Here is a 42,359-nt window from a genome sequence, read left to right on the forward strand (position 1 = left end):
CATCCCCGTGGTGCTGCTCAGCTACAGCGGCGGCGCCCAGGTCGCCACCGGCGCGGTCGACGAACTGCACACCCGGCTGCGCTGCCCGCTCCTGCTGATCACGCTCGGCGGGTTCCACAACGGCGCCAACGACCTCGCCAAGGCCGAGCACCTGCATCAACTCACCAGCGCGTACGACCGGATCGAGCGGGTCGGCACCTGGATGTTCCCGCAGCGCTGGCGGCTGTTGCGCGGCAGCGGATGGAACCGTGCCCGCCGCGCAGGGAAGATCACCGTGCACCGACTCGATCCGGCCACCCACCTCGGTCCGCGCAGCTACATCAGCCCGTCGGCTCGGCTGCCCGAGGGCCGCAGCCACCTCGACCGCACGGCCGACACCGTGATCGCACTCATCCGCGCCCGGCACTGGGCGAAGGCGGCGACGGACCGCACCATGTCATGAGGCCCCATGTCATGAGGCTCCGTGCCATGAGACTCCGTGTCGGCGGATCAGCTGTCGGTCTCCGTGCGGCCGGCGGCGGCTCCGTCGGCGTCGAGCCCGGAGACCAGGCCGCGCAGCAGGGGGCCGTACTCCGGGTGGGCGAGGGCAAAGGCCATCTGGGCGACCAGGTAGTCGGCCGGATTGCCGGTGTCGTACCAGCGGCCCTTGATGACCTGGCCGTACACCGCGCGGGTGGCGGCGTAGGCGTTGATGGCGTCGGTCAGATAGACCTCGCCGGTCCGGTGCTCGTACCAGCGGCGGGTCTGCTCGCGCAGTTCGTCGATGATGCCGGGGGTGACGACATAGCCGCCGATCGCCGCGTACGACGATGGCGCGGCGGCCGGCTCGGGCTTCTCGACCAGACCGGTGATACGCAACTGGCCGTCCCCGAGGTCCTCCTTGACGATGGGCACGCCGTAGCGCTGGGACTCGGTGGGGTCCATCGGCAGCAGGGCCAGCACCGGGCAGCCGGTCTGCTCGTAGGCCCGGATCAGCTGCTGGGCGCGGGGGACCTCGGCCACGAAGACGTCGTCGGGCCACAGCACCAGCACGGGCTCGTCGCCGAAGGAGCGGGCGGCGTTCAGCACCGGGGTGCCGTTGCCGTACGGGCCGTACTGGTCGAGGTAGGTGATGTGGCCCTGCCGGGCCAGCTCGGCGACCTCCTCCACCGCGTCGGCGTACGCCGTCTTGCCGTCCTTGCGGAGCTGCTCGACGAGGGCGGGGTTGGGGCGGAAGTGGTCCTGGATGAGGCTCTTGCCGCCGGAGACCACGATGGTGATGTCGGTGATGCCGGAATCCACCAGCTCACGCACCGTGTGCTCGATGACCGGCTTGTCGCCGACCGGGAGCATCTCCTTGGGTGTCGCCTTCGTCAGGGGCAGCAGGCGGGAGCCGAGTCCCGCGGCGGGGATCACAGCCCTGCGGATCGTCGGGGACATCACATCTCTCTCGGTCGATCGACGCGCCGCACCGGCGGACACGGCACGTGTTCGACGCTACCAACGCCTGCCACGACCCCGCCGACCGCCTCATTCGCGGATCGCGGCCGGGCCCGGGCAGCTCTGACGGACGTCCGGGGAAGGTGGCTCCCGGCGGCGCGCGCCCTGGGATGCCCGCTTGTAGCCTGGTCGTCCAGGACTGGAGGACTCCATGCCCGCCGAGGATGACGCAGCCCCCCTCGACCAGGCCGCACGGCAGTTCATGGCAGCGCGCCCCCAGCTCTTCGGCATCGCCTACCGCGTGCTCGGCAGCACGGTGGAGGCCGAGGACATCGTCCAGGAGGCGTGGCTGCGGTGGCAGAAGACCGACCGCACCGACATCAAGGAGCCGACGGCGTTCCTGACGACCGTCACGACCCGGCTGGCGATCAACCTCGCCCAGTCCGCGAGGATGCGGCGTGAGTCGTACGTCGGCCCCTGGCTTCCGGAACCGGTCGACACCCGGGCGGATCCGCAGGTGGGTGCGGAGCGGGCCGAGGCACTCGACATGGCTGTGCTGCTGCTCCTCGAGAAGCTCAACCCCGTGGAACGGGCCGCCTACGTGCTGCGGGAGGCCTTCGCCTACCCCTACAAGCAGATCGCCGACATCGTGGAGTCCAGCGAGGCCAACACCCGCCAGTTGGTGAGCCGCGCGAAGAAGCACCTGGCGGCGGAGCGCAGGGAGCCGGTCAGCTCCACCGATCACCGGCGCCTGCTGGAGGCGTTCCTCGCCGCGGCACAGACCGGCAGTCTGTCGGTGCTGGAGGAGGTCCTCACGCAGGACGTGGTCAGTTACGCCGACGGTGGCGGAATGCGCGGGGCGTCCAGGATCCCGGTCGTCGGGCTCGAGCACGTCTCCAAGTACCTTGCCGCCTTCGCCCCACGGTTCTGGCCCTCGACGGAGGTGCGCTGGGTCGAGGCCAACGGCAGGCCGGCCGTCCTCGTCGTCTCGGCCGACGGCAACCCGATGGCGCTGCTCTGCGTCGACGTGTCGGCACGCGGCATCGAGCGCATCATGTGGGTCATGAATCCGGCCAAGCTCACCCCCTACGTGGCTTCGCTGACCGGCTGAGAACGCTCCTGCCGGGTGCTGTCACAGATCCGACCCCTGGTCGGTCGTAGTGGGTGACGCCCCCTGATCGGAGAAGACCGTGGCAGTCACCGAACAACGTCTTTCCACCATGGTGCTGGTGATCGGCACCGGAGGTGCGGGCCTTCGCGCGGCGATCGAGCTGGCCGAGGCCGGCGTCGACGTCCTCGCGGTGGGCAAGCGCCCCAAGGAGGACGCCCATACGGCACTCGCCGCCGGAGGCATCAACGCGGCCCTGGCCACCATGGATCCCGAGGACAGCTGGCAACAGCACGCGGCGGACACGATCAAGGAGAGCTACCTGCTCGCCGACCCCCGCACCGTGGAGATCGTCACCCAGGGCGCCGGCCGGGGCATCGACGACCTGGAACGCTTCGGCATGGCCTTCGCCCGGGAGGAGGACGGCCGTATCTCGCAGCGGTTCTTCGGCGCGCACAAGTTCCGGCGCACCGCCTTCGCCGGCGACTACACCGGTCTGGAGATCCAGCGCACCCTCGTCCGCCGCGCCGAGCAGCTCAGCATCCCCGTGCTCGACGGCTTCTACATCACCCGGCTCCTGGTGCATGACGGTGCCGTCTTCGGTGCCTACGGCTTCGACCTCGCGACCGGGCGGCGTTGCGTGATCCACGCCGACGCCGTCATCCTCGCCGCGGGCGGCCACACCCGGATCTGGCGGCGCACGTCCTCGCGGCGCGACGAGAACACGGGCGACTCCTTCCGTCTGGCCGTGGAGGCCGGAGCCCGCCTGCGCGATCCGGAGCTGGTCCAGTTCCATCCCTCCGGCATCATCGAGCCGGAGAACGCGGCCGGCACCCTGGTCAGCGAGGCCGCCCGGGGTGAGGGCGGGATCCTGCGCAACGCCCTCGGGGAACGGTTCATGGCCCGCTACGACCCCGACCGGATGGAGCTGTCCACCCGAGACCGCGTGGCCCTGGCCTCCTACACGGAGATCAAGGAAGGGCGGGGCACCCCCAAGGGAGGTGTGTGGCTCGACGTCTCGCATCTGCCCCGGCAGACGATCATGACGCGACTCCCCCGCGTCTACCAGACGATGCTCGACCTGCAGATGCTGGACATCACCCGCGAGCCGATCGAGATCGCGCCCACCGCGCACTACTCGATGGGCGGCGTGTGGGTGCGTCCCGAGGACCACAGCACCGATGTGCGGGGCCTGTTCGCCATCGGTGAGGCGTCGAGCGGACTGCACGGCGCCAACCGCCTCGGCGGCAACAGTCTCATCGAGCTGCTGGTCTTCGGCCGTATCACGGGCCGGGCGGCCGCCGCGTACTCGCAGTCCCTGACCGCGCAGCGCCGGTCGGCGTCGGCCATCGCCGAGGCCCGCGCGGAGGTCGACGGCCTCCTCGCGGCGGACGGACCGGAGAACGTACGTGCCCTGCAACGCGCCATCCGCAACACCATGACCGAGCACGCCGGTGTCGTACGCGACGAAGAGGGCCTGCGTGCGGGGCTGGCGGAGCTCGCGGTGATCGAGAAGCGGATGGCGGACGTCGGCGTCCACCCCGACATCGCCGGATATCAGGACCTCGCGCACGCCTTCGATCTCAAGTCCGCCGCGCTGGCGGCGAGGGCCACCCTCGAAGCGGCGCTGGAGCGTCGCGAGACCCGCGGCTGTCACAACCGCAGCGACTACCCCGACCTGGACCCCGCTCTGCAGGTCAATCTCGTGTGGTCCCCGACGGCCGGTGTCACCCGCGAGAGCATTCCGAGCGTTCCCGACGAGATCACCTCGCTGAATGGAGGAGGTCTCGACCGACGGCAAGCTCGCCGAGTGAGCCGCTGGGCGAGCCGCTGTCACAAGTAGGGCCCCTGTCCTGTCACTTCAAGTGCAGACCAGAATTCTCTCCGAGAGGAAACCGCCATGAAGGTCGTAGTGATCGGTGGAACCGGGCTCATCGGTTCGAAGCTCGTCGGCAAGCTGGAGGAGCACGGGCACGAGGCGGTCGCGGCCGCGCCCAACACCGGCGTCAACACGCTGACGGGCGAGGGCCTCGCCGAGGTCCTGAAGGACGCGTCGGTCGTGGTCGACGTGTCCAACTCCCCTTCGTGGGAGGACGACGCCGTCATGAACTTCTTCCGCACCTCCACCGCCAACCTGCTCGATGCGGAGGCCGAGGCCGGCGTGACGCACCACGTCGCGCTGTCCGTGGTCGGCACCGACCGCCTCCAGCAGAGCGGGTACTTCCGCGCCAAGCAGACCCAGGAAGAGCTGATCAAGGCGTCCGGCATGCCCTACTCCCTCGTCCACGCCACCCAGTTCTTCGAGTTCATCAAGGGGATCGCGGACATCTCGACCGAGGGCGACACGGTGCGGCTGGCCCCGGCCAAGTTCCAGCCGATCCACTCCGACGACGTGGCAGCGGCCGTCGGCCGTACCGCGGTCGGCGATCCCGTCAACGGCACGGTGGAGATCGCGGGCCCCGACGTGTTCCAGCTCGACGAGCTGATCCGCGAGACACTCTCCGCCCAGAACGACCCCCGCACGGTCGTCACCGACCCGCACGCCCCGTACTCCGGTGCCGAGTTGGAGGAGACCACCCTCCTGCCGGGTCCGGACGCGCACATCGCCGGGACCAGGCTGTCCGACTGGCTCGCGAAGCAGCAGTAGGTCCTGCGACGTGGCCCCAGCCCCGGGAGATGCCGTATGGCGGGTACGGATGACACGGTCCCGATCGCCGAGTTGCTCGACGAACGGCGGCATCTGCTGCATGTCGCGTACTGGATGCTCGGCAGCAGCCGTGCGGCGGAGCGCGTCATCGACGAGACGTACCGACGGTGGTTCGAGCTGCCCGAGCCGGTGCGGGCGCGGATCACGGCCCCGCGCTCGTGGCTGGCGAGCGTCGCCGGGAGTATCTGTCTGACGTGGCCGGCCCTGCCCGAACAGGACAGGGCCGGTGCGGTCGCCGACCTCGTGCGCCGGACCGAGCCGCTTGCCGCCGAAGCCCTGGGGGCCGAAACGGCCGACCGGGCCCGGCGCAGCCTGCGGGCTCGGCGCGAGCGCCCCACGTCGGCCCGGCAGCAGGACACGGTGGCCCGTGCGGTGCATCTGGCCTGCGTGACGCACGACGAGGGTCTCCTGACGTCCCTCCTCGCGGCCGATGCCACGGCCTTCTTCGACGGTGGCGGCAAGGTGCGGACCCTGATCAACCCGGTACACGGCAACACCCACGTGGCCCGCACCCTGCTGACCCTGCTGGCCCGCCATCCACGGACCAGCTTGCACCCCCACCCCGTCAACGGACGGACCGGTCTGGTGGTGCGCCACGGCCCCCAGGTGGCCGCCGTCATCAGCCTCGACGTCGCCGGCCCTCAGGTCGTCCAGGTGTGGGGCACCCTCAACCCGGACAAGCTCCGCACCTGGAACCGCCCTTCACCCGGCACCGGCGGGCGGCGTTGACCCCGACCGGGGTGTCCAGGCCGCTTCGGCTGCCTGTGCGAGCTGTGTGTGTGGCGATCACGACTTCCCTGCCGTTATGTCGCGTACTGTCGGAATTTGATGCACGTGTCCTTTGCGCCCCGGGTCGACCACGCCGCGCCCCATCGGCCTGTCGCCCCAGCCGCTCCGAGCGCGGCGTCAATGCCGTCTCGGGCAACCTGGGCGGTGCCGGGGTTTGCCCGGGTTCTGGCTGATGCCTGCATAGCTGAAGGGCCGCCGACTGATCTTCGAGGTGTCGAAGCTCGAAGGCGATCAGCACGATGACTGCACCGCCGGGTATGCCCCTGTATGCCCTCGCCGAGGACAACATCGCCGCGGCGAGTCCCGATCTACTGCGCGCGATGGTCAAGACGTTCGCCGACGCTCTCATGTCCGCCGAGGCCGACGCCCTCTGCGGCGCCGAATACGGCCAGGTCAGCGACGACGCGTCGGCACGACCCAGGGATGGCACGTCCGCCGCTGCGGGCGACCTTTGGCGGACGGGCCGACCGCCGCGCCGTCCCGACCCGACCGGCCGGTGCGCACGGTCGGAAAGCCGAAAGGCGCGGGCTCGCCGACGTCCGCGGCCGCATCGGCGAGCCCGGGCGCGCCTCCCCCTCACTCAGCCGCCGGACCACACCGGATCACGCTTCTCGGCGAACGCCCGGGGGCCTTCCACCGCATCCCTGCTGTGCATACGGCGTTCCTCCCACACGTACCGGGTGGCGAACGCTTCCTCCAGCGACTGGTCGAGCGATCGCATCACGGACTCCTTGATGGCCCGCACCGACAGGGGGGCGCTGCGGATCAGGTCATCTGTCCAGGTGGCGACCCTGCGGTCCAGCTCCCCTTCCTCGGCGACCTCGTTGACCAGTCCGAAGTGCAGAGCCGTCGCCGCGTCGATGCGGCGGCCGGTGAGCAGATACCCCATGGCTGTCTTGAGGGGCAGCTGGCGGGCGAGCCGGAAGCCGCCGCCCGCCCCCGGAATCAACCCGAGCCGCGCCTCCGGCAGTGCGAACACCGCATCGTGCGAGGCGACGACGATGTCGCATGCGAGTGCCAGCTCGAAGCCCCCGCCGAGGGCGTAGCCGTTGACCCGCGCCACCACCGGTTTGGACAGCGTGAACCGCTCGGTGAGCCGAGGCCAGCCAGGCAGGCCCCGGCTGCCGAACGTCGTCCGAGGGGTCCCCGCTCCGTCGAGGCGGCTGCGTTCCGTCAGGTCCTGCCCGACGGAGAAGGCCCGCTCGCCCGCGCCGGTCAGGACCACCGCGCGGATGTCGTCGTCGGCCTCCGCGTCGTCCCAGACACCGGCGAGTTCCTCGTGCATACGGAGGTCCATCGCGTTCAGCACCTCGGGACGGTCGAGGGTGACGCGGGCGATGTGGTCCTTCTTCTCGTACCGCACCCGGGGGCGGTCGTCGGTCATGACGACCTCGCCGCGAACCTGCCGACCTTGTGGATCACGTCCTCCCCGTACAGCCGCAGTGCCTGCTGGAGTGCGAACTCCGCCATGTACGCGCGGAACGCCTCGGCAGGCTCCTCGGCGAGGTTGAGCATCCGCCGGTTGGCGAGCACCGCCTCGCCGTCGAGGCGGTTCAGGCTCCGTTCGACGGCGGCGTCCAGTTCCTGCGGGTCCACGACCTCGTCCACCAGCAGCCGCGCCTGCGGCTCCGAGGCCCAGATCCTGCGGCCTTCCAGGATCACCTGGCGGGACAGACGGGGCCCGACGTACCGGCTGAAGCGGAAGTTGGCCACGCCGGGGATGATCCCTTCCTTGGCCGCCGGCAGGCTGAGGTAGGCGTCGGATGCGGCGAGGACATGGTCGAACACCAGCAGCAGTTGGGCGCCTCCGCCGATCGCGAAGCCGTCGACGGCGGCGACCCACGGCTTCTCGACGTACGGCGCGTGCCACACAGCCCAGTCCCCGCCGTCCTCGGCGTCTACGGCGTCTACGGCGTCTACGGCGTCTACGGCGAGCAAGCCGCGGACGAGCTTGTGGATGTAGCCGAGTTCCCGGCGCAGCAGGAAGTCGACCAGGGAGATGTCACCGGAGCTCAGGTACTTGAGGTTGATGCCCGCGCTGAACACCCGCTTGCCGCGGTAGCGGGGATGGCTCATCTCCCCGCCGCGCAGCAGACCGACCCGGACGGCCGGATCGAGAAGGGCCAGGTCGACGGCCGTCTCCATGTCGTCGACCTGCTGGTTGTCCTCGGCGTTGAGCCGGTCGTGCCGGCACATCGTCAGGCGTGCCACGCCATCGCGGCGTTCCAGCCGTACTGACTCCATCTCCACGACGCCGGTGTTCAGGAACTCCGGCAGCAACCGCCGTGCCCTGGCCGTCGGCCGGAGCATGGCGTCGAGGAGGTGCGGGCCGGCCGAGTGCGACAGCAGGACGGCCCGCAGGAAGATGCCCTGATCGATCTCGTGGCCTTCCTTGTCGGCCTGCGGCCGGCCGCGCTCCTGCGCGAGCTGGTCGGCCGTCGGCACCAGGCCGGGGAAGGCGGTCGCCGCGGCCGCGACCAGTTCGTCGATCCGCAGGCTGCGGGTCCGCCCTTCGGTGAGCCGGTCGTACACGGTGTCGCCGTGCTCGTCGAGGAACCGGGCGCGCTGGGCGCGGGCCCGGTTCTTCACCGCTTCGGCCACGTCCCGCTGTTCCGGGGTGCGCCGCGTCGGGCCCGGCAGCGAGGCCAGCGTCTTCTGCACGCGCTCGGCGGCCTCCGTCAGAGCCGACCACTCCTGGCGCGCGGTCTCCTGCTCCAGCGGGACGATCGTCATGCGGCCCTACCTTCCTTTGCACGACCCGGTCGTTCGCGACGATGGGGTCGCGCGAGCGGGGCAGGGATGGGTTTCATGCTGGATGGCTGGAGAGGCTGTTCCCCTGCCCCGCCACTCCTTCCGGACTGCTGATCAGGCTCTGCGGACCATCGCTGAGTAGGGCGAGGACAGGCGGAACGTCGGTGAACTGCTCACCGTCCAGGCCGAACACGACGGCCTCACCGTCGGGCTGGACCTGTTGGGCGGCATCGCCGGGCTGCTGAGCGCCGTGCTGCCGGCCGCGGACCTGGCCTGCGTCCGCGTGCCTGGCCTGGCCGTCAACCGGGCCCGTCGCGGCACTCGGGGCGGCGAGAACAAGTCCGACCCGCGTGATGCCAGGGTGATCGCCGAACAGGTCATGCTCCGCGACGATTTGCGGGCCATCAGCCACCGCAGCCTGCCGGGGATGGGGGCAGTTCTCACCGCGGAGTTCATCCCGCTGGTCGGCGGCATCGACCAATTCACCGGTCCGGACGCGCCGGCCGCGGCGGCCGGGCTCGCCCCGGTTCTGTCCCAGTCCGGCCGGATCCGCTACTCGCGCGGTGCCACAGGCGGCGACAAGGCCCTCAAACGGGTCCTCTACCAGTCCGCGTTCTGCGCCATCGAGCGCGATCCCGTCTCCAGGACCTACTACGACCGCAAGAAAAGCGAGGGCAAACGGCACCACCAGGCCCTGATCGCCCTCGCCCGACGTCGCGTCAACGTCGTCTACGCCATACTCCGCGATCGCGAGCCCCACGAAGGCCGCCCCCAACTCCGCCTCATCGCTCGACATCAGCATCAGGCAGCCTCCTCGGCACCGCGCCGCAGGGCGCGGTCGCAGGCCGCCAGGTGCGCGCCGAGAGCGTCCTCGAAACTGCTCGTCGCCGCGTCGAAGAGCAGTTGGCGCCGCAGGGCGAGCTCCTTGCCGGACAGTCCCTCACCGCGCTGGACGGCGGCGGCCTCCGCGGCGTCCGGAGTCTCGGTGAGCTCGTCGGCGATGCCCAGCATCAGCGCCTCGGGCGCCTGGATGGGGTGCCCGAACAGGACGGCACGGCGGGCGCGCGCGGCACCGGCCAGGCGGGTGAGCCGGAACGCGGCCATGCCGGGCCAGGTGGCCTCCCCGTCCAAGGGCAGGAGCAGCCGACTGCTGCGCGTCGCGATCCGGATGTCGGCGGTGAGGAAAGCGTCGAGGGCCGTTCCGCCGCAGTCACCGGCCGCGACCGCGACGATCACCGCGGGCAGCCGTTCGAGCCGGCGCAGCACCCGTTCCCACTTGGTGACGAGGGAGACGTCCAGGCCGTCGGCCCAGCCGGGACCGGGCACTCCGGTGACGCGCAGGGTCACTGCCCCGCCGCCGTCTTCCACCTCGTCGCACAGGACGGTGAGGTCCTTGACGGTCTTGATCGACAGCGGCTGGGAGCCGTCGATGGCCAAGGTCAGCTCGTGACTCACTGCACTCTCTCCTGTCTTCACCACTGGACCAGGGCCGTTTCGAGGGTGGACCCGGGCCCCATGGTCATGAGCACTCCGTAGTCGCCGAGCCGGGTCACCTGCTCGTCGAGGAGCCGTTCGTAGGAGAAAAGGAACGATCCGCTCGACACGTTGCCGTAGTCCCGCAGGACTCCGACGGTGTGCCGCAGGTCGTGGCGGGTCAGTCCGAGGTTGACCACGACCGCGTCGATCACCTTCTTGCCGCCGGAGTGCACGAGCCAGTGGCGGATGTCGTTCCTGCGCAGGCCTGTGTCCTGCAGCAGGCGGTCGACCACGATCTCGGCGTGGGCGCCGACGACGTAGGGGATCTCGGGATCGAGGTAGAAGCTGAACCGTTCCAGCTCGCGGTCCCAGTCGTAGCGCATCGCGCCGATCGCGTCGGGGATGATGCAGCTGGCGAACTTCAGTACAGTCGGGCCCTCGGCGGCTCCGGACGCCTCGTCACCAGGGCCGGTCAGCAGGGCGATCGCTCCGGCGCCGTCCCCGAAGAGGCTGTTGACGACCGCGGTGCGCATCGAGGAGTCCATCGCGTACGCCGCGGAGCAGGCCTCCGTGCAGAGTACGACAGCGAGTTCGCCCGGGTGGGCGGCGGACCAGCCGGCCACGACGTTCAGCGCGTTGAGCCCCGCGTTGCAGCCCATGCCGACGATGTCGCTGCGACTGCAGTGCCGGTCGATGCCCAGCTCACGGATCATCAGGGCGCTGAGCCCCGGGGTGAGGAAGCCGGTCGACGACACGCAGCACAGATGCCGCAGATCGGAGAGTTCGGCGCCGGCCCTCTTCAGACAGGCGCGCAGTGCCTCGGCGCCCATCTCGACCGCCATGGCCTTGTGCTTGTCGAGCAGGTCGCCCTGCGGCTCGGGGGCACGCACACCGTCGGTGTTCGGTTCCGGCAGGGTCAGGTGGCGCCGGTCGATGGCGCTGTTGGCGAAGACGGACCGGACCCTGGGGTCGGTGATGCCGAAGGCGTCGAGCACCTCCTGCTGGGAGTAGGCGGCGGCCGACGTGGCGGTCCCCACCCCCACGATCCGTGGACGGTACGGCGTCTTCAGAGCGCCGTCACCGGTCAGAACCAAGGGCCGGTCCAGGTTGATGGTCATCGGAAAGTCCACCCCCACATACGCGGCTTGGACCGCGGTCGCTGCGTGCTGCTGTTCCCGATCATTTGCTTCGCCTTTCCGGAAGAATGCGAATGCGATGACTTCGGCACCGAGGCCGTGATTCACGACGCCGAGGCCTGTGTCTCGATGAACCGCGCGAGCCGCGCGGTGCCTTCTTCGATGTCGGCCGTCGTCAGATAGCTGGTGGAAAGACGGAGGGCCTGGTGGCCGCCGCCCTGCGGATAGAAGTAGTTCATCGGTGTCCAGATGACGCCGAATTCCTGTGCCGACCGGGTCAGAGCCGCGTTGTCCGCCCGGAAAGGGACCTGGACCGTGAGGAAGAACCCTCCGGTGGGTTCGTTCCATCGCACGCCCAGAGCGGCACGCCGGGCCGCCGGGAGACGAGCGTCCAGATTCCGCAGCGTGGTCTGCATGGCGTCGCCGTAGTAGGCGGCCGGCGCCTTGTTCAGCACCGAGATCCGGCCGTCGGCGGCCAGCAGGGCGCCTGCCACGGCGGCCTGGCTCAGGGACGAGGTGTTGACCGTCACCATGCTCTTGATCTTGGCGAGTTCGCCGGCCAGGAGACCGGTCCGGCCCGAGTCGTCGACCACCTGCTGGTCCGCGACGGCGAAGCCCACCCGGGCGCCCGGGAACACCGTCTTGGCGAACGATCCGAGGTGGACGACGCTGTGTGAACGGTCCAGGGCCTTGAGGGTCGGCAGCGGAGTACCGGGGCTCACCCTGCGGTAGGGGCTGTCCTCGATGAGGAGGATGCCGTGGCGCTCCGCCGTCTGAAGCAGCGCGGCGCGTGTCGGCGCGTCCATCGTGGTCCCGGAGGGGTTGGAGTGATCGGGGATCACGTAGAGGGCGCGGGGGCGCCGTCCCCGGGCGCGCTCCCGCAGGATCGCGTCCTCCAGATCGGCGCAGGAGAACCCGTCATCCCGCTCCTCCACGGCCGTCACCGGCACGCCCAGCAACCGTGCCACGCCGGTGATGCCCACATAACAGGGGCTCGCCGCGAGGAGCACGTCGTCGGGGCCGGTGGTCAGGGCCCGTGCCACCAACAGCATGGCCTCCTGAGCGCCGACCGTGATCACGATCGACTCGGCCGGGACGTCGATGCCCTCGTCCTCGCGCAGCGAGTGGGCGACGATCTCCCGGATCTGGCCGGCGGTGGGACCGTACTGGTACATGGCGGTCCGGATGTCCTGCTCCGTGTGTCCCCGCGCGGCCAGATGGTCCAGGTAGCGGCGGACGTACGTGAAGATCTGCTCGGTGTCGAAGAACCCGTCGTAGGGCCTGCCGGGCGCGAAGGAAATCGCGTCGGGATAGCGGTGGGTGACCTCGTTGAGGAAGGTCATCGTGTCCAGGACGGGGTCGGAGAGACTGGGGTGGAGGTCGTCCTTGCGCAAGGGGTACGCGGTGGCCGGGCGTACGGAGGGCGGCGGACGGTGTCCGAAACGGAGGCTGTCGGGGCGGGCCTCGGCGACCGTGGCGGTGCCGGTGAACGTCATCGCCTGCTCCAATTCGCGCACGAGCGTGTCCAGGGCGTCGGTGACGCCCGCTTCTCGGTCGGCGAGCAGCTCGTCCAGCGACCGTCCCACGAGGACCGCGTCGGCCCCCGAGGCGAGGGAGACCAGGACGTCGGCGCCCCGGCGGATGCCGCCGCTGAGCAGCACCGGCTGGTGTCCGGCCGCGACCGCGGCCAGCTCGGGCAGCGCGTCCAGGGAGTCGGTGACCAGACCGGCGGCCCCGGCCTCCAACGCGCGGGAGGCGTCCGCCGCCGTGTGGACACCCGCGACGAGCACCGGCAGCGCGGACTTGGCACACAACCGCTCCACCTCGGCCCAGTCCGCGAGTGGGGAGAGGTGCGGGCCGGGGCCGTACGTGCCCGGGGCGAGCCGCGGGGGTTCGGCGCCGCGCCGGGGGACCAGGGAGAGTATGAGGGCGGCGAACCCAGCGCTCTGCGCGTCGGCCGGTGACCGCTCGACGTCACCGTGGTCCTGGGCGTAGGTGCCGATGACGGGGAGTCCCGCCGCATCGGCCGCCCGGATCACGGTGGGTGGGTCCGCGAGTCCGGCGAGCCGGCCGACGGCTATCGGCGCGGACCAGGGACGGTCCAGGATCTTCGTGGTGGTGTCGGGCGGCCCGGGCCGCGTGAACCGGCCCGGCCTCAGACCGATCCGGCCGAAGGCCGCCCTGTTCTCCGCCGAGGCCCGTTCATGGTCGTCGAGACTCCATCCGGCCATGGAATTCCTCCCGGCGGAATCGGTTTTGGCAGGTTGATTTCGACGCCCAGAATCACACGATCGCAATCGCCGTCACAACACTGTCCAACGGTCCGAAACAGCCACTTGGACGGAGCGCTATTCAGCGTCCATTAGGCGGGCAGAAGGAGTCGGAAAGACGCACGATTGAGGGCGGAAGATCTGCCCTGCCGCGCACCTTCAATTTCCGATATATTTTGGTGAGGTGCTGTTCCACCGTGCTGACCGTGACGGAGAGCCGGTCGGCGATCTCGCGGTTGGTGCAGCCGGAAGCGGCGAGAGCTCCGACCCGGCGTTCCGCTTCGGTGAGCTCGGTCAGCGCTGCGGGCACCGCGTTCGGATCGGTGTCGCCCGTGCGGCCCTCGCCCCGCGCCGGAGGGAACGGAGCGTCCCATAGCGCTGCCAGCGGATCAGTGGACTCGGGTGCGGCGCTCTGCCCCTCCGCCCGGAGCGCGGCGTACGCGTCGGCCCGCGCCCGCCCCAGCTCCAGAGCGTCGCCACAGGCGTCCAGGATGCGAACCGCCTCCTCGAGCAGCTGCAGCCGGTGCCGGGGCGCGCCCACCGCCGCCAGATGGCGCAGCGCGATGCCGCGGGCCCGGCTGGGCCGTTCACCGAGCCGCGACAGGTGTTCCTCGACCCGCTCCCGGGCGCGCTGACGATCGCCCATGGCGATGAGGGCGGCGGCCCTGTCGTTGCGCCAGTCCACGAGTTCCGGGAAGTCGAGCTGCCACTTCGCCATCAGTTCGCCGCACGACTCGAAGTCCCGCAGGGCCGCTCGCGGCCGGCCCAGGGCGAGACGGAAGCGCCCCAGGGCATGGAGGTAGGGCAGCGCGAAGGGGGTGCCGAACATGACCATGGGAACGGGCAGGTCGAGGTAGGTCCTCGCCGCGTCGACATCGCCGCTCTCGGTCGCCGCGCGGATCGCCAGGGCCAGCGGCAGACCGATCGCGATGCCCCAAGCCTCGGGGCTGACCAGGCTCAGCGCGATCCCAGCGGCCTCGCGCGCGTCGGTGACATCGCCACGGCCAAGGGCCGCGGCCGCTCTGATCGACTCCAGGAGCGCGCGCCCCATGGGGACCCTCCGGTTGCGGGGCTCGTCCAGCAGCCGCTCCGACCAGAGCACCGCCTCGTCCAGCCGCTGTGCCCCGATCAGGAAGATCAGCGCCACCAGCGCGTCCGCGAACGGGCTGGCGATGCCGGTGCCGCGCAGCAGCTGGTCGGCGGCGCGACCCTTCTCGACCTCGACCAGGTCGGCCGAGAGGGTGAGGAAGGTGCGCGGCGACATCCTGGCGAGGCGGCCGGCCGAGAGCGCTGCCTCCGCCTCCGTAGGCGTCGTCGGCTTGGCGCCGCACCGCAGACCGGGGCAGCAGAAGGACAGCCAGGCACGGACAAGGGTGTGGTCCGAGCGGATGACGGCAGGGGGATAGCCCGCCCGGTGCCAGGCGCCCGGCGCGTCGGCGCCCTCCCGCGCCTCGATGATCCGCAGCAGGTCGTCGGCCTGCGCGAACTCACCCCGCCACACTCTCTGCTTGACCACGACCAGGGCGTCGGACCCGGTGAGCAGACCGGCGCGCACCATCCGGCCGAGTTGCGGGAGGTACCGGGACGCCTTCGCGGGGTCGAGGCGCCATTGGGCCTCCGCGAGGGCGGCGATCACCTCCGCTTCCTGCTGGGCGTCCGTGCAGATGACGGAGGCGTGACGGAGATAGTCGACGCCGGCGCCGATGTCTCCCGCGTCCAGGGCCTCGCGCGCGGCCTCCCGGAGGATGTCGAGCTGCCAGGCGGCTTTGGCCGAGTCGTGGGTGGCCAGCAGTTGGGCGGCCACCGTCGCGGCGGGGGCGCCGCTCTCGCGAAGCAGTTCGGCGGCTCGGGCCCGCAGGGCGGAGAGGTCCTTGCCGGGGATGTCCGCCAGTACGGTCAGCCGGGCGGGCTCGTGGCCGAACCATGGGCCCGAGAACAGGCCGGCCGCGCGCAGGCAGGTGATGCTCCAGCGGACGGAGGTCGCGTCAGCGCCGAGGAGGCCGCCGATCAGGGCCGGGGTGACCGACTCGCCGAGGACGGCGGCAGCGCGCGCGACGGCGAGCAGGGTCGGCTCACAGCGGTGCAGGCAGCGCAGAAGGGCGTTCCGGAAGGACTCGCCGGGCACCGGGGCGCCCTGACCCGCGGTCTCCACGGTCCCCCGCTCGGCGAGGTCGTCGATCAGGGCGTCCAGCAACAAGGGGTTCCCGCCGCTGGTCCGGGCCCACAGCTCGACGGTCTCCGGCACCACCGAACGTGTTGCCGGATGCTCCTTCAGGTATCCCGCGACCCCGTCGACGGTGAGCAGACCGAGCCGGATCCGATGGCAGTTGGGCAGGTGCAGCGTCTCGGCGTGCAGCGTGGCGAGTGCGCGGTCATGGCTGGAGCTCTCGGTCAGGACGACCAGAACGGCCAGCGAATCGATGCGCCGTACGAGGTATCGGAGGCACTGGAGCGATGCCTCGTCGGCGAAGTGCACATCGTCGGCGTGCAGGACGAGCGGCCCCCGCCCGGCGAGCTCTGCGACGGCCTGGTAGATGCGCTGCATCAGCGCGCGCGGCACCCGTCCGCTTGCCTCCGCGGCCGCCGCGACCTCCGCGACGGCCGACGGGCCGTCGGCCGGGCCGGCCGCATGCATAGCGGTCACCAACTGGTCGATGAGTCCCAGCCTGTCGAGGCTCTCACTCGCGGAGCCGGTCACCGACAGGAAAGCGCACTCCTGCCGTGTGACGTGCTCGGCGAATGTCCGGACCAAGGCGGTCTTGCCGCACCCCACGGGGCCGTTGACGATGACCAGGGCGCCCTTTCCGGCCACGCACCCCTTGTAGAGCCCTCGTAGCAGACCGAGCTCTTCGTCCCTTTCGCTGAGCTTCACAGGTACCCCCCGTACCTTCGCCATTCCGTGAGCGCAACTCCGTATTGGCCGACGTGGCGTTGTCAACGTGCGAACTCTCATGTAATTGAGATCAGAACAACAGCGACCTGACCTGCAATGACATCGCCAGGATAGCGGCCCATTCACGCCGACACGGCAAAGTTTCAGCCACTCGCCGAGAGGAATGAGGGGTGGGTTTCGGACATCGAACTGCTAGGAATTCATGGACGACGCAAAAGCAATACATCGATTCTGCCGAGAAATGGCCGGAACGATTCGCCTCATTTCGCCGATAGCACGCATCACTCAGGAAACCGTCGCGAAAGCGGCAACCTTCGCGACGGTCCCGTCGTTCCGAGGAACTGACTCAGCCGATCTGCGCGACGTCCTCCCTGACCCGCTCGGCGAAGTCCGACCACAGGTCGGCGAACTGCCGGGCGAGGTCGGCCACGATGTCGCTGCAGTGCGGCGGCACGTTGCTGACGATCGCCTCCCACTCCTCCTTGCGCAACGAGTGCAGAGCGAACAGGCGCAGCAGATTGCGGCCGGTGTCGGTGAAGCGCAACGCCGGGTCGGCCTTCAGGCGCTTGATCAACACGGTGCGGTCCGGAGCCGGTGCGATGTCCGGACGGGTCCGGTGACCCGGCCGAGCAAGCCGCAGAGCCCCGAACTCCCCCCGAGTAGCCGACTCCTCGGGTTGGACCTCCTCCGTCTTGCGCCGGCGCTGCCGGGGCAGGGGGTCCTCGCCGTTGCGCAGCCGATTGCGTACGTCCCGGGCGGTCTCCGGAGAGATGCCCGCCGCCCGGGCGACCTGCCGCAGTGAGAGGTCCGGGTTCGCCGTGAGCAGCTCACCGGCCAGGATGCGGCCGGTGCTGCCGTCGACCGGCCGGAGTCTGCCGTCCTGACCGAGCCGCCGCCCCTCCGGCCCCGACACCTGGACGACCCGCCGGCGGATCTCACCGACGGTCCCGGGGGCGATCCCGGTGACCGAGGCCACCCTCCGGTCCGACCACTGCGGATGGGAGACGACGATGCGCTCGGCGGCGCGCTTGCGGTCGGCGAGCGCGAGCGGCAGGCCGTGGGTGACGTTGAGCTCCACCGCGAGGACGAAGGCCGCGGCTTCGTCGCCGTCGAAGAACCGGGCGGCGATCGTGCGCTCGCCGCGCAGGCGGGCGGCCTTCAGTCTGTGGTAGCCGTCGATGACCCGCATCGTCGGCCGGTGCACTGTGATCGGCGGCAGCGGCTTCTGAGCTGCCGCGAGTAACTGTATGTGCTCTGGTCGTTCTCCGGCCAGGCGCGGCGATCCGGACAGGCTCAATGAGCCGATCTCGACCTCCACGACGGGCTGCTGACTTATTGCCCCCTCGGACTCCACCCCAGCTCCTTACATCCCCACGCTGCTGCGAAAGGCGGTTGCCGTCCACGAAGAAGAACTTCTCGCCCGAACGCGCTTTCTGCCGAAGAATCGACCGCCTGTTGCAAGAATGCGGGGGCGCAATGTCAACAACTTCGGCATATGCATGCTCAGATGTGACCGAAATTAACAGCCCGACATCCGGGGCGAAACCCCTGCAAGCTTCGAGGGCACGCCCCCTACCCCTAGGGGGCCCGACAAAGGGGGTGCCCACGACGCTGTGGGAGGCGTCGCGGGCACCGGTCGGAGGGCGGGATCAGTGGGGTTGGGGACCTCCCCGGCCGGCGGGGCCACCCGGGCCCTGGGGGCCGGGACCGAAGACGACCGGCCGGGGGCCGGGCCCGGGCATCCCCGGACCACCGGGGCCCTCGGGTCCGCCAGGGCCGAAGAAGACCGGGCCGGGGCCGTGGCCCACCGGTTCCGGAACCCGCTGCTCGGGCAGGTCCTCGGCATCCGCCTCGATGTCGGCCTCGCCCTCGAGGGCGGGTCCGGCGAACTGCGTCCGGTAGAGCTCGGCGTAGAGCCCGCCGAGAGCGAGCAGTTCGTCATGGGTGCCGCGCTCCGCGATCCGCCCCTGGTCCACGACGATGATCTGGTCGGCGTCCCGGATGGTGGACAGGCGATGCGCGATGACCAGCGAGGTCCGGCCCGCGAGCGCGGTCTTGAGGGCCTGTTGCAGGGCGGCCTCGGACTCGGAGTCGAGATGCGCGGTCGCCTCGTCGAGGACGACCACCGGCGGGGCCTTGAGCAGCAGCCGGGCCATGGCGATGCGCTGCTTCTCACCGCCGGAGAGCCGGTAGCCGCGGTCACCGACCATGGTGTCCAGGCCGTCGGGCAGCGAGGCGACCAGCCGCCAGATCTGCGCGGCCCGGCAGGCGGCGACCAGTTCCTCCTCGGTGGCGTCCGGGCGGGCGTAGAGCAGGTTCTCCCGGATGGTGGTGTGCAGCAGGTGCCCGTCCTGGGTGACCATTCCGACCGTGTCGCTCAGTGACTGAAGGGTCAGGTCGCGCACGTCGCGGCCGTCGATGAGGACGGTGCCCTCCTCCGGGTCGTACAGCCGCGGCACCAGGTGGGTGATGGTGGTCTTGCCCGCCCCGGACGGGCCGACCAGCGCGGTGAGTTTGCCGGCCGGCACGGTGAAGCTGAGGTCGCGCAGCGCCCAGCTGTCGCCGTCGCGCTCGCGCGTCGGCGTGGCGAAGTCCTCGAGGGAGGCCAAGGAGACGTCGGCGGGCCTCGGGTGACGGAACGACACCCCACGGAACTCGACGTCGGGGGCCGCGTCGCGGGTCCCGGCGGGCGGCAGCGCCACCGCGTCGGGTTTCTCGGTGACCAGCGGCTTGAGGTCGAGGATCTCGAAGAGCCGGTCGAAGCTGACGAGCGCCGTCATCGCGTCGGCCTGGGCGTTGGACAACTGCCCGACCGGCGCCATCAGCCGGGTGAGCAGCGTCGCGAGGGCGACCAGGGTGCCGACCTCGAAGACACCGCGCACGGAGAGGACCCCTCCGACGCCGTAGACCACGGCTGTGGCGATCGAGCCGATGAACATGGTCGACAGGAAGAGCAGCTTCATCGAGACCGAGTTGCGGACGCCGATGTCGCGGCCCCGGGCGGCTAGCCGCGCATAGCGGTCCGTTTCCCGGTCGGGGCGGCTGTAGAGCTTGGCCAGGAGCGCGCCGGCGACGTTGAACCGCTCGTGCATGAGCGAGCCCATCTCGGCGTTGACCTGCATGTGCCGCCGGGCCAGGCCCTGCAGACGGCGGCCGACGAGGCGGCCGGGGAGGATGAAGAACGGGACCAGCACCAGGGAGATCAGAGTGATCGCCCAGGACAGGTAGAACATCGTGCCCAGCACGAACAGGACGGTCAGTCCGGCGGAGATCACGGTGGAGAGCATCTGGGTGACCGCCTGCTGGGCACCGATCACGTCGGTGTTCAGCCGGCTCACCAGGGCGCCGGTCTGCGCGCGGGTGAAGAAGGCGAGCGACTGGCGCTGCACATGGTCGAAGACCTTCACGCGAAGGTCGTAGACCAGGCCCTCACTGACCTTGGCGGAAAACCAGGTCTCCCCGAACCCCACCAGGGCGGCCAGCACGGAGACCGCGGCGACCGCGACCGCGAGCCGGACCACGGTCCCGGTGTCGCCGGCCATGATGCCGTCGTCGATCAGGTACTTGAGCAGCAGAGGCGGGGCGACCGCGCAGAGGGCGTTCAGCGTGGTGCAGACCACGAGAAAGCCGATGGAGCGGCGGTGCCCGCGGGTGTACGGGATGATCCTTCTCGTCGTTCCGGGCTTCGCCCGCTGTGTGTTGTTCGAGGAGTCCGGCCCGTCGGATCGAATCATGACCGGGCCGGGTCCGCCCATCATGGCCACAGGTACTCCCTGGGTAGCGTCGCTGCGGTCGGGCGGGCCACTAGCGGGCCGCCTCGGTCTCCCTCATCGCGTCGATGAGGCTCTGCGGACGGAGATCCGTCCAGTTCTCCTCCACATAGGCGAGGCATTCCTTGCGCGTGGCCTCTCCGAAAGCGAGCCGCCAACCGTTCGGAATTTCAGCGAATGCAGGCCACAACGAGTGCTGATTTTCCCTGTTCACGAGCACCAGAAAGGTCCCGTTTTCGTCATCGAACGGGTTCACCATAGTCACTCCCGCGGATCGAATTAACTCCTCGATGGATGGGAAAACCTTAGCCCGACCCTTATGGGGCGAACAAGGTTCACCAATTCGAGGAACAATCCGCGGCTATAGGTATTTGGTTTTACAGTTCGGCGGGCGGAGTCGGGCCACGGTCTCACATGCCGGACGCCCGGCGCGACAGCGTCGTCCAACCGGCCGACCCGCGCACTTGGACACCGGGTCGACCAGGGTGCGGCGCCCCCGACGGCGGGGGATGGCGACAGGGGCGCCGCGGTCTGGGTGTCAAGCCCGGTCGGTGTCGGCTAGTTGGTCGCGAGGGCCTCCGTCGGGGGCAGCCGGGCCGCCCGGACCGCCGGGTAGAAGCCGGCCAGTCCGCCGATCGCGAGGGTGGCGGCCAGGCCGCCGACCATCGCCCACAGCGGCACCAGGGCGGCCCACCCCTGATAGGCGGCGTAGCCGGAGGTCACGCCGATGCCCAGCAACACACCGCCCACGCCGCCGAGCCCCGACAGCAACAGCGCCTCGGCGAGGAACTGGATCCTGATCTGGCCCCGGGTGGCACCGAGCGAGCGGCGCAGCCCGATCTCCGAGCGCCGCTCCAGCACCGAGATGACCATGGTGTTGGCCACCCCGACGCCGCCGACCAGCAGCGCGACCCCGCCCAGGCCCAGCAGCAGCCCGCTCAGCGACTCGTCCGCGGCGTGCTTGGCGGCCAGCGCGTCGGAGGGACGGGAGACATTGACCTCGTTGGGGTCCTCCGGGGAGACCGTGGGGCCCAGCACGCCGTGCACCTTCTCGACGTCCGCGTCCTTCGCCCGCGTGTACACCGTCGTCGGATAGCCGTCGAAGGACAGCTCCTTCTCCGCCACCGTCCAGCCCACGAACGCCTGCGTGTCAAGGGCCGGCAGCAGCTCGTTGTGCGCCAGCAGACCCACCACGGTGAACCAGCGATTGCCGAGCCACACCTGTACGTCCGTCCCGGCCCGGTGGATCCCGAGGCTGCGCGCCGTCTCCGAGCCCAGCACCACAGCGGGATAGCGGCTGGTGGCGTCGTTGAGCCAGCGGCCGTCCACGATCTTCCCGCCGATGGAGCGGAGCAGGTCGGTCCGCGCCGCGCTGACCGTGAGGCCGCCGGACTCCACCGCCGGAACACGGTCGTTGCGGTAGAGCTTCGCGTCCGTGGTGCCCGTCGCCGAGGCCGAGATCACCTCCGGCCGGTTCGCGATCATCGCGACGGCGTCGTCGGACAGATGGGCGTTGTCGCCGGTCATGGTGGTGCCCGGGGAGACCGTGAGCAGATTGGTGCCGAGCGCGGCCAGCTGCTTGTTCAGGTCGTTCGTGGACGAGGTGGAGATGCCCACCACGCCGATCATCGCGGCGATGCCGATCGCGATGCCCAGGGCGGAGAGGAAGACCCGCATGGGCCGCGAGCGCAGGCCCCAGCCGCCAACCCGGGCCACGTCGGACAGGTTCAGCCGGGCCGCCCGGGGGCGCGGAGGCGGGGGCAGATCGGCCCAGGGCCGGTGCCGTTCGTCCGGCCGTGCCGAATACGCCGTACTCATCGCTCCACCCCCGAGCGGGCCAGGGCCCGAGGCTCGGGCGACCCCGAGTCGTGCTCGATGCGACCGTCCCGCAGCCTGACCTCGCGCGGCAGGGAGGCCGCGATGTCCCGGTCGTGGGTGATGACGACCACCGTGGTCCCGGCCTCGTGCAGCTCGTGGAGCAGCTCCATCACCACCGTCCCCGAGCGGGAGTCCAGCGCACCGGTCGGCTCGTCGGCCAGCAGCAGCGGCGGATCGCCGACCACGGCGCGGGCGATCGCCACCCGCTGCTTCTCGCCGCCGGACAGCTGTTGCGGCTCGTGGAAGAGCCGGTGTCCCAGGCCCACCCTGCGCAGTGCGGCCTCGGCGACCCGACGCCGTTCGCGGCGCGGCCGGCCGCTGTACAGCAGACCGTCCGCCACGCTGTCAAGGGCGGACACCCCGGCGGCGAGGTGGAACTGCTGGAAGACGAAGCCGATGGTGCCGGCCCGCAGCGCCGACAGCTCGCGGTCGTTGAGGGAGTCCACGGCGTGGCCGGCGATCGCCACCGTCCCCGAGGTCGGCAGGTCCAGCGTGCCCATGATGTTGAGCATGGTGGACTTGCCCGAGCCGGACGGGCCGACGACCGCGAGCATCTCGCCGCGGTGGACCACCAGGTCCGCCTCGACCAGGGCGGCCACGTCCGCGTACGACTTGCTGACCCCGGCCAGCTCGATCACCGGGTGGGCGGCGAGGGTCACTTCGGGACCCCCACGACTGTGCCTGCGGTGATGCCGGTGCCGGAGATCTCGACCATGCCGTTGCCGAACATGCCGAGCTTGACCTCGCGGTACTCAGTCTTCGTCCCGGTCACGACCTCGACGGCGTAACCGCCACCCGGCAGCGCGAACAGGGCACTGACCGGCACCGCCAGCACGTTCGAGCGCGCCTCGGCCGCGAACTCGACGCTGACGGAGGCGGCTTGGTAGGAGCCGAGCTTCTTGGCGTCCTCGACCTTCAGCTCCACCGGGACGGTGGCGTTCGAGGAGCCCGAGCCTTCGGAATCCGAACCGTTCCCGCCGGACTGGGAGCCCGAGCCCGCGGAGTTGTCCGACGACGTCGGTGTGCCGATGTCGGTCACCACGGCGGTCACCGTGGTGTTGTCCGGCAGCGTGACCGTGCTCTTCCCGCCCTTCTTCGCCAGGTCCGCGTACTGCACGGGCAGGTCGACGGAGATGACCCGGTCGGTCCCCGTCCAGGTGAGCACGTCCCCGGCGAGGGCGTCGCCGACGGCGAGCTCCGCCTTGGCGATCCGCCGCGCCCCGGAGGCCACCACCGCGTCGCCGGCCTGCACCTCCCCGGTCTCCGTACGGCCGAGGTCGTCCTGCCACTCCTCGACGGCGGAGGCCGTGTCGGAGGTGTAGGTGTCGTCCACCGTGAAGCCCGTGTGGCCGAGCGCGCGAAGGTTCTGCTCCAGCATCTTTACGTCGCTGCCGCTGCTGCCCGGCTGCAGTGTCCGGTACAGCGGCACCGAGCCGTACAGGAGCGGCACCGACTGCTGGTTGACCTTGTAGACCGGCTCCCCGCGGGTGATGGTGTCGCCGTCCGAGGGCATCCAGGTGACGATCCCGGAGGACGCCGCACCGCCGCCCTGCTGCCCGGACTGTGCCGAGGCGGAGGAGGACGGGGCCTGGACGGCCGCGGTGTCGCCGTACCCGAGCTGCCCGTCCAGAGTCTGAGAGCTGGTCAGCGTGGTCCGCTTCACCTCCGTCGTGGCGGGCGGCCCGGACGGCGCCGACGCCTCGGCCTCGTCACCCCCGCCACCGAAGACGCCCAGGGCGGCGCCGGCCGCGGTCACGGCGACCACCACCGCACACGCCGCGATCAGCACGACACGCATCCGGCCGCGCCGGCGGCGAGGGTTCGCCGGCGTCGGCGCCACGGCACCGTCGCTCCCGTCGAGGGAGGGTAAGGCTCCGGTCCGCAGCTCCAGTTCCCCGCCCTCGACGCCCGTCTCCTCCTCGGGGTCCGTCCGCGCGACGGTCCTTTCCTCGGAGTCCGTCCGCGCGACCGTCCCCTCCTCCTGGCTGGTCACTGCTGCGGCCCTCCCATGAAGGCGAGCGTGCCGCCGGGCCGGATGCTGTAGCACGCCTCCGCGGCCTTGGAGAACTTGGGATCGTCCCGCCCGGAGAGGCCGGACGCGTTGGCGTCGATGACGATTGTGTTCCCGTTCACCTGCGGGTCCGGGAAGTTGGGCAAACCGTTCTCGCGGATGCACTTCGCCCATGCCGCGACCTTCGTCGCGTCGAAGTCACGGCTGCCGGCGGCGTCGCCGGTGTCGCCCTGGTACAGCAGACCCTGGCAGGCCGACTGGGCCGACTTGAAGGTCGGCGAGTTCTGGTCGACGCCCTCGGGGATGACCAGCTTCACGCCGCCCCCGCTGTCCTTCTCCGGGTCGGGGAACTCCGAGACGCCGTGCTCACGCATGCACTGCGCGTACGCCACGCCCGCACTTTCCGTGCCATTCGACGAGGAGGTCTCGGAGTCGCCCTGGCCGGTGACAGCGGCGTCCTTCTCGCCCGGCGAGCAGCCGGCGAGAAGGGTTCCGGCTGTCACCACGGACAGGACGGCCAGGAGGGGCCCGATCATGCGCTTCTGAAAGTAATTCGGCATACCAGCAGTTCTACGGGGGGCCCGGTCACACCGGGGTTGCAACGGGCGCCCCGCGTGACCGCTCAGTCAGTCCGGCCCCTCGCGGCGCTCCCCTGCCCGTCAAACGGCACCAGCGCGATGGCGCGGGCGGGGCAGCGGGACGCGGCCACACGCAGCGCCGGCAGCGCCTCCGGTCCCGCCTCATGGACGCGCGGCAGCACTAGGCCGTCCTCCTCCGACTGGTCGAAGAACTCCGGCTCGAACAGCGCGCAGGCGCCCGAGCCGACGCAGAGGTCACGGTCCACCCGGATCGCTACCCGGGCCGCGTTTTCCACGGGCCTCACCAGGCAACCGGCAGCGTCTCGACGCCGAACTGCGGCGCCAGCAACCTGAACCGCAGCTCCTCCACCCCGGCGCCGAGCCGCAGGCCGGGGAACCGCTCCAGCAGCCCCGCGAACGCGACGCGCAACTGCAGCCGTGCCAGCGCCGCGCCCAGGCAGAAATGGACGCCGTAGCCCAGGGCCAGGTGGTTGCCGGGCTCCCGGGCGATGTCCAGCCCGTCCCCGGCGCCGTCGTCGTACGGGCAGCGGTTCGCGGCGAACACCGAACATGACACCACCTCTCCGGCCTTGATCACCTCGCCACCGATCTCCACGTCCTCCAGCGCGGTGCGCGGTGAGACGGAGGCCACCACCGACACATGGCGCAGCAGCTCCTCCACCGCCCGGTCCATCAGCTCGGGCCGCTCCCGCAGCAGGGTCATCTGCTCGGGCTGGCACAGCAGTGCCAGGGTTCCCAGGGCGATCGTCTCCGCGGTGTTCTCGATCGAGCCGTTCGCGACGCTCTCGCAGATCCCGGCCACTTCCTCGTCCGACACCGCGTCCCCGTGCTCGCGGATCAGCATCCCGGCCAGGCCGTCGCCCGGATCACGGCGCTGCGCCGCGACCAGCTTCCGGAAGTGCCCGACGTACTCGGACGTCGCCGAGTGCCGACGCGGGCTGTGCCCGGAGGCTCGGTGATCACCGAGCCGGGACAACTCAGGCAGGTCGTCGCGGGGCAGGCCGAGTATCTCGGCGAGGATCAGTCCGGAGACCGGCCGGGCGAAGTGCCGCATCAGATCAGCGGGTTGGCCTGCTCGCTCCAGCACGTCCAGGCGCTGGGCCACGATCCGCACCATCATCGGCTCCAGCGTCTTCATCTGCCGCACCGTGAACATCGGGGCCACCAGTCGCCGCAGTCGGCTGTGCTCCGCCCCGTCGGTCTGCAGCAGACTCCCCGGATGCGGGTCGGGCTTGCTGCCGTCCTGCTCGGGAGGCGGCATGCTGGAGAACCGCTCGGCGTCGGCGAGGATCTGCCGCACCGTCTCACGGTCGGTCACGATCCAGTGGGGCATCCCGCCGGGGGGCCTGAAGAGCGGCGCCCGCGCGTTGAGCTCCAGGAGCTCCGGCACCGGGTCCAGGACGTTCCTGCGCTTGTCGACCGGAAGCTCGAACGACTGCGTCATGCGGGTCCTACCTTTCTGACACGGGCTTGTCGTCTGACACGGGCTGGTCGTCTGACACGGGCTGGTCGTCTGACACGGGCTGGTCGCCGTCGGACACGGTCCGGCCGTCTGACATGGACTGACCGTCTGACGTCGACTGGCCTTCGTCCGACACGGACTGGTCGGACGCGGGCTCGGGCCCGCCTTCGGCAAGGTCTGCGGGCTCAGGCGTCACGAGCCGTTCCACAACCGCCCGCCCGATGGCTGCGGCGTGCGCGCCCCGAAGCATCCCTACGTGGTCGGCGGCGATCTCGAACCCCTCGATGCGGTCGGCCATGTACCGCTCCCAGGTCGTGCGCGCCGCCGCGAGGGACATGTGGGCCAGACCGCCCTCGGTGGCCAGGAACAGCAGCGCACCACCGCCGAAGCGCCGGGGGGTGTACCCCTGCGCCAGCCGGATCATGTGCTGCTTCGTCTCCTCCATGTTGACCGTGAACGCATCGGCCGGAGGCGCCACCGCTCCCGGACCGTCGAGCAGAGCCCGCCCCTCCTGGTCCGCCCCGCCATCGACGCGGACGAGCGTGCCGTCCTGCCCGTCGCCGTCCTGCTCCGGACCGCCGTCGTCCTTCCTGTGGTGCCCGCCGGGGAATCCGTCCAGCAGCGCCAGCAGCGTGACCTGCTGTCCCTGGTCCTCCAGCGCTACGGCGACGGCCTGGGCCAGCACCGCGCCGAAGGACCAGCCGAGGAGCTGGTACGGCCCCTCGGGCTGCACCGTGCGGATCCGGTCGACGTAGTCGGCCACCATCTCCTCCACGCTGCCCGGCATCGCCCTGCGGTCGGTGAAACCGGGCGTCTGCAGGCCATAGACCGGCAGGTCCTCCGGCAGGTGTCGGAGGAGCGCGGCATAGCACCAGGCCAGGCCGGTGCTGTGGTGCAGGCAGAACAACGGCGGGCGGGAGCCCCCGCTCTGCAGCGGCAGCAGCGCGTCGAGGTCGGCGCGCCGGCGCCCGGCGCGCCGCGGCGTCGTCAGACCGGTGCCGCCGTCCCGGGCGGCACGCGGCTGCACCAGCCCGTCCGCGGTCCACGCCGCGCGCCGACCGGTGCGCAGCATCAGATCGCCACCGGACCCGAAGGGGTCGGCGACGAGGCTGCCCGCGGTGCGGGCCGGCGCGCCGGCATAGGCGCGGGCCAGGGACGGTCCCGCCACATACAGGTCGCCTGCCACACCGGCCGGGACCGGACGGAGCCACTCGTCGAGCACATAGGCGCGGGCGGTGCGGGGCAGAGACAGGGTGACCGGCGCCGGTTCGCGGTCCGGTCGCCCGCCCGCGTGCGCGGCGGCGGCCTCCACCACGACGGTGCGGCCCCCGCGCAGCGCGGCCAGCAGTCCGACGAGCAGCTCGGTGACGGGCGCGCCCGCGTCCAGGCGTATCGCGTCGCCGACCGACTCCGGCGACGGGGACGCCGCCTGACGGTCGATGACGCGGCCGAGCAGGGACCGGTGGTCCACCAGCTCGCCCACGAGCGTGCCGTCCGGTGCCTGAGCGGGGAGCACCACGGCCGGGTGCGACGGCAGCGGGTCCGGGACGGCGACGATACGGCGCAGGCGCTTGCCCCCGGCCCGGATGGCGTCCGCCACCCGCAGCACCGGCACGGTCTCCGGCCCGGAGGTCTTCCCCCGGGCACCGGACGCGGTGTCGCCCGCCAGGACGAGCGCGGCCGGACGGGCGCAGCCCAGCGCGGCGGCCGCCGCCAGCGGGCCCTCGGGGTCGTCCGGGTCGGCGATCAGGCACGTGGCACCGGACCGGAGCACGCCGAGCACGGCGACCGCCCAGCCGGTGCCGGGCCGCGCCGCCACCACCACGACGTCGCCCGCGCCCACCCCGCGCCGCTCCAGCCCCGCGGCGAGCCACGCCGCCGCCCGGTCCAGGGCCCGGCGGCTGAGGAGGCCGCGCCGGTCCTGGACGGCCACGGCGCGCGGGTCGCGGGCCGCCGACTCAGCGAGCGCCGGGAGCACGATGCCGTCCGGGACCTTGGCCGCGCCGCGGTTCCAGTCCTCGGTCAGCTGCCGGAGCTCCGACTCGCCGAGCAGGATGTCGATCTGGCTCAGCCTCAGGTCCGGGTCGGCCGCCATCTGCCCGAGGAGGCGGCGAAGCCGCCGCGCCAGGCCGAGGGCGGTGGCCCGGTCGAACAGCTCCTCGGCGTAGTCCAGGCTGCCGTCGAGGCCGTCCGGCCCGCCGTCGTCCCGGTGCCGGTCGGTCAGCCGGACCGTCAGATCGAACCCGGACGCCGGGGCGCCGAGGCCGACGAGCGATGCGTTCAGCCCCGGGACCGCCGGGACGTCCCACTTCGCCGCGGTGTCGTCACGGATGTCCAGGACGACCTGGACGAGCGGATGCGGGTCGCCGGGTGCATCGCCCACAACTCCCAGGGCCTCAGCGATGCGCGCGAAGGGAACGTCCCCGGACCGCTCCGCCTCCTCGGTGGTCTCCCGGACGCGGCCCAGCATCTCCCGGAACGTCGGATCGCCCGAGAGGTCGGTGCGCAGCGGGAGCAGCCCGGCGAACGGGCCCATGGCGGCCTCGAGTTCACCCTCGGCCGCCGGCCGCGGCGTCACAGCGCCGACCATCAGATCGGTACCGGCCCCCATCCGCGCGAGAAGCATCGCCAGAGCGGCGTGCACGACGGCGACCGAGGTCACGCCGAGCGGTTGGGCCGCCTCCATCAGGCGGGCGTGCACCGCGGCCGGCACGCGCAGCGGCACCGCGTCGACCCGATGGCTCGGCCGCGCGGGTCGCGGCCGGTCTGTGGGGAGCCTGATGGCGGACGGTGCGTCCGTCAGCACCTCCTTCCAGTAGGCGATCTGGTCGCCGGCCACGCTCTCCTCCGCCTCCGCCTCCGCTCCCGCGAGCAACCTGCTCTCCCACGCCGCGTAGTCGGCGAACTGGAGCGGCAGAGGCGTGCGCTCCGTGGCACGGCCCTCCCAGCGTGCGCCGTACGCCACGGAGACGTCGCGCACGAGAGCGTCCCGGGACGCGTCGTCGCCGCCGATCCGGTGCAGTACCAGGAGGAGGACGTGGTCAGTGTCGGATAGCGCGAACAGAGTGGACGCCCAGGGCGTTTCAGTCTCCAGGTCAAAGCGGCGGGCGGCGCGGGCAGCCAGGACGGCGGGAAGCTCCCGCTCAGTCGCCGCGACGACCGGGAGGACCGGGCGGACGGCGGGGTCGTCGACGTCCAGGATCCGCTGGATCAGTCCGCCGTCCGGTGTCTCGGCGAACACCGTCCGCAGGATGTCGTGCCGCGCGGCCACATCCGCCAGGGCAGCCCGCAGGGCATCGAGGTCGAGCTCCCCGCGCAGGCGCAGGGCGACGGACGACTGGAGGGCCCGCGTGCGTGGGTTGGCCGTGGCACGCCGCCAGACGAACTGCTGTCCGGCCGTCACCGGCGCCTCGCCGCCCTCGTGCTCGACCGGGACCAGCGAGGGGCGCGACTTCGTGCCCAGGATGCGCGCCGCGCCGATCGGCGTCGGATCGCCGAAGAACTGCTTCAGGTTCAGCTCGGCGCCGGTCTCCGACCGGATCCGGCCTGCGAGGTGCATCGCCAGCGCCGAGTTGCCCCCCAGGTCGAAGAAGTTGCCGTCGGCGGCCACCCGGTCGACGCCCAGCACCGTGGCGAACAGGGTGCACAGCATCGCCTCGGTCTCGGTCCGGGGAAGGAGGCCGGAGGCATCGCTCTCTGGGTCGGGGGCGGGAAGGGCGGCCCGGTCGATCTTGCCATTGACCGTGAGGGGCAGGGCGTCGAGGACCACGATGGCCGACGGGACCATGTAGTCCGGGAGCCGGGTGGCGGCGAAGGTACGGAGGTCATCGGTGTCGGTGTTGGTGTTGGTGTCGCCGACGACGTACCCGATGAGGCGGCCGTGCCGTACCTGTGCCACGGCCCGCTCGACCTGCGGGTGGGTGGCGAGAACGGCTTCGACCTCGCCGAGTTCGACACGGAAGCCGCGGATCTTCACCTGCGCGTCGGCGCGTCCGACGAAGGCCAGCTGGCCGTCCGCCGTCCAGCGCACCAGGTCCCCGGTGCGATACATCCGTTCGCCGTCTGCGCCGAACGGGCAGGCGACGAAGCGTTCCGCGGTCAGGTCGGTGCGGTTGACGTACCCGCGGGCCAGACCATCCCCGGCCACATACAGCTCACCCGTCACACCGGCCGGGACGGGCCGCAGATACGCATCCAGCACGTAGGTACGGACGTTGGGCAGCGGAGAACCGATCGCGGGCGCGGCGTCCTCGCCCGTGATGCCCTCCTCCAACAACACCGCCGTGGTGATGACGGTGGCCTCGGTGGGGCCGTAGGTGTTCCACACCCGCGCGCCCTCACGCCACTTCGCCGCCAGACCGGCCTCCAGGCGCTCCGCACCCAGCACCCAGTTGCCGATCCCGGACACCACCTCCGGCTCCAGTGCGCCCAGCAGCGACGGGACGACGCTCGCGACCTCGACACCGGCCGCCTCGACCATGCGCGCCAAGGAAGCCGCGTCCAAACGTTCCTCCGCCGAGGCGATCGCCAACGTGCCCCCGGCCGCCAGCGTCACCGCCACGTCCAGCACCGCCGCGTCAAAACTGAACGAGGCGAACTGCAACGCCGTCCCGCCTGGCTCGACACCCAGGACCGGACGCATCGCCGACGCCAGATTCGCCACCGAGGCATGGGCCACGGCCACACCCTTCGGCCGCCCCGTCGAACCCGACGTATAGATGACGTAGGCGAGCTGGCCACAGGTGACGTCCGGCAGCGGCTCACCGGAGTCGCTCTCCAACTCGTCGAGCACGGCCCTCTCCACATCCGCGGACAAGCGGCCGGCCGTCTCTGGCGTCACCAGGACCAGTTCTGCGTCGCTGTCGGCGACCATGAACAGCAGCCGGTCCGAGGGGTATTCGGGATCCAGCGGGACGTACGCCCCACCGGCCTTCCACACCGCCAGGATCGCGGTCACCATCTCGGCGCCACGCGGCAGGCACAGACCCACCCTGGACTCCCGGCCCACACCCCGCGCCACCAACCCCCGCGCGAGCGCATCGGAGCGCGCATCCACCTCCGCATACGACAACACCCGGCCCTCAGACCACAGCGCCACCGCCTCCGGCGTCTCCACGGCCCAGGCGTGGAACCGCTCCAGCACCGAGCCGGGCTCAAGCGGCTGGTCCGTGGCGTTCCACTCCTCCACGACCGACGCCCGCTCGGCCACGTCCACCAGATCGAGGTCGCTCAGCCGCAGCTCCGGGTCGGCCGCGACCTGCTCCAGCACCCGCACCAACCGCTCAGCCAGCCGACGGACGGTCTCTTCCTCGAACAGATCCGCGGCGTAGAGGATCCCACCGCCCAGCCCGGCCGGGGCGCCGCTGTCAGACCACCGCTCCCCCAGCGAGAAGGAGAGGTCGAAGCGGGCCGCGGGATCCCCCGCGGGCGGGATCTGCTCGACGACAAGCCCTTCGAGGTCCCACCGGGCCTCGGGCACGTTCTGCAGTGCCAGCATCACCTGGAACAGCGGATTGCGGGCGGCGGAGCGGGCCGGGTTCAGCTCGTCGACGAGTTGATCGAAGGAGACGTCTTGGTGCGCGTAGGCCGACAGGTCGGACTCTCGGATGCGGACCAGCAGGTCACCGAACGTGGGGTTGCCGGAGGCGTCGGATCGCAGGACGAGGGTGTTGACGAAGAACCCGGCCAGCTCCTCCAGTTGCGCATCCGACCGGCCCGCCACCGGCGTGCCGACGCACAGGTCCTCCCCCGCCCCCATCCGGGCCAGCAACACCGCCAACGCGGCGTGCACGACCATGAACATCGTCGCCCCGCCCCGCACGGCCAGCTCCACCAACCGGGCATGCGTCTCCGCATCCACCCCGACCGGAACCACACCACTGCGGAACGAGGGCTCCGCCGGACGCGGACGGTCAAAGGGCAGAGCTGTCTCCTGCGGCACCCCCTCCAACGCCCGCCGCCAGTAAGCGATCTGTTCCGCCGCGGCGCTGTCCGGGTCGTCCAGTGCGCCCAACACCTCCCGCTGCCACAACGCGTAATCCGCGTACTGGACAGGGAGCGGCTCCCACCCCGGCTCAGCACCCGACAGCCGGGCGCGGTAAGCGGTCTGAAGGTCGTTCGCCAGCACGCCCATCGACCAGCCGTCCGAGGCGATGTGATGGGCCACCAGCAACAGAACCCACTCCGCGTCCGACACCCTCAGCAGGGTGGTCCGCCACGGCAGGTCGACCCGGACGTCGAAGCCACGCTCGACCTCGTCCTGCATGAGTCCGCGCCAGTGCTCGCCGGCCTCGATGACCTTGAGCCGGGGACGTCCCTCAGCCCCCTTGCGGATCTCCTGATACGGCACGCCCTCCACATCGGGGAAGACCGTGCGCAGACTCTCATGCCGATCGGCGATGTCCGACACAGCGGCCTGCAGCGCCTCAATGTCGACGGTGCCAGTCAGGCGCAGGGCGAAGGGAAGGTTGTAGGCGCCGGCGCCCGCACCGTCGGCCTCGGCGCCCTCGATCCGGTTGAGGAACCACATCCGCTGCTGAGCGAACGACAACGGCACCCGCTCCGGACGCTCCCGGCGCGCCAGCACCACCACACCCGACGACGCCCCGGCACCCTCGACCAGCCTGGCGATCCCCGCCACCGTCGGCTCCGCGAACACCTCACGTACACCGACCGACACCTCCAGCACCGACCGGATCCGCGCGATCAACCGCATCACCTTCAGTGAATCGCCGCCCAGCTCGAAGAAGCTCTCCTCCGCACCAAGCACGCCCGCTTCCAGATCCAGCACCTCGGCGAACAGGGTGCACAGCACCTCCTCGGCCGAGGTCGACGGCGCACGGCCACCGTCCGCCGCGCGCTCCGGCTCGGGCAGAGCGGCACGGTCGATCTTGCCGTTCACCGTCAACGGCAGCGCATCGAGCAGCACGACGACGGACGGCACCATGTAGTCCGGCAGCCGGGTTGCTGCGAACTCCCGCACCGCGTCGGGCTGCGGATCCCGTCCGGTCGCGGGCAGCACGTAGCCGATCAGCCGCTGGTCGCGCACGACCGCCACGGCCGTCTTCACGTCCGGGTGGGCGGCCAGCGCGGCCTCGACCTCGCCGAGCTCGACACGGAAGCCGCGGATCTTCACCTGCTCGTCGGCACGTCCGATGAACTCCAGCTGCCCGTCCGTGGTCCAGCGGGCCAGGTCTCCGGTGCGGTACATCCGCCCGCCGTCATCGAACGGGCAGGCCACGAAGCGTTCCGCCGTCAGATCAGGGCGGCCGATGTAGCCACGCGCCAAGCCGTCTCCGGCGATGTACAACTCACCAGCCACCCCCACCGGTACCGGCCGCAGATAGACGTCCAGGACATGCGTTCGGACGTTCTCCAGGGGCCGGCCGATGGGCGGCGGCGCGTCTTCGGCGGTGATGCCCTTCGGTAGCAGCGTCGCCGTGGTGATGACGGTGGCCTCGGTCGGGCCGTATGTGTTCCACACCCGGTTCCGCGCCCGCCACTTGGTAGCCAGGCCGGACTCCAGGCGCTCGGCACCCAGGACCCAGTTGCCGATGCCGGACACGGCGTCCGGTTCCAGCACGCCGAGAAGCGACGGGACGACGCTCGCGATCTCGACACCGCAGGTCTCCACCAGGGCGGCCAGGGCCGTCGGGTCGAGGCGCTCGTCGGACGAGGCGATGGTCAACGTGCCACCCGCGGCCAGGGTCACCGCGACGTCCAGGACGGATGCGTCGAAGCTGAACGACGCGAACTGCAGCGCCGTCACGCCCGGTTCGACGCCCATAACCGGGCGCATGGCGGTGGCCAGGTTCGCCACCGAGGCATGCCCGACCGCGACGCCCTTGGGACGCCCGGTGGAACCGGAGGTGTAGATGACGTAGGCCAGCTGGTCGGCGCCAACCTCCGGCAGGTCACCTGAAACGTCCTCGAGCTCGTCCAGACGGACGGTGGCGACATCCTCCGGCAGCCGGTCGGTGGTCTCGTCCGAGACCAGCACAAGCCGCGCCGCGCTGTCGATGACCATGTGGGCCAGCCGATCGGACGGGTATTCGGGATCCAGCGGGACATAGGCCCCGCCGGCCTTCCACACCGCAAGGATCGCCGTCACCATCTCGGGCCCGCGCGGCAGGCACAGTCCCACCCTGGACTCCCGGCCCACACCCCGCGCCACCAGCCCCCGGGCCAGGCTGTCGGAAAGGGTCTCGGCCTCGGCATACGTCATCGAACCGCCAAGGGAGCGCAGCGCCACCGCTGTCGGCGTCAGTGCGGCCCACTCACGGAACCGTTCCACGACAGTGGTGACGTCCGCGTCGCGAGCCGTGGCGTTCCCCTCCGCCATGACCGCGTTCCGCTCGGCCTCGTCCAACACCTCGAGGGCGCTCAGCCGCAGCTCAGGGTCGGCCGCGACCTGCTCAAGCACCCGCACCAACCGCTCGGCCAGCCGACGGACCGTCCCCTCGTCGAACAGGTCGGCCGCGTAGAGGATGCCGCCGCGCATACCCTCCGGGTCGCCTTCGGCGCTGTGGAACTCGTTCAGCGCCACCGACAGGTCGAACCGCGCGGCCGGGTCGGACGCGGGCGGCAGCTCTTCGACCATCAGGCCTTCGAGGTCCCACTGCGCCTTGGGCACGTTCTGCAGTGCCAGCATCACCTGGAACAGCGGGTTGCGCGCCGCGGAGCGCGCCACACCCAGCTCGTCGACGAGCCGCTCGAAAGGCACGTCCTGGTGCGCGTACGCCGACAGGTCGGACTCGCGGACACGGGCCAGCAGATCACGGAACGAGGGATCACCGGAGGCGTCGGACCGCAGGACCAGGGTGTTGACGAAGAACCCGGCCAGCTCCTCCAGTTGTACGTCCGACCGCCCGGCGACCGGCGTGCCGATGCAGACGTCCTCCCCCGCCCCCATCCGCGCCAGCAGTATCACCAGCGCGGCGTGTACGACCATGAACATCGTCGCCCCACCCCGCGCGGCCAGCTCCACCAACCGGGCATGCGTCTGCGCATCCACCCCGACCGGAACCGAACCACTACGGAACGACGGCACCGCCGGACGCGAACGGTCGAAGGGCAGAGCTGTCTCCTGCGGCACCCCCTCCAACACCCGCCGCCAGTACTCGACCTGCCCGGCACCTGAGCCCCTGGCCTCGGCGTTGTCGGAATCGTTGTTGCCCAAGTCGTTGTTGTCCAAGCCCTTGTTGTCCAAGTCGCCCAATACCTCCCGCTGCCACAACGCGTAATCCGCGTACTGGACAGGGAGCGACTCCCACTCCGGCTCGGCACCCGCCAGGCGGTCGCGGTAAGCGGTCTGGAGATCGCGGGCCAGCACGCCCATCGACCAGGCGTCCGTGGCGATGTGATGGGCCACCAGCAGCAGCATCCACTCCGCGTCGGAGACGTTCAGGAGGAAGGCTCGCCACGGCAGGTCGACCCGGACGTCGAAGCCGCGCCCGGCCTCGTCCTGCATGACCTCACGCCAGCGTGCGCCGGCCTCGATCACGTGGAGCCGGGGACGCCCGTCGGCCTGCTCGCGGATCTCCTGATACGGCACACCCTCCACGTCAGGGAAGACCGTGCGCAGACTCTCGTGCCGATCCGCCACATCACCCAACGCAGCCTGCAGCGCCTCGATGTCGAGACGGCCGGTCAGCCGCAGGGCGAAGGGAAGGTTGTAGGCGGCAACGCCTGCACCGTCGGTTTCGGTTCCGTCCATGCGGTTGAGGAACCACATGCGCTGCTGAGCGAACGACAACGGCACCCGCTCCGGACGCTCCCGCCGCCCCAGCACCACCACACCCGACGACGCCCCAGCACCCTCCACCAGCCGCGCGATCCCCGCCACCGTCGGCTCCGCGAACACCTCACGCACACCGACCGACACCTCCAGCACCGACCGGATCCGCGCGATCAACCGCATCACCAGCAGAGAATCACCACCCAGCTCGAAGAAGCCCTCCTCCGCACCGACCACATCCGCTTCCAGATCCAGCACCTCGGCGAACAGGGTGCACAGTGCTTCCTCGGTCGGAGTCGACGGCGCACGGCCACCGCTCGCCGCGAGGTCGGGGGCGGGGAGGGCGGCCCGGTCGATCTTGCCGTTCACGGTCAACGGGAACGCGTCGAGAACGACGACCGTCGACGGGACCATGTAGTCCGGGAGCCGGGTGGCGGCGAAGGTACGGAGTTCATCGGTGTTGGTGTTGGTGTCGGTGTCGCCGACGACGTACCCGATCAGGCGGCCATCCCGGACCTGTGCCACTGCCTGCTCGACCTGCGGATGCGCCGCCAGGACCGCCTCGACCTCGCCGAGTTCGACACGGAAGCCGCGGATCTTCACCTGCTCATCCCCGCGTCCGACGAAGGCCAGCTGGCCGTCCGCCGTCCAGCGCACCAGGTCCCCGGTGCGATACATCCGCCCGCCGTCACCGAACGGGCACGCGAGGAAGCGTTCCGCCGTCAGGTCCGGGCGGTTGACGTAGCCACGCGCCAGACCATCGCCCGCAACGTAGAGCTCACCGGTCACGCCGACGGGGACGGGCCGCAGATACGCATCCAGCACGTAGGTGCGGATGTTGGGCAGCGGAGAGCCGATGGCGGGCGCGGCGTCCTCGCCGGTGATGCCTTCCTCCAGCAGGATGGCCGTGGTGATGACGGTGGCCTCGGTGGGGCCGTAGGTGTTCCACACCCGCGCGCCCTCACGCCACTTCGCCGCCAGACCGGCCTCCAGCCGCTCCGCACCCAGCACCCAGTTCCCGACCCCCGAAACGGCCTCCGGCTCCAGCGCGCCGAGCAACGACGGCACCACGCTCGCGACCTCGACACCGGCCACCTCGACCATGCGCGCCAAGGCAGCCGCGTCCAAACGCTCCTCCGCCGAGGCGATCGCCAACGTGCCCCCGGCCGCCAGCGTCACCGCCACATCCAGCACCGCCGCGTCGAAGCTGAACGAGGCGAACTGCAGCGCTGCCACCCCGGGCCCGGCGCCCAGGACGGGACGCATGGCCGACGCCAGGTTCGCCACCGAGGCATGGGCCACGGCCACGCCCTTGGGACGCCCCGTCGAACCCGACGTATAGATGACGTAGGCGAGCTGGCCGCAGGTGACATCCGGCAGCAGCTCACCGGAGTCGCTGTCCAACTCGTCGAGCAAGAACGTCTCCACGTCTGCGGACAAGCGGCCGACGGTCTCACCCGTCACCAGCACGAGCTCCGCGTCGCTGTCGGCGACCATAAACACCAGCCGGTCCGAGGGGTATTCGGGATCCAGCGGGACGTACGCCCCACCGGCCTTCCACACCGCCAGGATCGCGGTCACCATCTCGGCGCCACGCGGCAGGCACAGACCCACCCTGGACTCCCGGCCCACACCCCGCGCCACCAACCCCCGCGCGAGCGCATCGGAGCGCGCATCCACCTCCGCATACGACAACACCCGGCCCTCAGACCACAGCGCGACCGCCTCCGGCGTCTCCACGGCCCAGTGCCGGAACCGCTCCAGCACCGTCGAGGCATCGACCTCGCTCACGGTGGCGTTCCACTCCTCGACAACCGCCAACCGCTCGGCCTCGTCCAGCAGATCGAGGTCGCTCAGCCGCAGCTCCGGATCGGCCGCGACCTGCTCCAGCACCCGCACCAACCGCTCGGCCAGCCGACGGACCGTCCCCTCGTCGAACAGGTCGGCCGCGTAGAGGATGCCGCCGCGCAACCCACCGGCAGTACCGTCATCCGACTGGCACTCACTGAGCGTCAGGGAGAGATCGAACCGGGTCGGAGGGTCCTCCGCCGGCGGAATCTGCTCGACCGCAAGCCCTTCGAGGTCCCACCGGGCTTCCGGCACGTTCTGCAGCGCCAGCATCACCTGGAACAGCGGACTACGGGCGGCCGAGCGGGCCGGGTTCAGCTCATCGACCAGCCGCTCGAAGGGGACGTCCTGATTTGCATACGCCGACAGATCCGACTCACGCACCCTGCGCAACACCTCGGTGAACGAGGGATCCCCCGCCACGTCCGACCGCAGGACCAGGGTGTTGACGAAGAAGCCGGCCAGCTCCTCCAGTTGCGCATCCGAGCGTCCGGCGACCGGGGTTCCGACGCAGAGGTCCTCCCCCGCCCCCATCCGCGCCAGCGACACCGCCAGCGCGGCGTGCACGAGCATGAACATCGTCGCTCCGCCCCGCGCAGCCAGCTCCACCAACCGGGCGTGTGTCTCCGTATCCACCCCGACCGGAACCGAACCACTACGGAACGACGGCACCGCCGGACGCGCACGGTCGAAGGGCAATGCTGTCTCTTGCGGTGCCCCCTCCAACGCCCGCCGCCAGTGGGCGATCTGCCCTGCCGCGGCGCTGTCCGGGTCATCCAGTGCGCCCAGCACCTCCCGCTGCCACAACGCGTAATCCGCGTATTGGACAGGAAGCGGCTCCCACCCCGGCTCAACACCCGACACACGGGCGCGGTAAGCAGTCTGGAGGTCGTTCGCCAGCACCCCCATCGACCAGCCGTCCGTGGCAACGTGATGGGCCACCAACAACAGCACCCACTCCGCGTCGGAAACCCCCAGCAGAGTCGTTCGCCACGGCATTTCAACCGCCAGGTCGAAACCACGCCCCGCCTCAAGCCTCAACAGCTCCCGCCAGCGATCGCCGGCCTCGGCCACCACCAGCTCAGGACGACTGCCCGTACCCTCCAACACCTGCTGGTAAGGCACGCCCTCCACATCGGGGAAGACCGTGCGCAGACTCTCGTGCCGATCGGCCACATCACCCAACGCGGCCTGCAGCGCCTCGATGTCGAGACGGCCGGTCAGCCGCAGGGCGAAGGGAATGTTGTAGGCACCAGCGCCGTCGGCCTCGGCTCCGTCCATGCGGTTGAGGAACCACATCCGCTGCTGAGCGAACGACAACGGCACCCGCTCCGGACGCTCCCGCCGCCCCAGCACCACCACACCCGACGACGCCCCAGCACCCTCCACCAGCCGCGCGATCCCCGCCACCGTCGGCTCCGCGAACACCTCACGCACACCGACCGACACCTCCAGCACCGACCGAATCCGCGCGATCAACCGCATCACCAGCAGAGAATCACCACCCAGCTCGAAGAAACCCTCCTCCGCACCCACCCCCTCCACGCCCAGCACCTCAGCGAACAGGGCGGAAAGCGCCTCCTCGGCCGGAGTCGACGGCGCGCGCACACCGCTCCCCGCGAAATCCGGTACCGGCAGAGCCTCACGATTGACCTTGCCGTTGACCGTCAACGGCAGCGCGTCGAGAACGACGACCGCCGACGGCACCATGTAGTCCGGCAGCCGGGCGGCGGCGAACGCCCGCACGTCCTCACCGTCCACATCACCGACCGTGTAGCCGACCAGACGGCCATCCCGAACCAACACCACGGCCTGCTCAACCTGCGGATGCGCCGCCAGAGCCGCCTCGACCTCGCCGAGTTCGACACGGAAGCCGCGGATCTTCACTTGCGCGTCGGCTCGTCCGACGAAGGCCAGCTGGCCGTCCGCCGTCCAGCGCACCACATCCCCGGTGCGATACATCCGCCCGCCGTCACCGAACGGGCACGCGACGAACCGTTCCGCCGTCAGATCCGGGCGGTTGACAAAGCCCCGAGCCAGGCCTGAACCGGCCACGTACAGCTCACCGGTCACGCCGACGGGGACGGGCCGCAGATACGCATCCAGCACATAGGTACGGACGTTGGGCAGCGGAGAGCCGATGGCGGGCGCGGCGTCCTCGCCGGTGATGCCCTCCTCCAGCAGGATGGCCGTGGTGATGACGGTGGCCTCGGTGGGGCCGTAGGTGTTCCACACCCGCGCGCCCTCACGCCACTTCGCCGCCAGACCGGCCTCCAGCCGCTCCGCACCCAGCACCCAGTTGCCGACCCCCGAAACGGCCTCCGGCTCCAGCACACCCAGCAGCGACGGGACGACGCTCGCCACCCCGACCCCGGCCGCTTCGAGCATTCCGGCCAGGGCAGAGGGGTCCAGCCGCTCGTCGGACGAAGCGATCGCCAGCGTGCCGCCCGCGGCCAGCGTGACCGCGACGTCCAGCACCGCCGCATCGAAACTGAACGACGCGAACTGCAACGCCGTCACCCCGGGCCCGGCGCCCAGGACCGGGCGCATCGCCGACGCCAGGTTCGCCACCGAACCATGGGCCACGGCCACACCCTTCGGCCGCCCCGTCGAACCCGACGTATAGATCACATAGGCCAACTGGCCAGCCACAATCTCCGGCAGCACACCGAGGTCACTCTCCAGCCCGTCCAGTAGGGCCGTCTCCACGTCCTCGGACAAGCGGTTGGCGGTCTCGGGCGCGACCAGGACCAGTTCGGCCGCGCTGTCGGCAGCCATGTAAGCCAGCCGGTCGGAGGGGTACTCGGGGTCCAGCGGCACGTACGCCCCGCCGGCCTTCCACACGGCCAGGATCGCGGTCACCATCTCGGCCCCGCGCGGCAGGCACAGACCCACCCGGGACTCCCGGCCCACACCCCGCGCCACCAACCCCCGCGCCCACACATCCGAACGCGCATCCACGTCTGCATACGACAGCGCCCGGCCCTCGGACCACAGCGCCACCGCCTTGGGCGTACGCACGGCCCAGGCGTGGAACCGCTCCAGCACCGAGCCGGGCTCAAGCGGCTGGTCCGTGGCGTTCCACTCCTCCACGACCGACGCCCGCTCGGCCACGTCCAGCAGATCGAGGCCACTCAGCCGCAGCTCCGGATCGGCCGCGACCTGCTCCAGCACCCGCACCAACCGCTCAGCCAGCCGACGGACGGTCTCTTCCTCGAACAGATCCGCGGCGTAGAGGATCCCGCCGCCCAGCCCGGCCGGGGCGCCGCTGTCGGACAACCGCTCCCCCAGTGAGAAGGAGAGGTCGAAGCGGGCCGCGGGGTCCTCCGCGGGCGGGATCTGCTCGACGGCCAGTCCTTCGAGATCCCAGTGCGCCTCGGGCACGTTCTGCAGGGCCAGCATCACCTGGAACAGCGGGTTGCGCGCCGCCGATCGCGCCACACCCAGCTCATCGACGAGCCGCTCGAAGGGGACGTCCTGGTGCGCGTACGCCGACAGGTCGGACTCCCGGATGCGGGCCAGCAGATCACGGAACGAGGGATCACCGGAAGCATCGGACCGCAGGACCAGGGTGTTGACGAAGAACCCGGCCAGCTCCTCCAGTTTCGCATCCGGCCGCCCGGCGACAGGCGTGCCGACGCAGAGGTCCTCCCCCGCCCCCATCCGGGCCAGCAGCACCGCCAACGCGGCATGTACGACCATGAACATCGTCGCCCCGCCCCGCGCGGCCAGCTCCACCAACCGGGCATGCGTCTCCGCATCCACCCCGACCGGAACCACACCACTGCGGAACGAGGGCGCTGCCGGACGCGGACGATCAAACGGCAGCACCGTCTCCTGCGGCACCTCCGCCAACGTCCCGCGCCAAAACGCGATCTGCCCCGCCGCGGCACTGTCCGGGTCGTCCAGTGCGCCCAGCACCTCCCGCTGCCACAACGCGTAATCCGCGTACTGGACAGGGAGCGGCTCCCACCCCGGCTCAGCACCCGACACACGGGCGCTGTAAGCGGTCTGAAGATCGCGGGCAAGCACCCCCATCGACCAGGCGTCTGTGGCAATGTGATGCGCCACCAACAACAGAACCCACTCCGCGTGGGAAACCCTCAGGAGACTGGTCCGCCACGGCAGATCGACCCCAACGTCGAAGCCACGCCCGACCTCCTCGTGCATGACCTCACGCCAGCGCTCGCCGGCCTCGATGACCTTGAGCCGGGGACGTCCCTCAGCCCCCTTGCGGATCTCCTGATACGGCACGCCCTCCGCATCGGGGAAGACCGTGCGCAGACTCTCATGCCGATCGGCTATGTCCGACACAGCGGCCTGCAGCGCCTCGATGTCGACGGTGCCGGTCAGGCGCAGGGCGAAGGGCAGGTTGTAGGCGGCAGCCCCCGCCCCCTCGTCGCCGTCCATACGGTTGAGGAACCACATCCGCTGCTGAGCGAACGACAACGGCACCCGCTCCGGACGCTCCCGCCGCCCCAGCACCACCACACCCGACGACGCCCC

At 70.8% G+C, this 42,359-nt stretch carries 21 protein-coding genes and 3 pseudogenes (1 of these 24 only partly in view); 7 read left to right on the top strand and 17 right to left on the bottom strand.

The window, feature by feature from the left end:
- Positions 1-442, top strand: the final stretch of a protein-coding gene (locus ACZ7M7_RS18580; protein ID WP_472117936.1) for a hypothetical protein. 497 nt of this gene lie to the left of the window's left edge; only the last 442 of its 939 coding nucleotides appear in the window; its start codon lies beyond the left edge, outside the window; its stop codon occupies positions 440-442.
- A 47-nt stretch (positions 443-489) separates the two neighbouring features.
- Here ACZ7M7_RS18580 and ACZ7M7_RS18585 read toward each other — a convergent pair whose 3' ends face one another.
- The gene (locus ACZ7M7_RS18585) at positions 490-1,419 is read right to left on the bottom strand and encodes a UTP--glucose-1-phosphate uridylyltransferase (RefSeq protein WP_383612620.1); all 930 of its coding nucleotides are present in this window, start codon (positions 1,417-1,419) and stop codon (positions 490-492) included.
- Positions 1,420-1,630: 211 nt separating this feature from the next.
- Here ACZ7M7_RS18585 and ACZ7M7_RS18590 point away from each other — a divergent pair, with 211 nt between their 5' ends.
- The 5 genes and pseudogenes from ACZ7M7_RS18590 to ACZ7M7_RS18610 form a co-directional block, all read left to right on the top strand.
- Positions 1,631-2,530 carry an RNA polymerase sigma-70 factor gene (locus tag ACZ7M7_RS18590; RefSeq protein ID WP_472117939.1) on the top strand — a complete coding sequence of 300 codons (900 nt, stop codon included), beginning with the start codon at positions 1,631-1,633 and terminating at the stop codon, positions 2,528-2,530.
- Positions 2,531-2,639: 109 nt separating this feature from the next.
- Positions 2,640-4,341, top strand: a pseudogene (locus ACZ7M7_RS18595) (L-aspartate oxidase).
- A gap of 86 nt (positions 4,342-4,427) precedes the next feature.
- Positions 4,428-5,174, top strand: a complete 747-nt coding sequence (locus ACZ7M7_RS18600) for an SDR family oxidoreductase (protein ID WP_472117943.1) — start codon at positions 4,428-4,430, stop codon at positions 5,172-5,174.
- A gap of 36 nt (positions 5,175-5,210) precedes the next feature.
- The gene (locus ACZ7M7_RS18605; RefSeq protein ID WP_472117946.1) at positions 5,211-5,963 is read left to right on the top strand and encodes a sigma-70 family RNA polymerase sigma factor family protein; all 753 of its coding nucleotides are present in this window, start codon (positions 5,211-5,213) and stop codon (positions 5,961-5,963) included.
- A gap of 299 nt (positions 5,964-6,262) precedes the next feature.
- A pseudogene (locus ACZ7M7_RS18610) lies at positions 6,263-6,448 on the top strand (transposase); the annotation flags it as partial.
- Positions 6,449-6,603: 155 nt separating this feature from the next.
- Here the strand turns inward: ACZ7M7_RS18610 and dpgD are convergent.
- Complete coding sequence (dpgD, locus tag ACZ7M7_RS18615) at positions 6,604-7,407, bottom strand: enoyl-CoA-hydratase DpgD (RefSeq protein ID WP_383632686.1); 804 nt, start codon at positions 7,405-7,407, stop codon at positions 6,604-6,606.
- Complete coding sequence (gene dpgC / locus ACZ7M7_RS18620; protein WP_472117950.1) at positions 7,404-8,756, bottom strand: (3,5-dihydroxyphenyl)acetyl-CoA 1,2-dioxygenase DpgC; 1,353 nt, start codon at positions 8,754-8,756, stop codon at positions 7,404-7,406. Before dpgC ends, dpgD begins: the two co-directional genes overlap by 4 nt.
- Positions 8,757-8,985: 229 nt before the next feature.
- Between dpgC and ACZ7M7_RS18625 the strand changes: the two are divergent.
- Positions 8,986-9,369: pseudogene (locus ACZ7M7_RS18625) on the top strand (IS110 family transposase); the annotation flags it as partial.
- Positions 9,370-9,575: 206 nt separating this feature from the next.
- Here the strand turns inward: ACZ7M7_RS18625 and dpgB are convergent.
- From dpgB to ACZ7M7_RS18695, 14 genes are all read right to left on the bottom strand, one after another.
- Positions 9,576-10,229 (bottom strand): enoyl-CoA-hydratase DpgB, encoded by a 654-nt coding sequence (gene dpgB / locus ACZ7M7_RS18630; protein ID WP_383612602.1) that lies wholly within the window; start codon positions 10,227-10,229, stop codon positions 9,576-9,578.
- A 17-nt stretch (positions 10,230-10,246) separates the two neighbouring features.
- Positions 10,247-11,368, bottom strand: coding sequence for a 3,5-dihydroxyphenylacetyl-CoA synthase DpgA (gene dpgA, locus ACZ7M7_RS18635; RefSeq protein ID WP_383612599.1), 1,122 nt, complete (start codon positions 11,366-11,368; stop codon positions 10,247-10,249).
- Between the two features lie 122 nt (positions 11,369-11,490).
- Positions 11,491-13,617 (bottom strand): aminotransferase class I/II-fold pyridoxal phosphate-dependent enzyme, encoded by a 2,127-nt coding sequence (locus ACZ7M7_RS18640; protein ID WP_472117953.1) that lies wholly within the window; start codon positions 13,615-13,617, stop codon positions 11,491-11,493.
- A 121-nt stretch (positions 13,618-13,738) separates the two neighbouring features.
- The gene (locus tag ACZ7M7_RS18645) at positions 13,739-16,528 is read right to left on the bottom strand and encodes a helix-turn-helix transcriptional regulator (protein WP_472117956.1); all 2,790 of its coding nucleotides are present in this window, start codon (positions 16,526-16,528) and stop codon (positions 13,739-13,741) included.
- A gap of 367 nt (positions 16,529-16,895) precedes the next feature.
- Entirely contained in the window at positions 16,896-17,738 is an 843-nt protein-coding gene (locus tag ACZ7M7_RS18650) for a ParB/RepB/Spo0J family partition protein (RefSeq protein ID WP_383632695.1), read from the bottom strand.
- 460 nt (positions 17,739-18,198) lie between these two features.
- On the bottom strand, positions 18,199-20,283 hold the full coding sequence (locus tag ACZ7M7_RS18655; protein WP_472117959.1) for an ABC transporter ATP-binding protein: 2,085 nt from the start codon (positions 20,281-20,283) through the stop codon (positions 18,199-18,201).
- Positions 20,284-20,353: 70 nt separating this feature from the next.
- On the bottom strand, positions 20,354-20,578 hold the full coding sequence (locus ACZ7M7_RS18660; RefSeq protein ID WP_383632701.1) for an MbtH family protein: 225 nt from the start codon (positions 20,576-20,578) through the stop codon (positions 20,354-20,356).
- A 299-nt stretch (positions 20,579-20,877) separates the two neighbouring features.
- Complete coding sequence (locus ACZ7M7_RS18665; protein WP_383612582.1) at positions 20,878-22,137, bottom strand: ABC transporter permease; 1,260 nt, start codon at positions 22,135-22,137, stop codon at positions 20,878-20,880.
- Positions 22,134-22,856 carry an ABC transporter ATP-binding protein gene (locus ACZ7M7_RS18670; RefSeq protein ID WP_472117962.1) on the bottom strand — a complete coding sequence of 241 codons (723 nt, stop codon included), beginning with the start codon at positions 22,854-22,856 and terminating at the stop codon, positions 22,134-22,136. The genes ACZ7M7_RS18665 and ACZ7M7_RS18670 overlap by 4 nt, the downstream gene beginning before the upstream one ends.
- Positions 22,853-24,190, bottom strand: a complete 1,338-nt coding sequence (locus ACZ7M7_RS18675) for a peptidoglycan-binding protein (protein WP_472117965.1) — start codon at positions 24,188-24,190, stop codon at positions 22,853-22,855. Before ACZ7M7_RS18675 ends, ACZ7M7_RS18670 begins: the two co-directional genes overlap by 4 nt.
- Positions 24,187-24,768 carry a hypothetical protein gene (locus ACZ7M7_RS18680; protein ID WP_472117968.1) on the bottom strand — a complete coding sequence of 194 codons (582 nt, stop codon included), beginning with the start codon at positions 24,766-24,768 and terminating at the stop codon, positions 24,187-24,189. The genes ACZ7M7_RS18675 and ACZ7M7_RS18680 overlap by 4 nt, the downstream gene beginning before the upstream one ends.
- A gap of 62 nt (positions 24,769-24,830) precedes the next feature.
- Positions 24,831-25,082, bottom strand: a complete 252-nt coding sequence (locus ACZ7M7_RS18685) for a ferredoxin (RefSeq protein ID WP_383612571.1) — start codon at positions 25,080-25,082, stop codon at positions 24,831-24,833.
- A 5-nt stretch (positions 25,083-25,087) separates the two neighbouring features.
- Entirely contained in the window at positions 25,088-26,251 is a 1,164-nt protein-coding gene (locus tag ACZ7M7_RS18690; RefSeq protein WP_472117971.1) for a cytochrome P450, read from the bottom strand.
- A gap of 7 nt (positions 26,252-26,258) precedes the next feature.
- On the bottom strand, positions 26,259-42,338 hold the full coding sequence (locus ACZ7M7_RS18695; RefSeq protein WP_472117974.1) for an amino acid adenylation domain-containing protein: 16,080 nt from the start codon (positions 42,336-42,338) through the stop codon (positions 26,259-26,261).
- Between the last annotated feature and the right edge of the window lie 21 nt (positions 42,339-42,359).

This window comes from Streptomyces sp. NPDC111606 (assembly GCF_055656945.1).

What these genes read in the sequence shown, in the direction of transcription:
- ACZ7M7_RS18585 (WP_383612620.1), bottom strand. Translation starts at nt 1,419, where the DNA reads ATGTCCCCGACGATCCGCAGGGCTGTGATCCCCGCCGCGGGACTCGGC.
- ACZ7M7_RS18590 (WP_472117939.1), top strand. Translation starts at nt 1,631, where the DNA reads ATGCCCGCCGAGGATGACGCAGCCCCCCTCGACCAGGCCGCACGGCAG.
- ACZ7M7_RS18600 (WP_472117943.1), top strand. Translation starts at nt 4,428, where the DNA reads ATGAAGGTCGTAGTGATCGGTGGAACCGGGCTCATCGGTTCGAAGCTC.
- ACZ7M7_RS18605 (WP_472117946.1), top strand. Translation starts at nt 5,211, where the DNA reads ATGGCGGGTACGGATGACACGGTCCCGATCGCCGAGTTGCTCGACGAA.
- dpgD (WP_383632686.1), bottom strand. Translation starts at nt 7,407, where the DNA reads ATGACCGACGACCGCCCCCGGGTGCGGTACGAGAAGAAGGACCACATC.
- dpgC (WP_472117950.1), bottom strand. Translation starts at nt 8,756, where the DNA reads ATGACGATCGTCCCGCTGGAGCAGGAGACCGCGCGCCAGGAGTGGTCG.
- dpgA (WP_383612599.1), bottom strand. Translation starts at nt 11,368, where the DNA reads ATGACCATCAACCTGGACCGGCCCTTGGTTCTGACCGGTGACGGCGCT.
- ACZ7M7_RS18640 (WP_472117953.1), bottom strand. Translation starts at nt 13,617, where the DNA reads ATGGCCGGATGGAGTCTCGACGACCATGAACGGGCCTCGGCGGAGAAC.
- ACZ7M7_RS18650 (WP_383632695.1), bottom strand. Translation starts at nt 17,738, where the DNA reads ATGCGGGTCATCGACGGCTACCACAGACTGAAGGCCGCCCGCCTGCGC.
- ACZ7M7_RS18655 (WP_472117959.1), bottom strand. Translation starts at nt 20,283, where the DNA reads ATGATTCGATCCGACGGGCCGGACTCCTCGAACAACACACAGCGGGCG.
- ACZ7M7_RS18660 (WP_383632701.1), bottom strand. Translation starts at nt 20,578, where the DNA reads ATGGTGAACCCGTTCGATGACGAAAACGGGACCTTTCTGGTGCTCGTG.
- ACZ7M7_RS18665 (WP_383612582.1), bottom strand. Translation starts at nt 22,137, where the DNA reads ATGAGTACGGCGTATTCGGCACGGCCGGACGAACGGCACCGGCCCTGG.
- ACZ7M7_RS18680 (WP_472117968.1), bottom strand. Translation starts at nt 24,768, where the DNA reads ATGCCGAATTACTTTCAGAAGCGCATGATCGGGCCCCTCCTGGCCGTC.
- ACZ7M7_RS18690 (WP_472117971.1), bottom strand. Translation starts at nt 26,251, where the DNA reads ATGACGCAGTCGTTCGAGCTTCCGGTCGACAAGCGCAGGAACGTCCTG.